Origin of the sequence: Kitasatospora sp. NPDC094028 (assembly GCF_049543595.1) — a bacterium.
In the GTDB taxonomy this organism is placed as follows: Bacteria; Actinomycetota; Actinomycetes; order Streptomycetales; family Streptomycetaceae; genus Kitasatospora.
Genome location: NZ_JBMVFA010000051.1, coordinates 1 through 43,563 on the forward strand (window position 1 = coordinate 1; position 43,563 = coordinate 43,563).

A 43,563-nucleotide genomic window follows, 5' to 3' on the forward strand; every position below is an offset into this window, starting at 1 on the left:
CGGCGTCCTCAAGGCGGTCGGGCTCGGCGCGGACATGGTGCACCGCACCGAGCGTCTCGGGATCACCGACTCGACCACCGACGCGCAGCGACGGGACATCGCCCAGGCCGAGCACGACCAGAGCATCCAGCGGTCCGCGTTCGTCACATGGGCCGGCCAAGCCCTCGCGCGGACCGGCTGAGACCCCCGACCGGCCGCGGGTGCGGCAACGGCACCCTTGCCGCACCGGCCGTGCTGCCCCCGTACAGCAAGGCGGCCCTCGCCGCACATCCGGTGCAGCGCGGGACAACCCCGCCGCGCGCCCCGGTGCTGCGCAAGGGGCATTGCACAGTGCTCCTCGCCGAGGGCGAGGAGCTCGGCCGCCGCGACCTGACCGGCCCTTTCGACGTCTCCCAGCCGACCATCTCCCACCACCTCAAGGTGCTGCGCGAGGCCGGCCTGGTCGGCTCCGAGCGCCGCGGCACGTGGGTCTACTACTGGGTGCTGCCCGCGGCCCTGGCCAAGCTGTCCGCGCTTCTGCAAGCCCCGACCGGCACCGTGTCCGTGGAGGCGGCGAGATGACCGAGTTGGCGCCGCTTCCCCGCCGCACGGCGGTGGAGTTCGTCGGGACCGGCGCCCTGGTCGCCGTCGTGGTCGGCTCAGGGATCCAGGCCACCAAGCTGTCCCAGGACGTCGGCGTGCAGCTGCTCGCCAACTCCCTGGCCACCGTGTTCGGCCTGGGCGTGCTGATCGCCCTGCTCGGCCCGGTCTCCGGCGCCCACTTCAACCCGGCCGTCACGCTGGCCGCCTGGTGGACCGGGCGCCGCGAGGGCGAGGGCCCGAGCCCGCGGGAGGTCGCCGCCTACGTCCCTGCCCAGATCCTGGGCGCGATCGGCGGGGCGGTGCTGGCGGACGCGATGTTCGCCGAACCCCTGGTGCGCTTCTCCACCCATGACCGGTCGGCCCCGCACCTGTGGCTGGGCGAGGTCGTCGCCACCGCCGGCCTGGTGCTGCTGATCTTCGGTCTGGCCCGGACCGGCCGCGCGCACTTCTCCCCGGTCGCGGTCGCCTCCTACATCGGTGCTGCCTACTGGTTCACCTCCTCCACCAGTTTCGCCAACCCGGCGGTCACGATCGGGCGCGCCTTCACGGACACCTTCGCGGGCATCGCGCCCGGCTCGGTGCTGCCGTTCGTCGCCGCCCAGCTCGTGGGCCTGGTGGTCGGCGTCGTGCTGGTCGCGGTGCTGTTCGGCCGCTTCGCCGCGGCCGCCGCCGAGGACGTCGTGGTCCCGCACGGCGAGCACCACCCCACCGCCGTCTCCGACCGCTGAACCCCTCCCCGCCGCTCCCGCCCCGAAGGAAGAACCCGGTGAGTGCTCCCGCCGTCCCGTCCGTGCTGTTCGTCTGCGTGCACAACGCCGGCCGCTCCCAGCTGGCCGCCGCCTTCCTCACCCGCCTCGGCGGCGAGTGGGTCGAGGTCCGCTCCGCCGGCTCCGCCCCGGCCGACACCGTTAACCCGGCCGTGGTCGAGGCCCTGGCCGAGGTCGGCATCGACATCTCCGCCGAAGTGCCCAAGGTGCTCACCACCGAAGCGGTTGAGGCGTCCGACGTGGTGATCACCATGGGCTGCGGCGACGCCTGCCCGTACTTCCCCGGCAAGCGCTACCTGGACTGGAAGCTGGACGACCCGGCCGGCCAGGGCGTGGACGCCGTACGCCCGATCCGCGACCAGATCGAGCAGCGCATCCGCGGCCTGCTCGCCGAGCTCAACATCCAGGCCGCAGCATGGCCGCCGCCCCGGTGACCGTCACCGCGATGCTTCCACAGCATGCCGAACAGGTCCTGACGATCTACCAGGCCGGCATCGACGGCGGCGACGCCACCTTCGAGACCACCGCCCCGACCTGGGAGGCATTCGACGCCTCCCGGCTCCCCGAGCGCCGCTTGGTCGCCCTCGACGGAGGCGGCCGGGTGCTGGGCTGGGCCGCGGTCGTGCCGGTCTCCGACCGGTGCGCGTACGCCGGGGTGGTCGAGCACTCCGTCCACGTCCACCCCGACGTGCGGGGCAGGGGTGTGGGCCTGGCCCTGCTGGGGGCGCTGCTGAAGTCGACCGACGCCGCCGGGATCTGGACCGTACAGTCCGGCATCTTCCCCGAGAACACCGCCAGCCTCGCCCTGCACGCCAAGGCCGGCTTCCGGGTGGTCGGCGCCCGCGAACGGCTCGGCCGCCACTTGGGCCGCTGGCGCGACGTCGTCCTCGTGGAACGCCGCAGTCCAGCTGTGGCCTGAGCCGGTAAGCAAGCCCCCGCCCCTGCAGGGATGGCGGCCTCATGTGCTTCCGGGCCTACCGCTGGACACCACCGCTGGAGGCGGCTCGCGCGGCCAACGCCGCGCTGCACCCGTGCTGGACGTGCCGGGGCTCGATCGGCGGGGAGGAGGGTTCGCTGCCGGAGCTGACCGAGAAGGCCGGCGCCGACCGATCCAGGTCAAACCACCTGATTTGGGGTATTCGAGGCCTTCGCCGCGGTCAGGGTCCCATTGGGGACTCGTGACCGCGACCCTGGTCAATTTCGTGAGCACGAAGCCTTAGAAGTGGGGGAAATCGCTTGGGACTCGTGACCGCGACCCTGGTCAATTTCGTGAGCACGAAGCCTTAGAAGTGGGGAAATCGCTGATCGTTCACACCTGGTTTCTCCGCGACGGCCCGCAGCGCGGCCGACTCGTTCGGGTAGTCGCCGAGGACCTTGGCGACCATGCGCACCGCACGGCGGCGCAGCTCAGGAGGGTAGGAGGAAGGACGTGCCATGACTCGAATCCTTACACGAAATCGAGTCCCCCGAACCCGGGGCGATTCACGAGATGCGTGGACAACGTTCGTCAACGCGCGGTAATTCGTTGGGCCGGTGTAGTTAATTCTCGGCGACGCGTGCCGCGATTCGGTGGTAAAGGAGCGTATCCAGGAGATCCGTTTTGCGGATCATCCAGGAGCGTCATGCGAACTCGAATCACCACCCTGGTCCTGTCAGGGCTGGCGTCGGCCGCCCTCGTCTGGGGCGCCGGCGGTGCGGCCTACGCTTCGCCCGTCGCCGACCACAACGCGGTTTCCGCCTCGACGGAGGCCCGGGGCGAATGGGTCGACAGTCTTCTGCGCCTGGCCGAGGGTGGCACCTCGGCGGACGGCGCCAGGAGCTTCACCAGCGGCAGCGCTTTCCGGCCGACGCAGGCCGTCCACCCGTCCCCCCGAATCGACGGTGACACCGGGCCCGAGATGGCCCTGGCAGACGGCCAGGAGCCCGGCACCGCGCAGCCGGATGACGCGGCCCAGCCCGACGAGCAGGGCACCGAGGGCGAGCGGCTGGCGGGGCAGGCGCCGTCGACGCTTCCCATGGACATGGGAGCGAACGGCAGCAAGAACTGCCTCCACGAGCCCGGGCACGACGGCCACCTCGCCGGCCACGGCCTCGGCGAGTTCTTCTGCCTGCCCGGCGTTCCCGGCGTCCCCGCCGAACACGGCATCCCCGGCATCCCCGGCATCCCCGCCGAGCATGGCGAGCACTGTGAACACGGCGAGCACTGCCACCACAACGAGCACTGCAAGCATGAGGAGAAGTGCGAGCACAACGAGCACTGCAAGCCCTGCGAGCACGGGGGCAAGCCAGGCGAGCACGGCAAGCCCGAGGAACACGGTAAGCCCGAGGAGCACGGCAAGCCCGGCGGCCAGGAGCAGCACCAGGACCAGGACCAGGCCCAGGACCAGGCCCAGGACCAGGGTCAGGACCAGGACGTCCACGTGACCGTCATCGTGCAGAACAGCGTCACCAACGACCTCAACAACAGCGCCAACAACTCCGCCGCCAGCAGCGCCACCAGCAACTCGAACAACTCCGCGCAGAACAACGCCAAGAACACCTCCCTCAACCTGAGCAAGATCAAGTTCGTCGCGGAGGAGATCGAGGAACGGCCGGCCCACAAGCCGGCCCACCACGGCAACCACGAGGTGAAGCCCGGCCACCACGGTGAGGGCGAGGAGCACCAGGCCGGACACCAGCCCCACGGCGAGCTGGCCCATACGGGCGCCCCGAAGACGCCCGTCCTGCTCGGCCTCTCCGCCGCGTTCCTCGCGGCCGGCGCGGCGGCCACGCGGATCAGCCGGCGGCGTGCTTCGCAGCAGTAACCCACCCACAACGGGCGCAGCGCAGGAAGTCGGCCCGGCCGACTTCCTGCGCTCTCGCATGTCCGCGTCCGACGCCCTCCTCCGCTCAGCCGACCGCCCTGGATGCGCTGTGGCGCGTGGAGCCGGACTGGAACCGCTCCTACCGGCGCCTGCTCGCCTACCTCGCCGCCGGCGGCGTGTTCGCGGAGGAGGCGTTGGAGAGTGCGGGAGGCCGGCGGCCGCGTCCACGCCCAGGTGAGCACGCAGGCCCCGCGCATCGCCGACCTGGTGGCCAAGGAGAAGCCGGGCGAGCCGGTCACCGTGTATGCCACCTACGCCAGCCTGGAGCGGATCGTCCAGGCCCACCGGCTGCACGGCCTGCCCGCCTGGGACCTGGTCGTCGTGGATGAGGCCCACCGAACCGCGGGCTCGGACGGCAAGCCGTGGCCCGCCGTCCACGCGGACGACCAGGTTCCCGAGAAGCGCCGGCTGTACTTCACCGCCACGCCCCGGATCGTCGACGAGGGCCGCGTCCCGCGCGAGGTGGTCGACGTCGCCGAAGGCACCGTCATCTGCTCGATGGACGACGAGCGCATCTACGGCAAAACCGTGTTCACCTGGACCCTCAGGCAGGGCATCGAACACGGTTACCTTGCCGACTGCCGCGTCCTGGTCCCCGTCGTCACCGATGAGGACCTGCGCGAAATCCTGCGCCTGCCGGCCGTCGCCGACCTCCGCTCCCAGCGCACCAACGAGGAACTGCTGCGCCTGGCCCTGCAGATCGCCGAAGAAGGCGAGGAGTGCTGCATCATCTGCAACTCCCGCCTCCTCTCAGAGGGCATCGACGTCGCCGCCGTCGACGCCATCGTCTTCGCCGACCCCAAGAGCTCAGTCATCGACATCGTCCAGGCGGTCGGCCGGGCGCTGCGCCAGTCCTACCGCCAGGGCAAAGTCAGCTGGATCATCATCCCCGTCTACCTCCCCACGCCGGAGGTCGGCGACGACACCGCCACCGCCCATCCGGCCGAGGTCCATGACGCCGGCGAGGCCGTGAAGGCCGAGGCCGACGCCGAGATCGAAGCGTCCTCGTTCCGTACGATCTGGCGGGTCCTGCGCGCCCTGGCGGCCCACGACGCCCCGGGTGGTCGGCCGGATCACCGAGCTGCGCGCCCACCGCTCGCAGGGCACCGCGCACACCTGTGAAGGTGCACTTATTTGTCGTCAGGTGCGGCAGCTCTCTGTCGTGGAGTAGTGGTGGGTTTCTGCTGCTCGGTAGCGGTGGTGGCTGGTCGTGCGTCAGTTTTGTGCAGCTTTCGGCGTCATCGGGATGACGTTCTTCCTGGTCAGGATGGTGCGGTTTCCTTAGCGCCGATGGCATGTCCGGCTTGTACCAGATAGTCCTGCTGGGTGTCATCGGAATGCGGTTTCGGGCGTCATCGGCGGTGAGCCGGCCGCAGGGCACCGGGGGTGGTGGGGGAGTGGGCGTGCCGTCGTTGGCGACGTTCCAGCGGGCGGTGCGCCGGGATCTGAACGCGGGTCAGCGTGCCGCGCTCAAGGGCGGGGAGGGAGCCAGGCGGGCGCACGATGTGCATCTGGCCCGTCCGGTGAAGTGGCGTAACGCGTGCTGGGAGGGCGATCACAAGCACCTGCCTGTCGAGGTCGAGCTGGACGGGCAGACGGTGCGTCCGTGGGTGACGTGGTTCATCGACTGCGCGAGGAACGCCATCACCGCGCGGCCGTCACCCCGCACCAGCCGTCCCGGGACGCGGTGCTGGCGGCGTTGCGGATCGCCTTGTCGCGGGACGAGAGCGGCGGCCCGTACGGGCCGATCGGAGGACTGCCGGAACTGGTGCGGGTCGACCGCGGTAAGGAGTTCCTGTGCGCCACGGTGACCCGGGCACTGGGCGCGCTCGCGGTCCCGGTACAGGATCTGCCCGCGCGCAGGCCGGAGTTGAAGGGCACGGTGGAGAACCTCAACCACTGCGTCGTCGACATGTTCCTGGTCGCGCAGCCCGGATACCTCCACGCCCCCATCACCACTACCCGCCCGCGGGCGCGGCGCGGCGACCTGGAGGGCCTGCTGTCGTTCACCGAGTTCACCGCACGGCTTCTGGACTGGGTACGGTGGTGGAACACCGAGCACCGCCCGCAGCCACTCGGCGGCCGCACACCGCTCCACGCGTGGCAGGACGACCCCACCCCGATCCAGGATGTCCCGCCCGCCCTGCTGCACTCCTTCACCCTCGAGGACGCGGGAGTGCGGGCGGAGCCAGGTGTGGCTGCCCGGTGAGGTGAGCGTGGTGAACGGGCGCGTGGCCCGCGCCTGGACGGCCCGGCACCGCTCCCGGGACGCCGGCCGGTGTCCCGCCGGCGGTGCCCGTGAGGAGGCGGTGGACGTGCCAGTTCACCAGCGGTATGCGGTGACCATGCCCGGGCGCCCGGGCGCGCACGAGCGGCCCACGGTGTTCCTGGTGCACCTGAGCGACGGCATCGCGCCGGGCGGCGGACATGTGTGGGTGGATGCCACCGGCCAGTGGCGGCTGAGGATCGAGGGCGAGGTGGCGACCGTGCTGTCCGCGCCCGCGGACTACGAAGGCCGCCACCCGTGCCTGGAAGCCGTCCCGATGCCATGACCGCCCAGGGACGCCGGGCGCGTGTTCCGTCAGTCGGCGCTGGCACCTGAGAGGGCGGCGCGGATGCTGGGCCTCATCGTGAGTACCTCGTCGGTGCCGGTTGCCTCCAGCAGCCGACGGGCCTGCGCGGGGACGGCGGCCAGGACCAGCCTGGTTCCGGTGGCCTCGGCGGCAAGGCGCACGCGCAGCAGCTCGTTGAGGCAGGACGGCAACCTCCGCTTCCGCTTCCGGTAACGGGGCGCCGCCCCTTCACCGGTCGTACCTCGGCCACGGCCCGGCGCACGCCCCGAAGATCAAGGCCTTCCGCCGTCACACGGCCTCGACCACAGGGTCGTCGATGTGCTTGAGCCGGCTGCGGGCGCGTACCTCTTCGAGCGATGGACAGTCCCAGCAGCGGCCGGATGCGCGCGGCGCGCCTCTGGACAGACTTTGCAGGGTGCGGCGCGCCGGCCGCGCTGACGAGGCGTGTACTCGGAGACCTCCTCGGCCCCGCTGCAGGACCTGCAGAGGCAGACGATCTGCCGCCGGTCAGCTCTGTTGGTAGAGGACCGCGCCGGTACGGCAGTCGAGGTCCACGAAGACGTAGAGGCAGCCTTCGCCGCCCCAGACGTCGGCGCCGCCGTTCATGGAGGCGAAGACCATCGCGCGGCCACAGAGCGGGCAATCGGGGCGGTCCGGGTCCTGGATCCAGTCAGGGTGTCCCCCCAGCGCGGAGCCGCCGTCGTGCCAGGCCGACCCGCTGCCGCCGTGCGGCCGGGCCGGCCCCAGCACCAGTCGGGTCGGGTACGGGTCCCAGCCGTCGAGCGCCGGGCCGTTGAACGAGGGCCGCTCGTTGTGCTCCAGCCAGCGGGCGCCGCCCGACCCGTCGTAGGCGCTGAGGATGGTGCCGAAGTCGGTGCACCGTGGGCAGCACAGCACGCGCACGTGGTCCGGGCCGGTGAGGCCCAGGGCGCGGGCCGCGGCCGAGCCCGGCGGGAGGTCGAGGGCGGCGTGCAGTTCCATCCGGCACCAGGGGCAGTGCTCGCCAGACGGGGCGCCGAACACCGGCAGGCCGTCCGGGCCGCCAGCGGCGCCTTTCGGCGCCTCGATGTCCTCGGCGTCGACCGGGATTAGCGCGAAGGCGGGGCCGAGAAGCAGGTCACGGCGGGTGCCAGACGGCAACAGCTCCCATCCGGCGTCGCGGGTGTGGACGCCGACGTCCTCCGCAAGCTGCCACCGGCGGAACGCCGTCTCGGCGTCGACCAGGTGCGTGTTGGCCACGCAGTCGAACAGTTCATCGCGCGCGACGCCGTCGGCGGCGTCGGCCAGCCGGACCAGTTCCCGGGTGGTGGCCTCGTCCGCGCCCCGGTAGACCTCGCCCCGACCGAAAACCCCTGCCGCGATCAGCCGTGCATGGTGCGGGGCCACCCGGCCGGGGTCGGAAGCCGCCGCGTCGGCCAGCTCCCATACGGCATCCTTGTCCCCCTCACAGCATTGGATGACCAGGTCCTCGATGCTCTCGTCCGTCAGCATGCGGCGCACCCTACCCGTGCGTGCGGACAGCCCATCCGCCGAGGCCGCGGCCGCCGAGGTGAAGCGCACCCGTTCCTGGTGGCGCCGACCCTGACCCGGCCTCACCCTCGGCGCAGGACCCTGACCTGCACCGGGGGGTTTCGCCTGGGGGCGGTGAGTTTCGCCCCAGGGTGCTGGTGAGTTCGCCCGCCCGGTTTGGTGAGTTCGCCGTGGAGCGCCGTCAGATGTCGCGGGAGCGGAAGGCCGTCACGACCACGGCGACCGAGCCGACTGCCCAGGCGCCGAACGAGATCCATGCGTGGATGGCGGACGGGTGGTGGCCGACGATGTTCCCGGTGTTGCCCATCGTGGTCAGGAAGATCCATCCGGCGAAGGGCCAACTGTTGACCACGAAGCTGAACAGATGGCCGGTGTGGAAGATCGTGTCGAGGGTGGACGAGCCGCCCATGAACAGCGGCACCATCACGAAGTAGAAGAAGAGGGCGAACACGGTGGCCGCGGTGTGGCGAATGAGCGAGGCGACGGCCATGCCGATCAGGCCGGACAGCGGGAACGCGAGCGCGGTGGCCAGCATGAACCGGCCGACACCGGGGCTGGTCCAGGAGAAGGCGGTGATCCGGTCCGAGTAGCCGGCCAGGGTGGCGGCCCAGCTCAGCACGGCGACGAGCACGCCGACGACGGTCAGTACGGCGGTCACGACGCCGACCTTGGCGAGCAGTACCCGGCTGCGGTTCGGTACGGCGATGAAGGTGGTGCGGATCAGACCGCTGGTCAGTTCGCCGAGCACGGTCTGGGCTCCGATCGTGCCGGCGAGGGCCATGAGCAGGGCGAAGAAGGGAGGATAGAGGGCGTCGTGCCCGGCCTCGTAGATCTGCTTGAACGAGTCGGGGTAGCCCGGCCAGACGTCGGCCGTGTGGGCGGCCGTCTTGTAGGCGATGAGGCAGGCCAGCACGGGGCCGGCGGCGACCACGACGAGGCTCGAGCGCAACGACCAGAACTTGATCCACTCCGCGCCGAACACGTCGCGCCAGCTGGCGGGTGACCCGACAGGAGGCTGGGTCCGGGCGGTGGGCACTGCTGCGAGGGTGGTCATCGGCCCTCACTCCTCTCCGAGGACGCGACTGCGGCGCGGTACTGGACACTGTCTGCGGTCAGCTGCATGAACGCGTCCTCCAACGTTCCACCGTGGGCGGTGACTTCGTGGACCATGACGTGGTGGGTGAAGGCGAGCTCGTTGATGTGGGTCGCGGTCAGTCCGGTGACGTTCAGGACATCCGGGCCCTCGGAGAGCACCGTGCCGCCCGCGTCCCGCAGGACCCCGGTCAGTGCGGTCGGGTCCGGAGTGCGCACGGTGACGCCGGCGGTGGTGGCGCGGGCGGCGAAGTCCGCGGTGGGCTCGTCGGCGATCAGCCGGCCACCACCGATCACGACGAGGTGGTCGGCGGTGTTCGCCATCTCGCTCATCATGTGGCTGGAGACGAAGACGGTGCGCCCTTCGGCGGCCAGGCTCCGGAACAGCTCACGCGCCCACCTGATGCCCTCCGGGTCGAGGCCGTTGACCGGCTCGTCGAAGATCAGGACCGGCGGGTCGCCGAGCAGGGCGGTGGCGATGCCCAGGCGCTGGCGCATCCCGAGCGAGAACCCGCCGATCCGCCGTCGGCCCGCCCCGCCCAGACCCACCGTCTCCAGGGCCTCCTGGACCCGGCGCTTCGGCAGGCCGTTGCTGTAGGCCAGCGCCGTCAGGTGCGCCTTGGCGGTGCGCCCCTTGTGGAGGTCGTTGGCGTCCAGCAGCGCGCCCACGTGGCGCAGGCCGGTGCCGAAGTCGCGGTACCGGCGGCCGTCGATGGTCGCGGTGCCCTTGGTGGGAGTGTTCAGCCCCAGCAGCATGCGCAGCGTCGTGCTCTTGCCCGAGCCGTTGGGGCCGAGGAACCCGGTCACCCGGCCGGGCGGCACGGTGAACGTCAGGCCGTCCACCGCCGTGATGTCGCCGTATCGCTTGGTCAGCTCGTTGATTTCGATCACGGAGAGGATGCTGCTGCCGACCGGGGCTGCCGCACATCAGCCCGCGGACCGTACGGTGCCCTGGCCGCCTCAGCCGCGAGGATGAGTTCCACGGGCCGATTCCCGCAGCTCATCGCCTGGTTAGCATCGCAGTGTGACCCGAGCTCCGAAGTTCCCCGCACTGCCGCGGTGGTTGCCCGACGCCCTGACGGTCCTGAGCTGGTGCAGCGTCCCCGCGTTCGCGATCGTGCTGCTCGGCAGGATCGCCGGGGACGGGCGCTCGCTCCACCTGGGGCGGCACGAAGGCTTCGCCGCCCCCCTGCTCATGGTGGCGGCGGCCGTCGTTCTGGCACTGCCGATCGGTTGGGCCGGCCGGCGGCCGGTGCCGGTGCTGGGAGTCGTGCTGGCCGAGACGGTCGGGGTGTGGGTCTATGGGGGGAGGACCTGGCCGCTCCTGCTGGTGGCGGTCATCCTGGTCTTCTACGTCACCCTCACCCAGTCGCAGCGCACCGGGGCCGCGGCCGGGGGCAGCGTGCTGATCACCTGGGGCATCGTCAACATGGCCGACAGGCCCGGCGCGGATCTGCTGAACGCCTTCAAGGTTCCGTCGGCCTACTGGGTGGTGATCACCTTCATCGCCTGGATCCTCGGCAGCTGGATACGGCTGCGGCAGGACCACGCCGAGACCCTGCGCGCCCAGGCCACGACCCAGGCGGTCCAGGCCGAGCGGCTGCGGATCGCCCGTGAGCTGCACGACATGGTCGCGCACAGCGTCGGTGTCATCGCGATCCAGGCCGGTGCGGCGGCGCGGGTCATCGAGACCCAACCGGTCGGCGCCCGCGAGGCGTTGAAAGCCATCGAGTTCACCAGCCGCGACACGCTCGCCGGGTTGCGGCGCATGCTGATCGCGCTGCGCGAGGCGGACGCGGAGGCGGCGCAGACGGCTCCGGCATCGGGTCTGGCGGACATCGAGAAGCTGCTCGCGGTGGCGGGGGACGCTGGAGTGCGCGTCGACATCCGGTGGCGTGGCGAGAAGCGCCAGGTGCCGGCCGAGATCGACCTGTCCGCCTACCGCATCATCCAGGAGTCCCTGACCAACGTGCTGCGGCACGCGGGCGCCACCACATGCCGCATCAACGTCGACTACGTGGAGGACGGGCTCGCCATCGAGGTCGTCGACGACGGGCGCGGCGGCGCGAGCACCGGCGTGGGGAGTGGCTACGGAATCGTCGGGATGCGCGAGCGCGTCGGGTTGCTCCACGGCCAGTTCAGCGCCGGGCCGAGGCCGGAGGGCGGGTTCCGGGTGACGGCTAGGCTTCCGGCATGACAATCAGCGTCGTACTCGCCGATGACCAGCCGCTGGTGCGTGCCGGCCTGCGTATGGTCATCTCCGATGCCCCGGACATCGAGATCGCCGGCGAGGCGGGCACCGGAGCCGAGGCGGTCCAGCTGGCCAGAGACCTCCACCCCGACGTCGTGGTGATGGACATCCGGATGCCTGTCATGGACGGCATCGAGGCCACCCGGCGGATCAAGGCGGAAACCGGGCAGGTCGGGGTGGTCATGCTCACCACCTTCGACGACGACGAGAACGTCTACGCCGCGCTGTGCGCCGGCGCCAGCGGGTTCCTGGTCAAGGACATGGTGCTGGAGGAGATCCTCGCGGCGATCCGGGTGGTCGCCGCCGGTGACGGCCTGCTCGCTCCGGGCGTCACCCGACGGCTCATCGCGAAGTTCACCACCCGGGAAGCGGCTCCCGAACCGCCCCGACGGAACATCGAGGGGATCACCGACCGCGAGCTCGAGGTCCTGACCCTGATCGGGCGCGGCATGTCCAACAGCGAGATCTCCGCCCACCTGTACATCAGCATGGCTACCACCAAGAGCCATGTGGCGCGTCTGCTCGTCAAGCTCAATGCGCGCGACCGGGTTCAGCTCGCCATCGCCGCCCATGAGGCGAGGATCGTCCCGCCGCCCGAGTGACGCCCTGCTCGGCCACCGACCGAACCGGGATCCCTGGTCCACCGGCGGCGGAACAGGGATCCCGGTTCAGTCGGTGCCCTCAGCGCGACATGGCGACCAGGACCCGGCGGCTTCCGGTGAACGCCCTGCGCCTGTGTGCGACGGCGACGTTGTCGATGACCAGGACGTCGCCCAGCGCGCGACCGCAAGATCACGTCATAGTCCCTTCCGCACTACCTTGGCTGGACACTGCGCGCCGTGGCCTCGGTCCTGCTCCGCCGAGGCGCCCGCCAAGGGTGGCTGCTGGTCGATGCGCTGGCGGCGCTGGACTGAGGGTCAGCCGTCCGAGGCTTGCCGCCGACTCTCCGTCATCGCCAGCCGCGTCGCCACAACGCACAACGGACAACGGACAACGGACAACGGACAGAACTGGTAGACCTACATAACCTCAAGGCCCGCGACGCCGACCGCTCCGCCATCATCCAGGAGTGCCAGCAGGCAGTCGGGACCAGCGCCCTCGTCATCGCCTGCCCGGCTTCCCACGACCAGGTGATCGTCCTCGCACCGCACCCCTGCCCGCAGGACGACGTCACGCCCGCTCTCACCGCCGTCGTCCAGGAGTCCCCGCAGCGCTACCTCGGCGGCAGCGGCACCCACCAGCTGGCCGACACCGAACAGGCCCGCGCCGACGCCAGCCGCGCGCTGACCGTCGCCCAACGCGTCCCGGCCCGGGTCCACATGTACACCACCACAGTCCCGCTGGCCCACATCCTCGACGCCCGCGCCGACGCCTGGGCCCTGACATACATGGCCCCGCTCCTGAACCTGCCCGAGGACCGCCGCGAGCGGCTCCTGACCACGCTGCGCCTGGGCCTGGACCTCACCCCCGCCGCGGTAGGCAGAAGCCTGGGAACCCACCGCAACACGGTCGCCCGCCGACTCAGCGAGGCAGCCGGGCTCGTCGGCGCCGACCTTCAGGACATCGTCCAGCGAGCCGTCCTCAGCCTCGCACTCGAACTCGAACTCAGAACGCGAGCAGGGCGCACCGCCGAACCCACCAGCATCGGACGGATCCTGCAGACCGACGATGTACGCCGCTGGGTCGAGCACTTCCTCGAACCGCTGCGCGCCGACCGAAGGCCGTTGCTCAGGACACTGACCGCCTGGAGTGCGGCCAATGCCAACGTCGAGGCCGCGGCCGAGGCACTCGGCCTGAACCCGGCCACCGTCCGCGCGCACCTGCGGCGCGCCGAGGAACTGCTGCAACGCCGCCTGGTCACCGGCGCCTTGCCGCATGATATGGACGCCGCCTCGGACGCGGGCGCGCACGACGTCATCCTGGCACTGGCCGTTGTCCGTGGGGTCGTTGACCAAATCTGATCGCTCCATGCCACCGCCGCACATCCAGCCGGTGGGACCTGGCCCGGACATGTCGACCTCGAACGGAAGGGCTTCGCGGTGGCCGGCACCTTCGCCTGCCGTGGCTTCGACACCTGGCTCCCCTTCCGGCTCGTCGGCGGGATCAACAGGACCCGCCCCGACGCCGGCGATCTCGCCGCCGCGCACGCCGTCGCCGAAGGCCTGTCCTGAGTGTCCTGAGTGGCTGAGGCGGGGCCCGGGTTCGGCTCAGGCGTCTCCACCATGACCAGCGCAGATGATGCGCGGGAGTGAGGCAATGGGGCCGGAGGATTGCCGTATCAGGGCTTCTCGCCCTCGCCCTCGGTGTCGATGTGCGGCAGGATCCGGTCCAGGAAGCGCGGGGTCCACCAGGCCGCCGGGCCGAGCAGCGTCATGACGGCCGGGACGAGCAGCAGCCGGACGATGGTGGCATCCACGAGGACGCTGACGGCCAGTCCGAGGCCCATCATCTTGATCACGATGTTGTCGCTGACGATGAACGCCGCGAAGACGCTCACCATGATCAGCGCGGCGCAGCTGATCACCCGGGCGGTGATCTCCAGCGCGTGGGCAACGGCGTCCTGGCTGCGGCCGGTGCGCAGCCAGGCCTCGTGGACGCGCGAGAGCAGGAAGATCTCGTAGTCCATGCTCAGCCCGAAGACGATCGCGAACATCATCATCGGCACGTAGCTCTCGATCGGGACCTTGCCCGAGACGCCGAGCGCCGGCCCGCCCCAGCCCCACTGGAAGACCGCGACCACGACGCCGTAGGAGGCCGCGATCGAGAGCAGGTTGAGCACGGCGGCCTTGACAGCGACGAGCAGGCCGCGGAAGACCGCGAGGATGATCAGGAAGGCGAGGCCGACGACCACGGCGATGATCAGGATCAGCCGGCGCGACACGATGTCCAGGAAGTCGACCTGGGCCGCGGTGTTGCCGGTGACGTAGGTCTTCGCGCCGGTGCCGGCCACCGCGTCCGGCAGGACGGTGTCGGAGAGGTGGTTGACGAGGTCGGTGGTGGCCCGGTCCTGGGGAGCGGAGGCCGGGATGACGGTGGCGAACAGGACGGCGCCGTCCGGGCTCAGCTGCAGCGGGGCGGTGCCGGCGGCGCCGGGCAGGTTGGTGAGGGCCTGCTGCACGGCGCTCTGGACGGTCGGCCGGCTCCCGGCGGGCACGGCGCTCTGGTCGACGACGGCCGTGAGCGGGCCGTTCGAGCCCGGGCCGAAGGCCTGGGACATGAGGTCGTAGGCGCGCCGGTCTGTGAAGTCGGGGGAGTCGGCACTGTCGTCGATGTGCCCGAGCTGGATGGAGAACAGCGGGATCGACAGCACGGCGAGGGTGACCGCCCCGGCGATCAGGTACCTCCAGGGGCGCGCCTCGACCCGCCGGGCGTAGCGGTGCCAGGACCCGTCCGTGTCGTCGCCGCCGGCCTCGGCGACCGGGTCGCGGACGGTGAAGCGGTCCATCCGGCGCCCGATCACGCCCATCAGGGCGGGCAGCAGGGTGAGCGCGCCGAGCACCGCCGACACGACCGTGACGGCCGCGGCGGCCCCGAGCTTGGCGATGAACGAGATGCCCGACACCGACAGCCCGGACAGGGCGACGATCACGGTGCAGCCGGAGACGAGCACCGCCCGGCCGCTGGTGGCCACCGCCTGTCCGGCGGAGGCGACCGGGTCCACCCCGTCCATCAGGTTCTGCCGGTGACGGGTGAGCAGGAACAGCGCGTAGTCGATGCCGACGCCGATCCCGATCATCGTTGCGAGCGTCGGCGCGACGGTCGCGAACGTGGACAGCGCGGCGATCAGCCCCAGCACCCCGAGACCGACCACCGCCGCGAACAGGGCCGTCAGTAGCGGCAGCCCGGCCGCGATCGCGCTGCCGAAGCCCACCAGCAGCACGACGATCGCGACCGCGAAGCCGATCGCCTCGCTCGCGCGGTCGTCCGGCGCCGGCCGCGCCAGCTCGCCCAGCGGACCGCCGTACTCCACCTGGACCCCGGCCTGCCGCAGCGGCTGGACGGCGGCGTCCACGCCGGGCAGGTAATCGGTGCCGAGCAGGGTCGGGTTGGTGTCGAAGCGGACGGTGATGTACCCCGTCAGCCCGTCGGTGGACAGCGGCCCCCCGGGCGGGGCGCTCTGTCCGGGCGGCGGCAGCGGGCTCTGCACCGACAGCACGTGCGGCACCTGCTGGAGCGAGGCGACGGCCTGGGCGATCTGCGGCTGGAAGCCGGACAGCTGGGCCGGGTCGTGCAGCACCACCTGGGAGCTGGTGCCCGCCGCGGCCGGCTCGTGGGCCGCGAGGACGTCCCGGCCCTGCTGCGCCTGTGTGCCGGGGAGCGAGAAGTCGTCCGAGTAGGCGCCGCCGACCGTCTTGTTGGCGGCCTGGACTCCGGCCAGGGCGACGATCCACAGCACGATGACGGTCACCCAGTGGCGCGCGCACCACTCGCCGAGGCGGCGCAGCGCCGCTCGCTGGGCCGGCCGTTCGGTGGCCGAGGCGGCGCGGGGTGCGGACGACGTCATGGGCGGCTCCCGGGACTTCTGCGCGGTGGTGCGGCGGAATCGGCGCAGTGTTCCCGGGCGGGCCGGGCCGGGTACCGGTACCGGCAGGTAGTCGCCCCGACGGCTTCGGCACCCGGCCCATCCGGGTGGCGCACCCGTGGCTCAGGGCCTCCGGTGGGGAGCCGGTGGGTCAGGGGTGCGCGGGACCGCCGAGCCTCGGGGCCGGGACGGGCGCCGCGGCGCCGATCAGGACGACCATCTCGTGGCCGCCCGGGTTGGTCTGGATCGGGACGGTCCGCCAGTTGTTGGCCAGCCAGACGTTGCCGGAGGGGTCGATCTGGACGCCCGTGTTGCGCTCCAGCCCGTCGCTCGTGTAGCCGGTGCCGGCGGGGGAGATGGGCTGGCCGGTGCGGTGGCCGGGCGGGCAGGCGGCGAGGTTGACGCCGCACAGCCGCGCGACGCGCCGGCCGCCGAAGTTGGCGACCCACACGGTGTCGTCGCCGTCGACGGCGATGCCCCAGGGCAGGAAGAGGCCGCCGTTGGTGAACGGCTCGGGCGCCGGGGTGCCGTCGGATCCGATGAACGTCACCGAGGTGCCCGGGCGCGGGCCCGCCTCGGCCCCCACCGCGTTCGCGAGGTCGTCTGCGGAGCCGTTCCCGCAGGGCACGGGCAGGATGCCGCTGTTGCTCACCCAGGCGTTGCCCCGGCTGTCCGTGGCGACGCCCAGCGGCTTGCTCAGGCCGCCGCCGGAGACGGTCGGCCCCGGGGTGCCGTCGGGGGCGACGACCTGGACGGTGTCGCTGCCGTTCCCGCTGACCCAGAGCCGCCCGGCCGGGTCCACGGAGGTGCCGAACGGCTTGCTGAGGCCGGGCGTCGGAACCTCCCGGGCACGGGTGGCGTCGCCGTCCGGGATCCGGGCCACGCTGTCGCTGCCGCAGTTGGCGACCCAGACCGTGCCGGAGCGGTCGGCGGACATGCCCTGGGGCTGGACGATCCCGGCGCCGCGCCAGCCCTGCGGCGGGGAGAGCGGGGCGCCGTCGGGGGCGAACTCGGAGACGCTGCGTTCGAGCCTGGTCGGGTCGACCGGGCAACCGCGGCCCTGGAAGCCGAAGTTGCCGACCCAGGCGCTGCCCTTCGCGTCCACCGTGATGCCGAAACCGGCGCCGTACAGGCCGCCGCCCTGGTAGGGCGCGCCGGGGGCGTCGTGGCCGGTGGGGGTGAACTTGAGGACGGTGCGGCCGCCGCAGGTCGGGACGAGCCGGTCGGCGTCGTAGCCGTAGTTGTTGCTGATCCAGGCGTTGCCGTCGGCGTCGAAGGCGAGGTTGCCGGGGCCGTCGACCTCGTGGCCGTTGCCGTCGTAACGCAGCGCCACCGTCCAGGCGTCGGGGGCGGCGGGGAGCGCGGGGCCGTAGCGGGGCGTGGTCGCGGCGAGGTCGAACAGGGCGGCGGCGTTGTTCCCGGGGTCGTGGGCGATGTCGACGGCGGCCTGGAGGGTGTTGTGGGGCCGGTTGTGGCCGGGGCGGCGGGCCAGGTCGAGCAGTTGGTCGCAGGCGCCGCCGGTGCCCGCGCTGACGCAGGAGGAGAGCAGGTTGGCGAGGGTGTTGAACTCCGCCATCGTCGAGGTCCGGTCCCCGTTGGGCGGGGCGGCGAGCGGCGCGGCGATCTCGCCGGTGCCGGTGTCGGCCAGGTTGTGCGCGACGGCGGCGGCGTTCTGCAGTCCGGGGTAGGTGCCGGTGACGCCGCCCGGGCCGGTGAAGCGCGCGAGGGCATAGGCCGCGGCGACGGTGGTCCGCTCGTTGACGACGAGCTCGGGCGGCGCGGCGGCCCCGCTGAGGACCGCGGCGAGCGTGACCGGGGAGCGCTCGGCGCCGCGCCGCTCCCGCCCGAAGTCGGCGAGCACGTACAGGACGGCGCGCGGGTCCTCCGGGCGGCGGTAGTCGAGCGTGAACCGCCCGTCCGCCGCGCTGCGCGCCCTGCCCAGCACCCGCGGCCGCCCGCCCGTGCCGTCCCCGGCCTGGTACAGCGTCACCTCGGCCCCGCCCAGAGGCCCGTCCCCGCCGCGCACCACCCCGCACTGCTCGGCGGGCTCCCACCCCGCCGCGACGGCCTGGGAGGGCCCGGCGGCGAGCTGGGCGAGGAGGGCGGCGGCGATCAGGACACCGCGACGTCTGCGCATGGGGGCTCCATTCGACGGGAGGAGGTCAACGGGAGCGGAACACACCCCGCCGCCCTCCTACCTGCCACATCCCGTCCCGCCCGCCCGCGACCGCCCCCCGGACACGGCGAAAATTGCCCGGTACGGACGAGGCGGGGCGGGCGCGGATCCCGTGTGACCGGCGCCGCGCACCGGGAACCGAGCCGGGCGGCCGGTGTGCCTGATGAGGTGCCGTTCGCGACGGAGAACGAGCAGTTCCGGTGGATGCTGCCGCGCGCGATCGACGCAGCGGTGCCGTTCGCGTGGGTGACGGCGGACGAGGCGTACGGCCGGGTCAAGCACCTGCGCGTTTGACTAGTGCTCTGACCGCAAAGCAGGCCTGATCGACGCTGCCGGCGTCAGCCCTGCTTGATCGCGGAGATGTCGAACTCCAGGACGACCTTGTCGCCCACCAGGACGCCGCCGCCTTCCAGAGCGGCATTCCAGGTGACGCCGAACTCCTTACGGGAGATCGTGACCGAGCCTTCCAGGCCGACCCGAAGGTTGCCGTAGGGGTCGACGGCGTTGCCGGTGTACTCGAAGTCGATGGTGACCGGCTTGGTGGTGTCCTTGATGGTCAGGTCGCCGGTGACCCGGTAGCCGGTGTCGGACTTCTGCTCGATCCCTGTGGTGCGGAAGGTGATGTCGGGGTAGTTCGGCGCGTCCAGGAAGTCGTTGGTGCGCAGGTGCTGGTCGCGCTGCTCGACGCCGGTGTCGATGCTCTCGGTCTTGATCACGACCTGGCCGGTGGACCTGGCGGGGTCGACGCCGTCCAGGTGGGCGGTGCCTTCGAACTGGTGGAAGGCGCCGCGCACCTTGGTGACCATGGCGTGGCGCGCGACGAACCCGATGCGGGTGTGGGTCGGATCGAGGACGTAGTCCCCGGTGAGTTCGGGGATCGGGACGGTCATGGGCGGTTACCTCCGTAGGGTCACGATCTGGACGACGGCCCGCCCGGATCGCTCCCGACGCACGCTAAAGGACCCGCGGCTTCCAACCCGTCCGTACGCGCGAGGCAGCAGGGGAATGCACCCCGACCGGTGACTTTGAGACCGCCCCGGCCAACCCCGCCCAGCCCCGCACACACCCCGCCCACGGCCAGCGGGCCGCCACCCACGAGGCGACGGCCTCCAGTGCCTTCTCAGGGGCCGACACCTACCCCGGGCCCACGCACCCGCCCGGCCGGGACGGCCTGCTACGCCCACTCCACGCCGTGCTCGGCGAGCTGCGCGAGCTGACCGGGGCTGAGCTTCGCCCGCCTCGCCTTGGCGTTGTTCAAGAATGAACCCAGCGCCACCTGGTGCACCACGACCTGGTCCTCGCCTCCGGGGCCGGCCTCCACGGTCTGGTCCGGCCAGCCGGCGCTGCGCCTGCACCCGGCGGCCGAGTTGCTCGCCCTCGAACATCGTGTCCAGGGGCAGCTCGCCTGGAGCTGCCCCTGCGATGGGACGGGACGTGTGCACCGGGCTCGCCGTCAGGACGAGGGCCCTTCGACGAGCTGGGCGGTGCCGTTGCCCACGGACCAGTCTGCTCGGTCGTTCTCGGTGAGGGTGATCACGATGTCCTCGGGGCGTACCTCGGCGGAGACGTTGTCGGCGATGCGGCGGTAGAGGTCGAGCTTCTGTGCCTGGGTGCGGCCGCGGACGAGGGTGATCTGGATGAAGACCACGTCGCGGCGCTCGATGCCCAGGTAGTGCTCGTCGAAGACGAGTTCGGGTGCGGGGTGGGTGGTGAGGATCTGGAAGCGGTCGTCGGCCGGTATCCCGATCGCGTCGACCAGGGCGCGGTGCACACCGTCGCCGATGGCGCGCAGAGTCTGGGGGGATCGGTCGGACCGGGCGTCGATGCGGACGAGTGGCATGGCGGGCTCCGGGAGGATCAGAGGTGGTCGGGGCTCAGTGGGCGGCGGCTTCGGGTGCGGGGGCGACGACCTGGTCGACGGTCTTGATGGTGGCGAAGCGGCCGGCGAGGGCGAACAGGGTGCGCTCGAGGACGGCTTCGGCGGGGAGGGTGCGGGGGTCGGCGAGGATCTCGTCGGGGGTGCGGCCGGTGGGGGCCTCCCAGTGCGGGATGGGGTTGGTGGCGGTGGCGTCGGCGACGAACGTGACCTGGTAGCCGAGGTCGGCGCCGACGCGGGTGGTGGTCTCGCAGCACTGCTCGGTGCGGATGCCGCAGACGGCGAGTTCGCGGATGCCGCGCTCGGTGAGGAGCTGCTGCAGGTTGGTGGTGGTGAAGGCGTTGATGGACGTCTTGCGGATCTGGGGCTCGCCCGGGAGCGGCTCGCGCAGGCCGGGCTGGTAGACGACCTGGCCCAGCTCGGGGTCGAAGACGCCGCCGGTGCCGGGCTCGGTGTGCAGGCACCAGATGACCAGGTCGCCCTGGGCCCGGGCGTGGTCCACCAGGCGGTTGACGTCGTCGACGATGTCGGGGTTGCTGATGGTCTTCCACAGTGGGTGGGTGCGGAAGGAGTCCTGTACGTCGATGACGATGAGGGCGCGAGTGGTCATGGGGGGTTGACTCCTTGGCGGGGACGGCAGGGCGTCCGCAAGTGGGCCGAAGTTCTAACGGTGAGACGAGACTATTGGCGTTAGATGATCGGCGTCAAGGCACTTTTCTAACGGAAATGCGATCTAGTACCATTAGATCCATGGATGCTGCAGCCTCACCCGCCGTCGACCTGGCCAACACCGTCCACGCCGTCCGCGGCCGCGTACGGGACGGCATGGAGGCCTGGCTGGAGCAGCGCGGGCGCACCGCGGAGCGCGACCGGCTCACCGAACTCCGGGACGCCGTAAGGACGTTGATCGAGGCCGCGGCCACCGGCGGCCACTACGCCCCGGAGGCGGTCGCGGTCGTCAACCGGGCCTCCGCGGCGGCGCCGTCGTGGAGCGAACTCACCGACGGGCCGGCGATCGCGGAGCGGACGGACCCGGCCACCTCGGCCGCCGACGCCGAGATGGCCACCATCGCCCGCGACGCGATCGCGCTGCTCGGGAGCGAGCGCCGCGAGGCCCTGAGGGCCTGTCAGGCCCCGGGCTGTGTGCAGTTCTTCGTCAAGGCGCACGCGCGGCAGGAGTTCTGCGGCCCCGTCTGCAGCAACCGCGCCCGCGCGGCTCGCCACTACGCGCGCCACAAGGGGGCATAGGGGTCGGCAAGGGTCCGCCCCCCGCCGCCTCCACCGCCCGTGCGGAGGGCGCCGGCACCTCGCCCGCCTCGGCCCAGCGCCCCTCGGCCTGGAGGCGCTCGATCTCGGCGAAATCGACCGAGTACGGCACGCACTTCGCGGAGTGCAGCCCGCCCAGCCGCTTCCGCGTCAGCTCGTTCAGCGGCCGGTAGTACCAGGCGGTCGACTCCCGGCTCATGCCGCCGATCGGTCCGATGGTCTTCATCCGCTCACGCTCCACGAGGACACTGGTTATCTAACGATAGTTAGCGGTTGCATCCGTTAGAAGCCTCTGTCATGCTGCTAACGCAGACAGCAGACGGCATCCGTTAGAAAGGCGCGGCCTTGACGACCCTCACCGCTCCGCAACAGACCCGCGCCGTGACCACCCGGCCGGACACCCTCTGGCGCAACGCCGACTTCCTGAAGTTCTGGTTCGGCGAGACGGTCTCGCTGTTCGGCACCCAGGTGAACACCCTCGCCCTGCCGCTGACCGCCGTCGTCGCCTTCCACGCCGGCCCCGGCCAGGTCGGTCTGCTGCGCTTCCTCCAGTTGGTGCCCTACCTCGGCCTGGCGCTGGTGTTCGGCGCCCTGGTGGACCGGATGCGGCGCAAGCGCGTGATGCTGCTGGCCAACGGCGCGCGGCTGGTGCTGATCGGGGCGATCCCGGTGCTGGCCGCGACCCACCGCCTGAACCTGCCGCTGCTGCTGACACTGGCGTGCGCGATCGGGGTGTTCTCGGTGCTGTTCGATGTCAGCTGGATGGCGTTCGTACCGACGCTGGTGCGCGAGCGCGAACAGTTCGTCGAGGCGAACCAGAAGACCGGCGTCACCTCCTCCGCCGCCGACGTGGCCGGGCCCGGCGTCGCCGGTGCCCTGATCGGCGCGCTGGGCGCGCCGATCGCGCTCGCCGCCGACGCGGTCTCCTACCTGGTCTCGCTCGGCACGCTGCTGTGGATCCGCACCCCCGAGGCAGGGCCCGAGCAGCCCACGACGAGACGCGACATCCGGCGCGAGATCGGCGAAGGCCTCACCTTCGTGGCCCGGCACCGGATCCTGCGCGCGGTGGCGCTGGTCGCGCCGTTCACCAACCTCTTCCTGGTCTCGGTCTGGACCATGTTCCTGCTCTACGCCTCGCGCGAGCGCGGCCTGAGCCCGGCGCTGATCGGCCTGGTCTTCTCGGCCTCCTCGGTCGGCGGGCTGATCGGTGCGGCGGCCTCCCGTGCGCTGCTGGCCCGGTTCCGCTTCGGGCGGGTGTACGCCCTCGCGCTCTCGGCGATGTTCACCGGCCCGCTGCTCGTCCCGCTGGCCACCGGGTCGCGCACCGTCGTCCTCGGGCTCTTCATCGCCTCCTTCTTCCTCACCTACCTCGGGCTCGGGGTCGCCAACGTCCTCGGAGTGAGTCTGCGTCAGACCTCGACGCCGGAGCCGATGATGGGCCGGATGACCGCCGCGTTCCGCACCCTGCTGTTCGGCGGCGGCTCGCTCGGCGGCCTGCTCGGCGGGCTGCTGGCCGACGCGCTCGGCGTGCGCACGGCGCTGGCGGTCGTGGCGGTCGCCTCGGCGCTGATGGTGATCCCGGTCGTGCTCTCCCCCGTCAGCCGCCTGCGCGCACTGCCCACCACGGAGGTCTGATGTACGTCAAGGAGCTGTGGCGCTACCCGGTGAAGTCGCTGCGCGGCGAGCAACTGGCGGCGACGGCGCTCACCCCGGACGGCGTGCCCGGGGACCGGGTGGTACACGTACGCCAGCGCGGACGCGTCGTCACCGCCCGCACCCGCCACGGGCTGCTGTCGCTGTCCGGCACCACGGGCCCGGACGGCGAGGTCCTGATCGATGGCCTGCCCTGGCACGACCCGCGCGCCGCGGCCGCGGTACGGGCGGCGGCCGGGGAAGGCGCCGAGCCGGTGTGCTACACCGGCCCCGAGCGCTTCGACGTGCTGCCCGTGACGGTCGCCACCGACGGCGGGATCGAGGCCTTCGGCCACGACGGCCGGCGACTGCGGCCCAACCTGGTCATCGGCGGAGTGCCGGGGGTGGCCGAACGGACCTGGCCGGGCAAGGTACTGCGGATCGGTGACGCGCTGATCGGCGTACGCAAACTCCGCTCGCGCTGCATCATCACCACCATCGACCCCGACGACGGCACCCAGAACCTGGACGTGCTGCGCCGCATCCACCACGAGTTCGACACCCTCCTCGCGCTGGACTGCTGGGTCGGCCGCCCCGGCGCCATCCGCCTCGGCGACCCGGTCGAACTGCTCGACCCCGACGACCTCGACGCCCCGCTGCCCGAGCCGAAACCCGGCGGCTGGATCGTCGGCGCCCCCTACCTGGTCGACTGACCGGGCCCTTTCCGGAAAGGCACAGCCATGACAGACATCTCGTTCGGCCCCGACTCCCGCAACCGCCTGCAGCAGGCAGCCGACCCGTCGCCGCAGGGCGCGCTCGCCGCCCTCGAATCCTTCTACTACGCCCTGAACCACCGCGACCTGGACGCCCTGCGCGCCACCTGGACCACCGGCCCGCTGGCCCAGCTCAACAACCCGCTCGGCGGCATCCTGCGCGGCGGGCCGGCCATCGCCGCCCTGTACGAGAAGGTCTTCGCCGGCTCCGCCAACGTCCGGGTGACCTTCGGCGACGTCCTCACCTACACCGGCCCCGACCACGCCGTCTTCGCCGGCCGGGAGACCGGCACCTACACCGCCCCCGACGGCACCACCGCCCCGCTGCACATCCGCACCAGCCGCTACTTCCGCTACGAGGACGGCAGCTGGCGCCAGCACCATCACCACGGCAGCATCGACGACCCCGCCGCCCTGAGGGCCTATCAGGACGCCGTCCGATGACGGCCCGTCAGCCCCCGAGCAGGTCGACGTTGCCGTTGTCAGGTGTGTCCACATCACGGGAGTCATGAGGTTCGAGGGGGGTGTAGTTGGGATGTGGGGTGGTGTGTGGGCTGGGGTCCTGTGGGTGGGGTGAGAACGGGAGATGGCCGCGCTGGTATCCGCCCCGGCCGATCCGTGGTGGGAGACGCGGGTGCTGCACGCCAAGCTCTACCCGCCGAAGACACGGGTGTGATCATGGCTGGTGCCTGGGGGTGCCTCGTGGATCTTGGCGGACGACGACATGGCGGGTCGCTGGGCCGTGCGAAGAGGCTAGCCCGTAGCCGACGGTCTGAGAAAACTGCTCGCCCCGGGCTTCTGTGGGCTGCCACCATCGGGCCATGGCGACGCTGTTCCTGATGGTGGGCCTGCCCGGCGCCGGGAAGACCACGGAGGCCCGTCGACTCGCCGGGCGGTACCGCGCGGTCAGGCTGAGCCCCGATGAGTGGATGATTCCGCTGTTCGACGGACTCGAGGCCGACGGCAAGCGGGACGTCCTTGAGGGGCGGCTGCTGACGATCGGTCTGGAGGCGCTGCGGGCGGGCGCCGACGTGGTGGTGGACTTCGGCTGCTGGGGACGGGACGAGCGCACCGCGATCCGCTGGCTGGCGCAGTCCGCCGGCGGGTCCTGCCGGATGGTCTACCTTCCGGTCGACCCGGACATCCAGCGCGCCCGGATCGCCCACCGCTGGGCGACGATGCCGCACGAGACCCTTCCGATGACCGAGGACGACATCCTCGACGGGCACGCCCACTTCGAGGAGCCGGACGCGGCCGAGCTGGGCGGGCGGACCCTCGACGCGCCCCCACTGGGTTGGGCCGACTGGCACGCCTGGGCCGCGTGGCGCTGGCCCTCGTTCGCCTGGCAAGGGGAGTGAATCTCGGACCGGGGTTAGGTGTGACCTGTTGGTTGTGTTGGGCGTGAAATGGCCCTATAGGCCAGATTGTCTGGACCTTTGGTTGGACCTGTTGGGGGTGTGCGTGGGGTTGATGCCGTCCGGGGTTTGGTGACTGTGTGTGCTGGCGGGGTGGGGTCGCGGGTCGGGTCGGGCCAGGCGGGGGCTGGTGGGGTTTTGTGGGTCGGTTTTCGGGGTGAATTCCACCGGGTATTCCGTGCGGTTGTTTTGGCGGATTGGTTGCTGGTGGTGTTCTGAATTCGGGTTGGAATTTCGGTGGCTGGGGGTGGTGGCGGGGTTGGTGTTCGGTTTCGTGGTGCCGGGCTGGGCCTTGTTCGCCGTGCTCGTGGGTGCGCTGGATACAGTGGCCGCTGCCCCGGTGCAGGCGAGGGGGACGATGTGAAGCGATGGCAACGCGGTGCGGTGGCTGCTTGGGCGGTGCTGGTGGTCGGCGGGTATGCCGTGACTGTCCTTCTCGGAGGCACGGCCGATGATCCACGGCCTGCAGGCCCGCCGACCGTTCAGACATCACCTGCCAAGCGGGTCCCGCCCCTTCCCTGCCCGACCAATGCCGTCTGTGCTGCAATATCCCTGGAGAAAATTCATGGAGTTCCACCGAGCGGCGGTTTCACCTGTCGGTGCGCCGCGACCTGGACGGCCCCTCGTGGTGCCGGCCGACTTCGTCACCGGCCTGCCCAGGGGATTCGAGAGCTGTCTGCGCGCCGCGCGGGAGGCAGTTCATCGCCGCGGACCCGTCCGAAGTTCACCAGCAGATCCTTGGAGTCGAGCCGCCTGTTGCGCTCGATCCATCCTCGGGGAGCGGTCCGTCCGAACGCGCTGGCCGGGCTGAGGACCAGCGCGTGAGCCGGTGGGCTCGCCAGATAGCGCATGAACGCCCACATGCCCGGCTCAGGGAAGGTCCAGGGTGCTTCCGGGCTCTCCTCGTACGACTGGAGGTGCACGTTGCAACCGCGGCAGAGGAGCCCGCGGATCCACTGGGGATCACCCACGGCCCCTTGGTGGTCATGGTCGATGACCAGCGGACCGACGAGGACTGGGGCCCTCTCGCAGACGGAGCAGCGCGCGCCGCAGATTCGGAACAGCGCGTTGTAGTCGTCGCAGGTCAAGCCGTGGATCTTGTGGTTGCAGCTTCGGATCCCCGTGTCCGGATGCACCGCTCGTACCTGGACATGGCGTTCGCAAGGGCAGTCGTCCGGGTGCACCGCGCTTCCGCTCACGCGGCACACCTCCAGGACGACCAAGATCAGAGACCTCAGCCTGTCCCGGCCGGCTGCGGCCGTCGACGACCTTGCGCCGAACGCAGCGTGCCGCAGGCATGTCCCCGGCCGAATCCCGCAGGCACCGCGCGCCTTCGCCCGGGACGGCCGGGCCGCGCCCGCTACGCTGCTGCCGGTGCCCGCCGGACCCAAGACGCACAATCCGGGCCATCACCGGCGGGCACCGCGCCGCCGTCGGCCTGGGACAAAGTTGAGACACCCCTGTCCCAGCACGCCCGTTACGCCCGATTCGCTAGGACAGTCCCACCCTAAAACCCCAGGTCACGACACTCTGCGTCCGGACCTGGGACAAGGGTGGGACAGCCGACCGCAACCGGCCGCCGGCCTTCGTCAGGACTCCCGGAACCGGACCAGTGACGGGTGCTCCACGGCGTCCGGATCGGCCCGCGGGTCGTAGACGGCGAGTCCGGCGGCCCGCACCCGCTCGGCGATCCGCAGCCACTCCCGGTGGTCCGCCTCGGAGGTGAGCACCGAATGGTCGACGTTCGGGTCCTCCAGCGCCAGGCCCCGGACGCGCTGGAGCTGCTCCAGCGCCTTCTCCGCTGCCCGGTCGATCTCCGGCGGTGCCATCCCGTCCGCGTCCCGGCACACCAGCGCCCGGTGGAAGAGGTCCGTCTCCGGGTGGAGCACCAGTTGCTCGTCGGCCGGGCGCAGCCAGCGGGTCGGGATGGTGTGGGCGACCGTGCCGGGGAACGTCAGGGCCTGGCAGTCGGCGTCGGTGACGATGCCGGTGATCTCGTACTCCTGGCCTTCGGCGAGGTCGAGGGCCGCGGCCTGCTCGGCGGTCAGCCGCAGCGCGACGCGCCCGGCCGGGACGTCCCGGCTGACCACCACCATGTCGGGTTCCTCGCCGAAGCCGGTCACGGTCACCGTGATGCGCCGGCCGCGGACCAGGTGCAGCTGCATGTTCGCCCGCCACTGTTCGGGCGTGTCTCCTGGACGGCGCAGCTGCTCCGGGAGCCGCTGGGGGATGCTCGCGATGTAGGTCTCGCCGACCACGATGTCCCCGGTGCGCATCGCTGTCTCCTCGCCCGTGCCTGTATCCATCGTGCCGGGCCAGCGACCTTCGGTGCTCCGGGGCAGGCGCGGTTGAGGCACACGAAGCTGGAAGACTGGTGATCATGACCGCCGACCGGCGCCCCCTGTGGCAGCCCTTCTCCGAGCCTTCCACCGACCAGCCGCCGAGCGAGGAACGCGAACGGCTGATCCCGGTGGAGCGCTCGCTCTTCCAGGAGCCGCCGTCCTCGGAGCCCGATCTCCCCCGCCAGAGCGCCGCCGGTGCGCGCAGGCCGCTCGGTCCCGGAGGACTCACCTTCACCACGGCCGGTTAGTCCGCTCACCACCAGGTCACAGCAGTGGCCCGCCGCCCCCGGCAGGGAGCGACGGGCCACCGGATCGCATGGCTACGCCTGGAACTCCTTGCTCCTGACGCCGTAGAACGTGGCGTTCGCCGGCCGGACGGTTATCCTCCCGAACTCGTCGGCCATCTCGCTGAACCCGGGGCTGCGCCGCACCACGCCGAGGAACTTCTCCAGCGCCTCCTTGTCGTCCCACAGCTCCTGGACCGTGCTGATGATCAGCGACTTGATGTTCTCCGACTCGCTCACTGCGTTCCCCCCGGTCGTTGGACAGGCGAAGCCCTACCAGTCGGTGATCGCCAATGAACACGAAGTCAGCGCGGGCTGCGGCCGGCCGACTCCAGACCGAGCACGCGGGCGGCCTCCATCACGCGGCCAGCACCGGCAGCTCGCTCTCGAAGTCGCCCAGCACCGAGGAGGGCATCGCTGCGGCCACCGAGCACACGGTGACCAGCCCGATCTGTTCGCCCATCACCAAGACGGGCAGACCGTCAGCGACCACGCTGCCGGCGACGACGTCGGCGCCGAGGTCGTACGCCAGTTTCTCGTCGAGCTGCCCTTCGCCACCCGGGACAACTTCCCGTCCGGAGGCCCGCTCCACAGCGTCGGCCGCGCGCTCCAGCACCGCGCGGTGGCCGGCCTCCGACTGTCGGGCCGCGAGCTCCCCGCACCCACTCGGCCGCCCGGTGCCCCACCTCCGACGTTTCGGCAAGCAGCTCGTTCACCGCCTGCTGCTCCCGCTGCTCCTGGTCCTCGTCCTCGGTGGTGGGCCCGGCGGCCTCCGGCAGGACGGTCATGTTCGTCATGACCGGTGAACTCACCAGCACCGTCAAGGACACGCAAGGCCGGTGAGTTCCGCCCCGCAAGGCCGGTGAGTTTCGCCCCGCCAAACTCCCCACCGCAGGTCAGCCCCTACGCGGCTGTGCACCGCACCCCGCGCATCCCGCACCTGCGCGTGGCGCCGGCCGCCGTCCGCGCACGGCCGCGCACCGCACTCCGCAAGGCCGGTGAGTTCTCCTCCGCACCCGGTGAGTTTCGTCCCGCCAGACCGGTGAGTTTCGCCCCACCAAACTTTCCATCGCAGGTCAGGGCATGTGCGGGGCCGCCCGCACCCGGCTCCGGTCCTTCGCACCGCCCAGCCGGGGGACCGGACCCAGGACCCGGCCCGAGCACCCGGTCCGCACCGGATGCGCATCCGCCCCGCACCCCCCCTGCGCATGCGCAACGCGGTCCGTCGCGCACGCAAGTGGTCCTTGCGGGCCCGCGCAGAGCGAGCCGGACCGGCCTTGCGGAGCGGCCCGCGGCGAAGGCTGGCTCCCCGCTGCACCGACAGGCCGTGCCGCACCGTGCGGCGCCCCGGCCGGGACCGCCGGCGGTGCAGCACCAGGCCGTGCTGCACCCTGCTGCACCCTCCGCCCGGAGTACAGCACCGCCCCGGGACAACCTGGCCGAGTGCGCTGCAGAACCCCCTTGTCCCCGCCTCCAAGGTCCAGAGATTCGCCCCGCGAGGCGAAACTCCCGCCAGGCTGCCGACCTTGATGGCTACGATCCCGGGATGGACAGCGCCCCGCCGACCGCCGCCACCGACCAGCCGGCCGACGACGCGGCCCCTGCTCGGCAGTGCGCCCGCCCCGGCTGCTCCAACCCGGCGCCGAAGGGCCCGACCGGGCGCCCGAAGCAGTACTGCTCCCGATCCTGCCGTAGCAAAAACGACCGCGCCAAGGCCAAGGCCCGCGAAGCAGCAGCCGAGGCTGCTGCACCGCCGGCTGCTCCGGACGCTGCACCCGGTCCCGCCGCTGTACCGCTCGATGCTGCACCTGCTGTACCCGACCCGGGCGCTGCACCGGACCACGCTGCACCTGCTGCCGCCGTCCAGGCCGGGGACGACCGCTGGGGCGAGGACGGCCAACACCTCCTCGGCCTCGCCGACGCGCTGCGCCGCAAGCTCACCTGGTTCCTGGAGGAGACCGAGACCGGCGACCCGGTCGCCGCCTTCATGGAACTGGCCCTGCGGCTGCCCGGCTACAGCCACCGCGTCTACTCCGCCGCCCAGGAGATCAGGGACAAGACCCGCTGGCCCGACCTCACCGAGCGCGAACGAGTCAACCGCCGCATGCGCGAGCGGATCGACATCTGGGACAACGACACCGCCCCGGCCGACGCCGACCAGGACGACGGTTCCGCCCCGCGAGGCGAAACCCCGACCGACGGCGACGACCAGGAGCAGCCCGCCGCCGCGGTGCCGGCCACCGCCGACCTGGCCCCGCCCGCCGGGCCGGTGGCCCTGGAGGAGGGCCTGATCGACGCCGACGCCGCCCCGGTCCTCCGCCGACCGGCCGGTGCATCTTGTGAGGCGTCTTCTCTGACACCTTGTCAGGCACCGTGTGGAGCACCGACCCGGGTGTCTTGTGAGCACCTGATGATTCGCCGCGGAACGGTATCGCCCCCAGGTCAGAGCCTATGTGGGGCGGTCCGGACACCGCCCGGCGAGCAACTGCCCGCCACCGGGCCGCCCCCGGACTCGTTGAACCGCCGTGAGCAATCCGTCGTCCACCCGGCGCGCTGTCGGCCCCCCAACGCCCCCCAGGCCGCCCACAGCCGCCCTGGGCGGCCCCGCACGCCGCCTCGGACCCACCCGCCCGCCCGGACGCCCAGCGGCCCGCCGAGCAAGCCGTCGACGCCATCGCCGCGCTGCGCCACGTCCGCACCCCGGCCGCCGTCCTCGAGTCCGCGCTCCACCTCGCCCAAGCCCTCCTCGACCGGCCCGGCGAAGACCCGCTCCTCCTGGAGGCCGCCGAGGGCCTGGCCGCCGTCATCCCGCAGTACCTCGCCGCCGCCCGTGCGCCCACGCCCACACCACCGCCCACCCGGCTGCGCACTGTCCCGTCCCCGACGACCGGCAGGACCGGCACCCTGGCGGGCTGAAAGCCAGCGTGCCGAAGCCCGGCTGGAACTGTCCGCCTCCCGCAGCCGGCCCGCGCCCGCCGACCGGGACCTGGGCCGGGCGATCCTGGACTCGCCGCTGGTGCGCGGCGCGATCTGGCTGCGCTGGACCGGCGACGAGAGCGTCCGCACCCTCCACCACGGCGCAGGCCTGGCCCGCGGCTGGATGGAGAAGGACGTCGACGGTCTGAACGGCTGGGTCGCCGTGGTCGAGGGCCGGATCGTCGTCGGGACCGGACCGGACGGCCAGCCGCAGCCCCTCGTGCACGCCGAGACCTGGCAGGCCGGATCGACCCTGCACGCCGCGCTCGCTCAGCACCCCGCCGACGACGACCAGGCCGACGACATCGACCCCGGTGGCCGGGAACACGAACTGCTCGGCGACGTCCGCCGCCGGGTCCGCAGCCAGGCGTCCGGAATGACCCTGGAGAGCACCGAACAGGCACTGGAACAGGCCCGGTTCGAGGAGCGCCGCGCCGACCGGCACACCGACGCCGGCCACGAGTCCGCCGCCGCCACCGCGGCCGACGCCCTGGCCGAGTGGCAGCGCCTGCACGACCACATCACCAGCACCGGGGCGCAGCGCTACGACCAGGACCACGACGTCGACCTCCAGCAGGCGCTGCGCGCCGCACGCCACTGCCGCGACATCGCCGACCGCGCCCGCGAGGCCACCCACCAGGCCCACCGGACCACCGACGTCGCCCACCGCCGCCTGGCCGGCACCGCAGCCCAGCCCCTCTACACCGCCCTGGAACGCGCCGGGCTTCACCACCTAACCGAAGACGACCACCAGGCCGTCCGCGAACTCACCAACGCCCTCGACCCCGCCACGCTGCGCCAGGTCATGGGCTGGCTGGAGCGCACCCGTGCCGGGGCCATCGCGCTGCGCGGTGCCGCTCCGGCGCCTGCTGTCCGGCCCGTCGTACGGCGCAGCCGGTACTGACGGACCGTGCGCCCGCACCCGGCCAGCCGCTCCTTGCTCAGCCGCCCGGCGGCTTCCAGCTCACCGCCCCAGGGCCCGAGCGCGGCCAGGTGGGCGCGGCGCTCTGCCCGCACGGCCACCAGCGCGCGCTGCGCCTCGACCAGACCCAATCCCGCGCCGGGCTACGCCTTGCCGCGGCCGGGGGATGGCCGGGGTGGTGTGGAATGCCGCCGGGTGTCGTCGGATCGGCGGGTTCAGCACTGCCAGAGGAGGGTGGCCTGGGCGCAGGGTTCGCAGGCGAAGGCGTAGGCGCAGCCGTTCTGCACCTACTTCCGCGGCATCTGCGGCACCGGGGCTGTCGGGCGTCAGCCCTGGCCAGGCCTGCCATCGGATGCCCCACGGCGCCCCTGCAGGTCGTGGTACGCGCCGTCTCCGGGCCCTGCCTGACACGCGCCGACCGGCTGGACCAACGACTGCGCGTGTCCGTAAGCGGGTTGGTCCAACCCGATCAGGTTCTTCACCGGGAGTTCGCCGTGTCCAAGCCGCATCACCGTGCCGTCGCGCCGGTCGAGCCCAAGCCGACCCTGAGCTCAGCGAAGGAGGCTGCGCGCCGCGCAGTGTTCAGCCTCGCGGGTGTTGTCGGGCCAGTCGTCCTCGCCACTGTCGAGTGGTTGACGAGGTCCGGCTGACCCTCATGCGGGCGGTTGCTCAGTCGTGGGTAGGCCCACGGCCGAGCATGGGGGAGGCCCTTGCCGACCACAGGGCCTGCAGCGCCGCTCGGGCCACCCCTTCGCCGTTCCCGCGCCGACCGCCCTACGGCTCGGTCCAGCCGCACGCCCGCCCGCTGCTGCCGAGTGGGTGCCAGATGGGGGAGGCGGGGCCGCGCTGGGTGAGGTCTTCGATCCGGGTGGCGCGGGCCGGGACGGTGGTGAGCATGTGGGCGACGGCGGGGTTCTCTTCGGCGGCGAGGCGCAGGTCTGCCACCGCGCCGCGGACCCCGGAGGCGGCCGTGCCGGCCAGGACGACCAGCAGCCGGGGGAAGGAGCGCCAGCGCCGCTCCCACGCCCGCCCGGCCCCGTCCTCGCCGTTCGCTGGTCTGGGGGTGGCGGCGGGGGCTGGAGAGGGGTGGTTGGAGAGGGCGGGGCGTGCGGGTCGGGAGCGGGCTTGGCGGAGCCGACGCGCACACACTGGGGAGGCCGGTCCGCACCCGGACCCCCGAGCGGGCAGCGGACCGGCTTCGAACCGAGCCGCCAGTGCCTTGGGCGGTGGCTTCGGTGTCCGTGGTGGGTCGTAGGGTGCGGCGGGTGACGACTTCCGACTCGTACTCCGGTCTGCCTGTGCCTGAGGTTCTGCCAGATCCGTGGGTGGTGGTGCGGGGGACGGACTGGTTGTCTCTGGACACCGGGTTCGGGCCGGACGAAGAGGTGCCCCGGGTGCTGGCCCGGCTGCTGGGTCCGGACCTGACCGTGGGGGAGACCAGGCAGGCTCTCGGTGACCTCGGGCTGCGGCATCAGAACACGATCTACGAGGCAACCGTGCCGGCGGCGTTGTGTATCGCGGCTGTTCTGGCGCGCCGAGCGGCGCAACATTCCGGGGCGGCGGACGGGGTGTGCGTGCTGCTGCTGGAGTGGCTGGCAGGCGTCGCCTACGACAGCGACGACGCCTGCGTGAAGGCCGGCCAGCAGTACGTCGACGAGGACTACTTGGAGGGTTACCCGGCGATGGCCGCCGTGCGTGCCCTGAGGCCGGTGCTGTACCTGGCCGTCGCACCGTTCCTCGACGACCCCGACGCAGCCGTGCGCGATACTGCGCTGTCCGCCGCCCTGGCATTCGCCGAACACCCCGGCCTGGCCGGGCACCGTGACCACCTGGGCGAGCGCGCCCGCCGCCTCCTGCTCGCCAGCGACACGCGATGGCGCCGCCGGCAGGCCCTTGACGCCCTGACCGCCTGGGGCCATGACACCAACGGCCTTGCCCAGCCCGGCGACGACGACCGCAGCCCCTACGTCTCCGGCCTGTCCTGGGGCGGCGGCTGGGAGGGGGATCCGCCCTTCTGACCGTCAGACCGGGCCCGCGGGCACGAGCCGGGGCGTACGGGGGAAAATCGGGCGGTCGTACAGCCGTTCCGCCGACAGCGGGTGTGCACGGCAGCCACGCTCCGGTGTTTGAAGCGGCGGATACCGGCCCCAGCCCAGCGCCGACCCGCGGACACTCGTCCGACCGGGCCGGACCGCTACGCCGGCTCCACGCCGTGTCCAAGTGAGCTGCGCGGGGCGGCCCGGCGTCAGCTTCGTCGCGGGCGTTGTTCAAGGATGAACCCGGCTCTGCCTGGTGCGCCACGACCTGGTCCTCGCCGCCGGTGCCGGCGGTGTAGGCGAGGTGGGCGGCGGGCCGGTACACACCGCCGCCGGCGGGCAGCTCCGGGTGGGGGGAGGAGGTCGAGCGGGCCGCAGGCCTCGCCGCGGGCGCGGGCGTCGGTGACGAAGGCGGCGTGGATCCGGCCGACGTCGAGCAGGTGCTCGCGCCCGTGCCGCACCGCCGGTTTCTCCGAGCCCGGCACCGGGACGCCCGGGCGTAGGGCCTCGGGGAAGGTGGCGGTCACTGCGGAGCCGGCCGCGGTGAGGTGCCAGGCCTTCGCCCGGCCGGCCTGCGGCAGGGTCACGAACTCCGCCAGCCCTCGCGGAGAAAGAGCCGGCCGACCGGACGGTGCACTGGTGGCGCCGAACCTGGTCCGGCACCGCCGTCCGGTCCGGCCACCGGCCGCCGCCGCTGTCTCGTCGCCGCCTTGCTGCCGTGCCCGCTTGCCTACCGAGGCCGCCGTCCTGTCGCCCCTGCCGCCACCCTGCTGCCGTGTCCGCCTGCTGGCCGCCGCAACTGCTCTGTTACTGCTGCGCCGCCGTCCCGAGCCGACCCCGCTGACCACGCTGCTCGCGGGGCTGTGAGGGTGCCGTTCAGCGGGGCGCCCGGACGTCCTCGCGTACGGTGGCCACCTCGGCGGCGAGGGCGTCCAGGTCCACGCTCTCCGGCCTGACGCCCTCCCGGAGCGGCTCGCTGACCACTGCCACGGCGGAGGTGTCCGCCCAACTGCACTCCGCCCGGGTGGAGTCGACGTTCCACAATCGCACCAGGACGATTCGGCACAGCAACGGATCCCGGGTGCGGGGCGGCGTGATCGTCCGCGGGCCGACGATGAAGCCCTGGATCCTGTTGCGCTGGTCCAGGACGTCGAGGAATTGGTCGCGCGCCGTCACCGGGCTCAGCACGGTGCCGTAGACGCCCGTCACCCCGATCGCGAGCGCGCCATCGCGGTCCTTGGGCGCCGACAAGTACCAGCCGAACACCGGGCTGGCGTTTTCGACCTGGTCCGCCATGACCTGCCCCAGCTTCGGGTCGACCGGTACCGCGTCGTGCGAGCGGGTGTAGCGGCCGTGCCCCAGACTCTCCGGCAACGCCAGCCGGTACGGTCGCACCTGATCGTCCTCTGGCCGGCCACCGGCACCGCCGTTCCCGCCGCTGCATCCGCTCACCACGGCCGCCGTCGCCAGCATGGCCGCGACCCACCCCAGGCGATTCACTTCCGACTCCTTGTCACTTCGTGCCCTGACGGGGCAGCCTAGAGCCTCCTGCCGATGGCTGAGGCCTCTTCTGTCCAGACGCCCTCTGGGTGCTCTGCGGGGGACAGGCCCGGCGCGGTGCCGCCAACCCGAACGGTTCGACCACGGCGCTGCGCTCCGACGTCCTCGGCGCGCTCGGTGTCCTCAAGGTCGCCACCGCAGACCAGCTCCAGCGTCTGCTGCGCCCGACGGTCACCTCGAACAAGGCGGTCCGGCAGGCGCTGCGCGATCTCGCGCTGCACGGCCTGGTCGCCTCCGACGGCAACACCCGGGACCGGCACAAGACCTGGCGCCTGGAGGGCGCGGCCGGGTTGGACGCCGCCGCCGCTGTGCTCGGGATGGTCCGCTCGGAGATGGGCGGCACGGCCCGGGGCGCCGGCCGGTCCGGTGCCCAGCACGCGATGGCCGTCAACGAGACCGTGCTCGCCTTCGTCCTTGGCGGCACCGCGCCCGGAGCCGCGGGCGGGGTCGGCACCGTGACCGACTGGGCGACCGAGGTCGAGTTCGTGCTGCCGGGCGGCCGGCGCAAGGTGCGCCCGGACGGGGTGTGGCAGGTCCCGGAGATCGGGGTGCCGGTGCTGATGGTCGAGGTCGACCGCTCCACCATGGCGCCGCAGCGGGTCGCCGCGAAGTTCACCGCCTACCGCGAGCTGTTCCGCACGAAGGTCCGCGACAACGACCCGGCCCTCGCCGACCGGGAACCGGCCGACCGCACGGTGCTCTGGTGGCGGCGGGCCTGGCCCGGCACCGACGCCCAGGCCGGGTACCCGCTGGTCGCGCTGGTCGTCACCGGTGCCGGGCCCGTCGCGCTGGCGAACCGGCAGCAGGCCGTGGCGGACCTGTCGGCGGAGACGTGGGGCGGCCGGTGGCGCAGGGAGGTGCGCGACTGCAACGACGACGGCTGGCGCGTGTACGACGACGCCGTGCCCGTTGGGTCGCGATCACGCTGGAGCTGCTGGCCGAGCGCGGGCCGCTCGGGCCGGCACTGCCTCGTCGAGGCGCTGGAGAACCCGAACGACCGGGCCGCCTACGACCTGCGCCAGGCCGCCCGCGAGGACGAGGAGGACCAGGCCCACCAGGAGCTGATGGACTCCCTGGTCTGCGTCGACTGCGGCGACGTTCCCGAGGAGGAGAGCACCTGGGAGTACGGCCCCGGGGGACAGGCCGAGTGGACCCGCCGCCCGGGTGGCCGCTGCCGGCCCTGCCACCAGGACCGCGAGGAGCGCCTGGAACGGGAGGCCGAAGAGCAGCTGGAGGCCGCCCGCACGGCCAACGCCGCGCTGCGCCCGTGCTGGACGTGCCGGGGCTCGATCGGCGGGAAGGAGTGCTCGGTGCTGGAGCTGGACGAGAAGGCCGGCCCTGACCGGCTGGAGTGCCCGCAGTGCGTACAGGCCCGCGCTTGCGAAGCTGTTGCAGCCTGGCCACAGTCGTGGCGCGTTGCTCGGCCGACACCCGCCCCATGAGCAGAAGTGTCAGCAGTACGGCAAAGGACCTGCTGAGCAACGGCGTGCGAACTACACCTTCGAGCTAAACCGCCCTGAACCGCTTGCCGTGCATGCAGGGCCCGCATCCAACCATCGGCACCGCAGTGGGCGCACACGCAACCATGACCTGCCACTGACACTGCTCATGGCAAACACAGCTGACCATTCCGTGGCAGACAACCCCCCCGGCGAGGCCTGCCCTGGCTTCGTTGATGTCTGGGGACAGCGTTTGTCGACGGCTTCCGGAGGAAGTTAGTGATCAACGAGCTCGGAGATGTCGAGGAGAAATGACGGCACTGCCGTGTCCGCGAAGCGGGATGTCGGCGCAACAGGTCAGCGTGTCCCACCGGGTACAACCGAACGTGCACAGGTGCAAGGCGACACTCAGGGATGGATCTCGGTTGTCCCGCATATCGAGCGTCTGCGATCGGCGCCATGCCCCGTGGTACGACAGCTCGTTCGCCCGTGAGATGGTTGCTGTCATGACTGTTGGCGCGCCGGGCAGCGAGGTTCTACTCGAGACGAGTCGGCTGCTGCTCAGACCTTGGCGGGTAGACGAGGCTGTCGTCCAGCGTGAACTGTGGACTGAACGTGATCCACGGGTGCCGCCGCACCGCCGAATCGACGCGGACGGACACCCCACGGTCGCGGAGCTCGAGGACTTGATCCGCACCAACCAGCTGTGGTCGACCGGGTTGCTGGCGGTCGAACGGAAGGCGTCTCGTGACGTCATCGGCTATTGCGGGCTGGTCGACAGCGGGCGAGGAGCGGTAGGGGAACCGGAACTGGCATTCGAGCTGCTACGCCGAATTTGGCATCAGGGATACGCGACTGAGGCCTCGTTGGCGGTTCTGGAGTGGGCGAGATCATCGGGATACGAACGTCTGTGGGCCACCGTCTGGGACTGGAACACCGCTTCTCGCCGTGTGCTGGCCAAGGTCGGGTTCACCGAGACCGATCGGAAGGAAGTGGACGCGGTACACGGGACCACCTTGTTCACCACGATACGGCTCTGACACACCCGACGTTTGACCTTGCGGACGGATCCGTGCAGTACCGCCTGGCGACAGGTGTCCCTATTCGCGTCGGCAGGCAGAAGCGGATGCGGCACACATTCCAGGCCAGGGCGCTGGGGACGGAACATCACGGTGCCCAGCCGGGCCGTTCTCATGGGTCTCGCCAAGCCCTGTGATCGGATCGCGGTCGGCTGAAGCGTCGCACCTGTCTCCGCCCGTCTCATCGTCAATCCGCACGACGCTGTGCACATCAGCTGTACTCGGGGGTGCACGTTGACTCGCGCGCCGACACGGGACGGCCAGCCGCCCGTCGGGCGGCTGGCCGTCGAGGCAGGCAGCGGCAGGGGCCAGCCAGCCTTGGCGGGCTCCTCAGCACGTGCTCGTGTGCTCGCGAGGCGGTAGGAGTCGGTGCCGGTCTCGATGATGGTGCCGTTGAACGTCAGCCGGTCGACGATGGCCGCACACAGCCGCGGATCCGTGAACGTCTTCGTCCAGCCGCCGAACGACTCATTCGAGGCGATTGCGACGCTGTTCTTCTCCTCGCGTTCGGTCAGGACCTGGAAGAGAAGCTCGGCGCCGTGGCGGTCGAGTTCCATGTAGCCGAGTTCGTCGATGCAGAGGAGATCGACGCGACCGTAGCGGGCGATGGTCTTGTTCAGCTGCTTCTCGTCCGCGGCCTCGACCAGCTCGTTCACCAGCTTCGTCGCGAGCGTGTAGCGGACGCGGTAGCCCTTCATCGCGGCCTCGGTGCCCAGCGCGATGAGCATGTGGGACTTGCCGGTGCCGGAGTCGCCGATCAGGCAGAGCGGCTGGCTCTTCTTGATCCACTCGCAGCTGGCGAGGGTGTGGATGGTGGCCGGGTCGATGTTCGGGTTGGCGTCGAAGTCGAAGGACCGCGGGGACTTCTCCCGGGGGAAGCCGGCTGCCTTGATCCGCCTCTCCGACCTGCGGCGGGCCCGGTCGTCGCATTCGGCCATCAGCAGTTCGGCGAGGAAGCCGCGGTAGGTCATCTGGTCCTTGATCGCCCGGTCGGCGATGTCGGAGAACTCGTTGCGGATCGACGGCAGCCGCAGCAGGCGGCAGGCGGAGTCGATCGCGGCGTCGGCGGCCTGCTCGGTCAAGCCTCGCTGTCTGGGCATGGTCACTGCGCTTCTCCCTCACGGTGATCGCTGCCGCTGGTGCGGCGGCGTCGGAGCAACTGGTCGTAGTGAGACACCGAGGGCAGCGGCCTGGTGCCCGGGGGAAGATGCGCGAGGCGCCACTCGTGCAGGGACGTCACCGTTGCCGAGGGCTGGCCGAGGTTCCGGGCGTCCGGTGCGGGCTCGGTCTCGGCCTGGGCGGCCTTGCGTGCCTCCAGCGCGACCGCATCCGCGGTCATGGCCCCGGCCCGCAGAGCTGCGGCCAGGCCGGCGACGACGTGCTCGTGCTGCATGTGGCGTCCGAGCAGCAGCACCTCGATGAGCGCGCGGGTGCCGTCCCGCTCACCGTGGATCTTCATCGCTTGGGTCCACCAGGCGTCGTGCACCGGGGTGAACTTGCCAGCCGAGTGGGCCTGTTCGAGAGCGGTCGAGCCGGGGAAGGCGCCCGGTTTGCGGACCAGGACCTCCAGGTAGTGGTCCAGGTCCAGGCGGACGGCTCCCTTGGCGATCAGCCTCTCGTGCCGGGCCACTTCCACGTTCTGGTCGTAGACCACCAGGTGAGAGGCGTGAAGGGTGACCCGCACGCGCTTGCCGATCAGCCGGATGGGGACCGAGTAGCGGTTCGTGCGGACCGGGATCTGGCCGTAGCGGTCGACCCGGGGAGTGAACAGCCGGCCGGTCTCGAACGGCTCCGCCGGCAATGGCATCAGCAGTGGTCGTTCGAGCGCGAAGTCCTCGGCGATGGTCCTGGACCTGGAGCCGATTCTGCGGGCGTCGTCCTGCCGGTCCCATTGCTCGACCATCTCGTTCAGCTCGGCGAGCGAGGAGACCTCGGGGACCGGGACGAAGTGGTTGCGGCGGAAGTAGCCGATCTGGCCCTCGACGCCGCCCTTCTCATGGGCGCCCTCGATGCCCGGGCGGCAGTAGAAGCTCTCGATGCCGTAGTGCGATTTGAACGCGATCCACCGGTCCGCTTCCACCCTCGCCCGGCTCAGCCCGAGCACGCGGGCGACGGCGGCCTTGAGGTTGTCGTAGCGAACCTTGCTCCGTGGGACCCCACCCAGCGTCCGCAGCGCGTGGGCGTGGCCTTCGAAGAACGCCTCCTGGCCGCAGGAGGCGAAGACACGGTGGACGGCCTTGCCGGAATGCGACAGGCGGAAGGAGAACAGGTAGCAGGTCGCCAGCTCGCCGGCGAGGCGGATCGTGACGTCGCCGAAGTCGACCTCCGCCTCGTGACCGGGCTGGTGGGTCTGGGGGACGAACGCCTCCAGCGGGGCCTTGCCCGACTCGGCCAGGATCTCGGGCTTCCGGGCCGCGACGTAGTAGCGGACCATCCCGTAGGAGACGTCGGCGCCGTGTTCCTCGACCAGCCGGTGGAAGATTCGCGTGATCGTGTGGCGCTGTTTGCGCGGCGCGTCCAGGTCCGCCCGCAGGATCTCGTCGATCACCGGCTTGTAGCGGTCCAGTCCGGTCGCCCGCGGCGGCAGCTTCTTGCGTGGCTCCGGCCAGGACGAGTCCAGCGCCTTCCGCACCGTCCGCCATGTCACGCCGTGCTTGCGCTCAAGCTCTCGCATCGACATGCCGCCGCGGTGGTCACGCCGGATCGCCGCGTACAGCTCGACCTTCGACATCCGCGGCATGACCAGCACCTTTCACCAGGAGCATCCCGATGCTGCCCTGGCAAGAACCCTGGTGCCTCCCAAACTCGTCGATATCACCCATCCGTGGATCCGGGCGCCTCCCAAACCCATCGACAAGCGACGTCGCTACTGCTCGATAAAGCCACCCATCCGGACCGCCTGGAATGCCCCTCCTGCGAGCTCAGCCGCCGCGCCGCGATGGGCCGCCCCATCATCCTGGAGCTGCCCACCGCCCGCACCCTTCGGCGGGCTGAGAAGAGCGGCCCGCCCGACGACGACCCGTGGTGGCAGGTGCGCCTCCTCCACGCGAAGCGCTGGCCGAAGCAGGCCCGAAGCAGCGGAGAAACTCCCCGCGATATCACACAGATTCCACGCGGCCGATCAGTGCCAGACAAGCGCTGAAAGCCCAGAACGTAAGCGCATGCATTATGAACCCGCCTACCCAATTGAGGATGGGCGGGTTCGCACCTTTCCACAGGCACCCCAGAGCCACACTGCGCCATGCCAACAAAAAGCACCCCGGACACCTGCCAATTCCACGAACCCTTCGCGCAACGCTGCACAATCAACCAACCCCACACCACCAAAGAAAACCTCCTCACCCTCCTCCAGCACTACACCCACGGCCCACTCGACCCGGACCACCTTCACCACCCGGACACCGCCACCCACACCGCCCTTAACCTCCTCGCCCACCTCCTCAACACCTGACCCACCACGCTGCGCCGCCACCTGCGAGGCACCCGCCGACCGGCAGGCCGCAAACTGCGCGCCGCCGCCACCGATCTGTTCCGAAGGGAGTTCTGCGTTCAGAACCAACTCGATACCGAGGTCCGGCGGGTCCGTGAGGAGTCAGGCCGGACCCGCCGCCGCGCCGTCCTCGCAGCCCGCGAGGAAGAGGACCAGTGGCTGCGGCAAGCGGTCCTCAAGCGCTACCTGGAGAGCTGACCGAGGACCCGACCGGGCGGGGCCCGCACTGCAACGCGAGGTGCAACACGGTGCAACGCGGGCTGGGACCAAACGACAGCGTTGCGCCCTGACCTGCGTATACATCCTGGAAGAGGCCGGCCCGTCAGCCGCCCCGCAGCACTTCCCGCGCCGCGGGAAGCCGTAGAACGCGCTCCAGCAGGCGCGCTCGACCCATGTACTTGACGGGTTCCTAACCCTTAGCTTCTCGAGAGCTGCCATGCTGCTCTGATGAGCCGTCAAGACGATTTGTCTGCAGCTGGTGGAGTGGTGCAAATATGCCGCAACAACAGGTCAGGTAACATCCCCTTTGTGTGGATCGACGACATTCGCGTCGGCCAGCTACCCCCTCAAGGGGAAGTCGCATTCGCTGTGCAGCCGGGCCGCCATCGCGTGCAAGTGCGCTGGCTGCTCAGCTCGAGCACAAACGTGAAGAACAGTCAGAAATTCGACATCCTGGTAACCCCGGGTGAGGTCGTCCGATTCGAGTGCGACATCCCCTACAGCTCATGGAGAACAACGCCGATCATGCTGCGCCGCATCGGCAGCGGTTCAATACCCGAGCCTTCTGGCCCTGAGGCTGCGAATGCCCAGGTCCTGGGGCTCACGCGGACGATGCGCACCGAGGAACAGCTCGGCGAAGACGTGCGGCTGATCGACAACCGCACCAGCCCAGCCCCCGTCACACGCAGCCTGAAAGCCACTCGCGAGTGGACCCGCGCTCTGACTTTGGGTGAGAGTCGCAGCCAAACCACGGGCGGCCAGGCGGCTGCGCACCTTCTATGGCTCTCGGTGAAGGGGAGCATCGAAGCCGAACTGCAGAGCACGCTCTCGATCGCAATCGGCAGTACGCACCTGTTCGAAGAAGAGGTCAGCGTTACGGTCCCTGAACGCACCGCGGTACGGATCGTGTTGGGGTGGAAGCGCATCTGGCAGGACGGCGAAGCCCGCGTGGCACTTGCAGACAGATCAGTGCACGTCGTGCCATATAGGCTCGTGGTGAGCGTGACCTTCGACCAGAGAATCGAGGACGTCACCACCTTCATGGACAGCTAGTCCGTCGCCGGGGACCCGCTTCGCGCTCAGCTCGCGCTGCAGCTCGGCGGCGGCCGGGGAGTGCGAGCCGGTGGCCAGCAGGTCGGGCGCGGCGTTGGCCGGGGTGGTCCGCCAGAGTGGCAGGACGTAGGTGGTGCGGTCCACACGAAGCTCTTGCCCGAGCCGGTGGCCATCTGGACGGTCACCCGCAGTCCGTTCGGGGCCGGGTGTCCAGGATGAGGCGTCAGGTCCCGCACGATGGCCTCCAGCGCCTCCTCCTGGTGCCCGCGCAGCGAGACGCCACCGGCGGACTGAGCGGCCTTCAATCCAGGCTTCACGACGTTCACGAAGACGTGTCTCCCCTCACCCATTCCCGGACCCACACCAGGGACCACGCGGGAAATACTGACAGTGCCCTACTGATACATTCGACGGACCGGCCAGAGAATCGAGGCGACCGGGAATAGTGTGCGACAGAAGCGACTATCCGGCAGGATGTCAGTCCCAGACCGTGAATTCCGGTAACCGCTCGAAAACCACGGGGCCGGACCCAATTTTCGGCAGGATCACCTGACGCTCTGAGACTGATACATTGGAGACCGTTGCTCACCCTCCGAGGGTAGCGCACCCCGACCCGCCTTGAGGCCGAAACATTGGTCTTTTGGGCGTGGACTAGACCAATCTGACGGGAGCGAAGCCGGCCCGCACGCGCCCCCTCGGCACCACCCCTCCCCCAGTCAGCCCGTTTTGAGTCCAGCCATTTTCCCAGCTCAACAGCTTGATGGGGCATCAGCCCACCGGCACCATAGAGCGAAGCGGAGTGGTGCCGGCCCGGACGCGAAGCGCCGGGCCCACCCCGGCGCAG

44 protein-coding genes and 3 pseudogenes are annotated in these 43,563 nt (G+C 71.2%); 26 read left to right on the top strand and 21 right to left on the bottom strand.

The window, feature by feature from the left end:
* From ACPC54_RS39345 to ACPC54_RS39365, 5 genes are all read left to right on the top strand, one after another.
* A partial coding sequence (locus tag ACPC54_RS39345) for a hypothetical protein (RefSeq protein WP_498972068.1) occupies window positions 1-181 on the top strand: 181 nt, incomplete at its 5' end.
* 50 nt (window positions 182-231) lie between these two features.
* A complete protein-coding gene (locus ACPC54_RS39350; protein ID WP_498972070.1) occupies window positions 232-561 on the top strand; it encodes an ArsR/SmtB family transcription factor in 330 nt (109 codons plus the stop codon).
* Entirely contained in the window at window positions 558-1,310 is a 753-nt protein-coding gene (locus ACPC54_RS39355) for an aquaporin (RefSeq protein ID WP_498972072.1), read from the top strand. The genes ACPC54_RS39350 and ACPC54_RS39355 overlap by 4 nt, the downstream gene beginning before the upstream one ends.
* Before the next feature lie 38 nt (window positions 1,311-1,348).
* A complete protein-coding gene (locus tag ACPC54_RS39360) occupies window positions 1,349-1,783 on the top strand; it encodes an arsenate reductase ArsC (RefSeq protein ID WP_498972074.1) in 435 nt (144 codons plus the stop codon).
* On the top strand, window positions 1,765-2,268 hold the full coding sequence (locus ACPC54_RS39365; RefSeq protein ID WP_498972076.1) for a GNAT family N-acetyltransferase: 504 nt from the start codon (window positions 1,765-1,767) through the stop codon (window positions 2,266-2,268). The genes ACPC54_RS39360 and ACPC54_RS39365 overlap by 19 nt, the downstream gene beginning before the upstream one ends.
* 364 nt (window positions 2,269-2,632) lie before the next feature.
* Here the strand turns inward: ACPC54_RS39365 and ACPC54_RS39370 are convergent, their stop codons facing one another.
* Window positions 2,633-2,785: a hypothetical protein gene (locus ACPC54_RS39370; protein WP_498972078.1), complete on the bottom strand. Its 153-nt coding sequence runs from the start codon at window positions 2,783-2,785 to the stop codon at window positions 2,633-2,635.
* A 186-nt stretch (window positions 2,786-2,971) separates the two neighbouring features.
* On the opposite strand from ACPC54_RS39370, the gene ACPC54_RS39375 reads away from it, so the two are divergent.
* The 4 genes from ACPC54_RS39375 to ACPC54_RS39390 all read left to right on the top strand — a co-directional run bounded on the left by ACPC54_RS39375 (window position 2,972) and on the right by ACPC54_RS39390 (window position 6,765).
* The gene (locus tag ACPC54_RS39375) at window positions 2,972-4,153 is read left to right on the top strand and encodes a hypothetical protein (protein WP_498972080.1); all 1,182 of its coding nucleotides are present in this window, start codon (window positions 2,972-2,974) and stop codon (window positions 4,151-4,153) included.
* Between the two features lie 201 nt (window positions 4,154-4,354).
* Complete coding sequence (locus ACPC54_RS39380; RefSeq protein ID WP_498972082.1) at window positions 4,355-5,335, top strand: helicase-related protein; 981 nt, start codon at window positions 4,355-4,357, stop codon at window positions 5,333-5,335.
* A 484-nt stretch (window positions 5,336-5,819) separates the two neighbouring features.
* The gene (locus tag ACPC54_RS39385) at window positions 5,820-6,422 is read left to right on the top strand and encodes a TnsB C-terminal domain-containing protein (protein ID WP_498972085.1); all 603 of its coding nucleotides are present in this window, start codon (window positions 5,820-5,822) and stop codon (window positions 6,420-6,422) included.
* A gap of 106 nt (window positions 6,423-6,528) precedes the next feature.
* Window positions 6,529-6,765 carry a DUF6296 family protein gene (locus ACPC54_RS39390; RefSeq protein WP_498972087.1) on the top strand — a complete coding sequence of 79 codons (237 nt, stop codon included), beginning with the start codon at window positions 6,529-6,531 and terminating at the stop codon, window positions 6,763-6,765.
* Window positions 6,766-6,794: 29 nt separating this feature from the next.
* Here ACPC54_RS39390 and ACPC54_RS39395 read toward each other — a convergent pair whose 3' ends face one another.
* From ACPC54_RS39395 to ACPC54_RS39410, 4 genes are all read right to left on the bottom strand, one after another.
* Window positions 6,795-6,977 (bottom strand): STAS domain-containing protein, encoded by a 183-nt coding sequence (locus tag ACPC54_RS39395; protein WP_498972089.1) that lies wholly within the window; start codon window positions 6,975-6,977, stop codon window positions 6,795-6,797.
* A 316-nt stretch (window positions 6,978-7,293) separates the two neighbouring features.
* Window positions 7,294-8,277, bottom strand: a complete 984-nt coding sequence (locus tag ACPC54_RS39400) for a hypothetical protein (RefSeq protein WP_498972091.1) — start codon at window positions 8,275-8,277, stop codon at window positions 7,294-7,296.
* Between the two features lie 220 nt (window positions 8,278-8,497).
* The gene (locus ACPC54_RS39405) at window positions 8,498-9,370 is read right to left on the bottom strand and encodes an ABC-2 transporter permease (RefSeq protein WP_498972093.1); all 873 of its coding nucleotides are present in this window, start codon (window positions 9,368-9,370) and stop codon (window positions 8,498-8,500) included.
* Window positions 9,367-10,299, bottom strand: coding sequence for an ATP-binding cassette domain-containing protein (locus tag ACPC54_RS39410; RefSeq protein ID WP_498972095.1), 933 nt, complete (start codon window positions 10,297-10,299; stop codon window positions 9,367-9,369). The genes ACPC54_RS39405 and ACPC54_RS39410 overlap by 4 nt, the downstream gene beginning before the upstream one ends.
* A 133-nt stretch (window positions 10,300-10,432) precedes the next feature.
* On the opposite strand from ACPC54_RS39410, the gene ACPC54_RS39415 reads away from it, so the two are divergent.
* Both ACPC54_RS39415 and ACPC54_RS39420 read left to right on the top strand, forming a co-directional pair.
* Window positions 10,433-11,605, top strand: coding sequence for a sensor histidine kinase (locus ACPC54_RS39415; protein WP_498972097.1), 1,173 nt, complete (start codon window positions 10,433-10,435; stop codon window positions 11,603-11,605).
* On the top strand, window positions 11,602-12,261 hold the full coding sequence (locus ACPC54_RS39420; protein ID WP_498972099.1) for a response regulator: 660 nt from the start codon (window positions 11,602-11,604) through the stop codon (window positions 12,259-12,261). The genes ACPC54_RS39415 and ACPC54_RS39420 overlap by 4 nt, the downstream gene beginning before the upstream one ends.
* Window positions 12,262-12,340: 79 nt before the next feature.
* Here the strand turns inward: ACPC54_RS39420 and ACPC54_RS39425 are convergent, their stop codons facing one another.
* The gene (locus ACPC54_RS39425; protein WP_498972152.1) at window positions 12,341-12,436 is read right to left on the bottom strand and encodes a TauD/TfdA family dioxygenase; all 96 of its coding nucleotides are present in this window, start codon (window positions 12,434-12,436) and stop codon (window positions 12,341-12,343) included.
* Window positions 12,437-12,789: 353 nt separating this feature from the next.
* On the opposite strand from ACPC54_RS39425, the gene ACPC54_RS39430 reads away from it, so the two are divergent.
* Both ACPC54_RS39430 and ACPC54_RS39435 read left to right on the top strand, forming a co-directional pair.
* The gene (locus ACPC54_RS39430; RefSeq protein ID WP_498972101.1) at window positions 12,790-13,620 is read left to right on the top strand and encodes a helix-turn-helix domain-containing protein; all 831 of its coding nucleotides are present in this window, start codon (window positions 12,790-12,792) and stop codon (window positions 13,618-13,620) included.
* A 78-nt stretch (window positions 13,621-13,698) separates the two neighbouring features.
* On the top strand, window positions 13,699-13,830 hold the full coding sequence (locus ACPC54_RS39435; RefSeq protein WP_498972103.1) for a hypothetical protein: 132 nt from the start codon (window positions 13,699-13,701) through the stop codon (window positions 13,828-13,830).
* A gap of 107 nt (window positions 13,831-13,937) precedes the next feature.
* Here the strand turns inward: ACPC54_RS39435 and ACPC54_RS39440 are convergent, their stop codons facing one another.
* Together ACPC54_RS39440 and ACPC54_RS39445 are read right to left on the bottom strand one after the other, a co-directional pair.
* Window positions 13,938-16,163, bottom strand: a complete 2,226-nt coding sequence (locus tag ACPC54_RS39440; RefSeq protein WP_498972105.1) for an MMPL family transporter — start codon at window positions 16,161-16,163, stop codon at window positions 13,938-13,940.
* Between the two features lie 169 nt (window positions 16,164-16,332).
* On the bottom strand, window positions 16,333-18,318 hold the full coding sequence (locus ACPC54_RS39445; RefSeq protein ID WP_498972107.1) for an NHL repeat-containing protein: 1,986 nt from the start codon (window positions 18,316-18,318) through the stop codon (window positions 16,333-16,335).
* A gap of 171 nt (window positions 18,319-18,489) precedes the next feature.
* On the opposite strand from ACPC54_RS39445, the pseudogene ACPC54_RS39450 reads away from it, so the two are divergent.
* Window positions 18,490-18,648 (top strand): annotated as a pseudogene (locus ACPC54_RS39450) (IS701 family transposase); the annotation flags it as partial.
* 47 nt (window positions 18,649-18,695) lie between these two features.
* Here the strand turns inward: ACPC54_RS39450 and ACPC54_RS39455 are convergent.
* The 3 genes from ACPC54_RS39455 to ACPC54_RS39465 form a co-directional block, all read right to left on the bottom strand.
* Window positions 18,696-19,247 (bottom strand): YceI family protein, encoded by a 552-nt coding sequence (locus tag ACPC54_RS39455; RefSeq protein ID WP_498972109.1) that lies wholly within the window; start codon window positions 19,245-19,247, stop codon window positions 18,696-18,698.
* Between the two features lie 563 nt (window positions 19,248-19,810).
* Entirely contained in the window at window positions 19,811-20,197 is a 387-nt protein-coding gene (locus ACPC54_RS39460) for a tautomerase family protein (RefSeq protein ID WP_498972111.1), read from the bottom strand.
* A gap of 34 nt (window positions 20,198-20,231) precedes the next feature.
* A complete protein-coding gene (locus ACPC54_RS39465) occupies window positions 20,232-20,843 on the bottom strand; it encodes an isochorismatase family protein (protein ID WP_498972113.1) in 612 nt (203 codons plus the stop codon).
* Window positions 20,844-20,983: 140 nt separating this feature from the next.
* Between ACPC54_RS39465 and ACPC54_RS39470 the strand changes: the two genes are divergently transcribed.
* The gene (locus ACPC54_RS39470) at window positions 20,984-21,481 is read left to right on the top strand and encodes an ABATE domain-containing protein (protein WP_498972115.1); all 498 of its coding nucleotides are present in this window, start codon (window positions 20,984-20,986) and stop codon (window positions 21,479-21,481) included.
* Between the two features lie 19 nt (window positions 21,482-21,500).
* Here ACPC54_RS39470 and ACPC54_RS39475 read toward each other — a convergent pair.
* Window positions 21,501-21,725: pseudogene (locus ACPC54_RS39475) on the bottom strand (aspartate/glutamate racemase family protein); the annotation flags it as partial.
* Window positions 21,726-21,844: 119 nt separating this feature from the next.
* Between ACPC54_RS39475 and ACPC54_RS39480 the strand changes: the two are divergent.
* From ACPC54_RS39480 to ACPC54_RS39495, 4 genes are all read left to right on the top strand, one after another.
* Window positions 21,845-23,134 carry an MFS transporter gene (locus tag ACPC54_RS39480; RefSeq protein WP_498972117.1) on the top strand — a complete coding sequence of 430 codons (1,290 nt, stop codon included), beginning with the start codon at window positions 21,845-21,847 and terminating at the stop codon, window positions 23,132-23,134.
* Window positions 23,134-23,844, top strand: a complete 711-nt coding sequence (locus ACPC54_RS39485) for an MOSC domain-containing protein (protein WP_498972119.1) — start codon at window positions 23,134-23,136, stop codon at window positions 23,842-23,844. The genes ACPC54_RS39480 and ACPC54_RS39485 overlap by 1 nt, the downstream gene beginning before the upstream one ends.
* Window positions 23,845-23,871: 27 nt before the next feature.
* Complete coding sequence (locus ACPC54_RS39490) at window positions 23,872-24,348, top strand: YybH family protein (RefSeq protein WP_498972121.1); 477 nt, start codon at window positions 23,872-23,874, stop codon at window positions 24,346-24,348.
* A 377-nt stretch (window positions 24,349-24,725) separates the two neighbouring features.
* Window positions 24,726-25,262: a P-loop nucleotide/nucleoside kinase family protein gene (locus ACPC54_RS39495; protein ID WP_498972123.1), complete on the top strand. Its 537-nt coding sequence runs from the start codon at window positions 24,726-24,728 to the stop codon at window positions 25,260-25,262.
* 701 nt (window positions 25,263-25,963) lie between these two features.
* Here the strand turns inward: ACPC54_RS39495 and ACPC54_RS39500 are convergent.
* Entirely contained in the window at window positions 25,964-26,518 is a 555-nt protein-coding gene (locus ACPC54_RS39500; protein WP_498972125.1) for an endonuclease domain-containing protein, read from the bottom strand.
* Window positions 26,519-26,908: 390 nt separating this feature from the next.
* A complete protein-coding gene (locus ACPC54_RS39505; RefSeq protein WP_498972127.1) occupies window positions 26,909-27,595 on the bottom strand; it encodes a hypothetical protein in 687 nt (228 codons plus the stop codon).
* Between the two features lie 104 nt (window positions 27,596-27,699).
* Between ACPC54_RS39505 and ACPC54_RS39510 the strand changes: the two genes are divergently transcribed.
* Entirely contained in the window at window positions 27,700-27,909 is a 210-nt protein-coding gene (locus ACPC54_RS39510) for a hypothetical protein (RefSeq protein ID WP_498972129.1), read from the top strand.
* A gap of 72 nt (window positions 27,910-27,981) precedes the next feature.
* Here the strand turns inward: ACPC54_RS39510 and ACPC54_RS39515 are convergent, their stop codons facing one another.
* Both ACPC54_RS39515 and ACPC54_RS39520 read right to left on the bottom strand, forming a co-directional pair.
* On the bottom strand, window positions 27,982-28,185 hold the full coding sequence (locus tag ACPC54_RS39515; RefSeq protein ID WP_498972131.1) for a hypothetical protein: 204 nt from the start codon (window positions 28,183-28,185) through the stop codon (window positions 27,982-27,984).
* 118 nt (window positions 28,186-28,303) lie between these two features.
* Window positions 28,304-28,561 carry a hypothetical protein gene (locus ACPC54_RS39520; RefSeq protein WP_498972134.1) on the bottom strand — a complete coding sequence of 86 codons (258 nt, stop codon included), beginning with the start codon at window positions 28,559-28,561 and terminating at the stop codon, window positions 28,304-28,306.
* A 930-nt stretch (window positions 28,562-29,491) separates the two neighbouring features.
* On the opposite strand from ACPC54_RS39520, the gene ACPC54_RS39525 reads away from it, so the two are divergent.
* Complete coding sequence (locus ACPC54_RS39525; RefSeq protein WP_498972136.1) at window positions 29,492-31,825, top strand: hypothetical protein; 2,334 nt, start codon at window positions 29,492-29,494, stop codon at window positions 31,823-31,825.
* 792 nt (window positions 31,826-32,617) lie between these two features.
* Here the strand turns inward: ACPC54_RS39525 and ACPC54_RS39530 are convergent.
* Complete coding sequence (locus ACPC54_RS39530; protein ID WP_498972138.1) at window positions 32,618-32,992, bottom strand: hypothetical protein; 375 nt, start codon at window positions 32,990-32,992, stop codon at window positions 32,618-32,620.
* A gap of 116 nt (window positions 32,993-33,108) precedes the next feature.
* On the opposite strand from ACPC54_RS39530, the gene ACPC54_RS39535 reads away from it, so the two are divergent.
* Window positions 33,109-33,861 carry a hypothetical protein gene (locus ACPC54_RS39535; protein WP_498972140.1) on the top strand — a complete coding sequence of 251 codons (753 nt, stop codon included), beginning with the start codon at window positions 33,109-33,111 and terminating at the stop codon, window positions 33,859-33,861.
* Window positions 33,862-34,605: 744 nt separating this feature from the next.
* The gene (locus ACPC54_RS39540) at window positions 34,606-34,746 is read left to right on the top strand and encodes a hypothetical protein (RefSeq protein WP_498972142.1); all 141 of its coding nucleotides are present in this window, start codon (window positions 34,606-34,608) and stop codon (window positions 34,744-34,746) included.
* Window positions 34,747-34,755: 9 nt separating this feature from the next.
* Here the strand turns inward: ACPC54_RS39540 and ACPC54_RS39545 are convergent, their stop codons facing one another.
* The gene (locus ACPC54_RS39545; protein ID WP_498972144.1) at window positions 34,756-35,379 is read right to left on the bottom strand and encodes a hypothetical protein; all 624 of its coding nucleotides are present in this window, start codon (window positions 35,377-35,379) and stop codon (window positions 34,756-34,758) included.
* An 89-nt stretch (window positions 35,380-35,468) separates the two neighbouring features.
* Between ACPC54_RS39545 and ACPC54_RS39550 the strand changes: the two genes are divergently transcribed.
* Together ACPC54_RS39550 and ACPC54_RS39555 are read left to right on the top strand one after the other, a co-directional pair.
* The gene (locus ACPC54_RS39550) at window positions 35,469-36,881 is read left to right on the top strand and encodes a replication-relaxation family protein (RefSeq protein ID WP_498972146.1); all 1,413 of its coding nucleotides are present in this window, start codon (window positions 35,469-35,471) and stop codon (window positions 36,879-36,881) included.
* A 503-nt stretch (window positions 36,882-37,384) separates the two neighbouring features.
* Window positions 37,385-37,918, top strand: coding sequence for a GNAT family N-acetyltransferase (locus ACPC54_RS39555; RefSeq protein ID WP_498972148.1), 534 nt, complete (start codon window positions 37,385-37,387; stop codon window positions 37,916-37,918).
* 353 nt (window positions 37,919-38,271) lie between these two features.
* On the opposite strand, the pseudogene istB reads toward ACPC54_RS39555, so the two are convergent.
* Window positions 38,272-39,063, bottom strand: a pseudogene (gene istB / locus ACPC54_RS39560) (IS21-like element helper ATPase IstB); the annotation flags it as partial.
* Window positions 39,060-40,688: an IS21 family transposase gene (istA, locus tag ACPC54_RS39565; protein ID WP_498972154.1), complete on the bottom strand. Its 1,629-nt coding sequence runs from the start codon at window positions 40,686-40,688 to the stop codon at window positions 39,060-39,062. The gene istA and the pseudogene istB, both read right to left, overlap by 4 nt.
* 1,287 nt (window positions 40,689-41,975) lie before the next feature.
* Here istA and ACPC54_RS39570 point away from each other — a divergent pair.
* Complete coding sequence (locus ACPC54_RS39570; RefSeq protein WP_498972150.1) at window positions 41,976-42,719, top strand: hypothetical protein; 744 nt, start codon at window positions 41,976-41,978, stop codon at window positions 42,717-42,719.
* 26 nt (window positions 42,720-42,745) lie between these two features.
* Here ACPC54_RS39570 and ACPC54_RS39575 read toward each other — a convergent pair whose 3' ends face one another.
* Window positions 42,746-43,069 carry a DEAD/DEAH box helicase family protein gene (locus ACPC54_RS39575; protein ID WP_498972156.1) on the bottom strand — a complete coding sequence of 108 codons (324 nt, stop codon included), beginning with the start codon at window positions 43,067-43,069 and terminating at the stop codon, window positions 42,746-42,748.
* Between the last annotated feature and the right edge of the window lie 494 nt (window positions 43,070-43,563).

Coding starts and splice junctions, on each gene's coding strand:
- ACPC54_RS39370 (WP_498972078.1), bottom strand. CDS start 2,785: ATGGCACGTCCTTCCTCCTACCCTCCTGAGCTGCGCCGCCGTGCGGTG.
- ACPC54_RS39495 (WP_498972123.1), top strand. CDS start 24,726: ATGGCGACGCTGTTCCTGATGGTGGGCCTGCCCGGCGCCGGGAAGACC.
- ACPC54_RS39510 (WP_498972129.1), top strand. CDS start 27,700: ATGACCGCCGACCGGCGCCCCCTGTGGCAGCCCTTCTCCGAGCCTTCC.
- ACPC54_RS39400 (WP_498972091.1), bottom strand. CDS start 8,277: ATGCTGACGGACGAGAGCATCGAGGACCTGGTCATCCAATGCTGTGAG.
- ACPC54_RS39455 (WP_498972109.1), bottom strand. CDS start 19,247: ATGACCGTCCCGATCCCCGAACTCACCGGGGACTACGTCCTCGATCCG.
- ACPC54_RS39470 (WP_498972115.1), top strand. CDS start 20,984: ATGGATGCTGCAGCCTCACCCGCCGTCGACCTGGCCAACACCGTCCAC.
- ACPC54_RS39355 (WP_498972072.1), top strand. CDS start 558: ATGACCGAGTTGGCGCCGCTTCCCCGCCGCACGGCGGTGGAGTTCGTC.
- istA (WP_498972154.1), bottom strand. CDS start 40,688: ATGTCGAAGGTCGAGCTGTACGCGGCGATCCGGCGTGACCACCGCGGC.
- ACPC54_RS39555 (WP_498972148.1), top strand. CDS start 37,385: ATGACTGTTGGCGCGCCGGGCAGCGAGGTTCTACTCGAGACGAGTCGG.
- ACPC54_RS39365 (WP_498972076.1), top strand. CDS start 1,765: ATGGCCGCCGCCCCGGTGACCGTCACCGCGATGCTTCCACAGCATGCC.
- ACPC54_RS39490 (WP_498972121.1), top strand. CDS start 23,872: ATGACAGACATCTCGTTCGGCCCCGACTCCCGCAACCGCCTGCAGCAG.
- ACPC54_RS39375 (WP_498972080.1), top strand. CDS start 2,972: ATGCGAACTCGAATCACCACCCTGGTCCTGTCAGGGCTGGCGTCGGCC.
- ACPC54_RS39445 (WP_498972107.1), bottom strand. CDS start 18,318: ATGCGCAGACGTCGCGGTGTCCTGATCGCCGCCGCCCTCCTCGCCCAG.
- ACPC54_RS39460 (WP_498972111.1), bottom strand. CDS start 20,197: ATGCCACTCGTCCGCATCGACGCCCGGTCCGACCGATCCCCCCAGACT.
- ACPC54_RS39505 (WP_498972127.1), bottom strand. CDS start 27,595: ATGCGCACCGGGGACATCGTGGTCGGCGAGACCTACATCGCGAGCATC.
- ACPC54_RS39525 (WP_498972136.1), top strand. CDS start 29,492: ATGGACAGCGCCCCGCCGACCGCCGCCACCGACCAGCCGGCCGACGAC.
- ACPC54_RS39485 (WP_498972119.1), top strand. CDS start 23,134: ATGTACGTCAAGGAGCTGTGGCGCTACCCGGTGAAGTCGCTGCGCGGC.
- ACPC54_RS39405 (WP_498972093.1), bottom strand. CDS start 9,370: ATGACCACCCTCGCAGCAGTGCCCACCGCCCGGACCCAGCCTCCTGTC.
- ACPC54_RS39420 (WP_498972099.1), top strand. CDS start 11,602: ATGACAATCAGCGTCGTACTCGCCGATGACCAGCCGCTGGTGCGTGCC.
- ACPC54_RS39440 (WP_498972105.1), bottom strand. CDS start 16,163: ATGACGTCGTCCGCACCCCGCGCCGCCTCGGCCACCGAACGGCCGGCC.
- ACPC54_RS39465 (WP_498972113.1), bottom strand. CDS start 20,843: ATGACCACTCGCGCCCTCATCGTCATCGACGTACAGGACTCCTTCCGC.
- ACPC54_RS39575 (WP_498972156.1), bottom strand. CDS start 43,069: ATGGGTGAGGGGAGACACGTCTTCGTGAACGTCGTGAAGCCTGGATTG.